The organism is Sphingobium sp. LF-16 (assembly GCF_003711185.1).
In the GTDB taxonomy this organism is placed as follows: domain Bacteria; phylum Pseudomonadota; class Alphaproteobacteria; order Sphingomonadales; family Sphingomonadaceae; genus Sphingobium; species Sphingobium yanoikuyae_A.
Genome location: NZ_CP029335.1, coordinates 1,935,221 through 1,982,500, shown reverse-complemented (window position 1 = coordinate 1,982,500; position 47,280 = coordinate 1,935,221). Strand labels below are relative to the sequence as shown.

At 60.1% G+C, this 47,280-nt stretch carries 35 protein-coding genes, 3 tRNA genes and 2 rRNA genes (2 of these 40 only partly in view); 26 read left to right on the top strand and 14 right to left on the bottom strand.

The annotated features are described in order from the left end of the window. The 6 genes from DIZ22_RS09265 to DIZ22_RS09240 form a co-directional block, all read left to right on the top strand. Positions 1–16 (top strand) — tRNA-Ile (locus DIZ22_RS09265); it begins 61 nt to the left of the window's first position. Positions 17–27: 11 nt separating this feature from the next. Then, positions 28–103 (top strand) — tRNA-Ala (locus tag DIZ22_RS09260). Positions 104–404: 301 nt separating this feature from the next. After that, positions 405–3,196 (top strand): 23S ribosomal RNA (locus tag DIZ22_RS09255). Positions 3,197–3,372: 176 nt separating this feature from the next. Beyond that, positions 3,373–3,487: ribosomal RNA gene (rrf, locus tag DIZ22_RS09250) — 5S ribosomal RNA — on the top strand. A 110-nt stretch (positions 3,488–3,597) separates the two neighbouring features. Beyond that, positions 3,598–3,674 (top strand) — tRNA-Met (locus DIZ22_RS09245). A 186-nt stretch (positions 3,675–3,860) separates the two neighbouring features. Further along, positions 3,861–5,063: an integrase arm-type DNA-binding domain-containing protein gene (locus tag DIZ22_RS09240; protein ID WP_122928133.1), complete on the top strand. Its 1,203-nt coding sequence runs from the start codon at positions 3,861–3,863 to the stop codon at positions 5,061–5,063. Between the two features lie 49 nt (positions 5,064–5,112). Here the strand turns inward: DIZ22_RS09240 and DIZ22_RS09235 are convergent, their stop codons facing one another. After that, positions 5,113–5,574, bottom strand: coding sequence for a MucR family transcriptional regulator (locus DIZ22_RS09235; RefSeq protein WP_122928132.1), 462 nt, complete (start codon positions 5,572–5,574; stop codon positions 5,113–5,115). A 367-nt stretch (positions 5,575–5,941) separates the two neighbouring features. On the opposite strand from DIZ22_RS09235, the gene DIZ22_RS22390 reads away from it, so the two are divergent. Continuing rightward, a complete protein-coding gene (locus DIZ22_RS22390) occupies positions 5,942–6,073 on the top strand; it encodes a hypothetical protein (protein ID WP_276309027.1) in 132 nt (43 codons plus the stop codon). A 635-nt stretch (positions 6,074–6,708) separates the two neighbouring features. Here the strand turns inward: DIZ22_RS22390 and DIZ22_RS09230 are convergent. Beyond that, entirely contained in the window at positions 6,709–7,113 is a 405-nt protein-coding gene (locus tag DIZ22_RS09230) for a helix-turn-helix domain-containing protein (RefSeq protein ID WP_072895874.1), read from the bottom strand. Positions 7,114–7,178: 65 nt separating this feature from the next. Here DIZ22_RS09230 and DIZ22_RS09225 point away from each other — a divergent pair, with 65 nt between their 5' ends. Continuing rightward, the gene (locus tag DIZ22_RS09225; RefSeq protein WP_122928789.1) at positions 7,179–7,835 is read left to right on the top strand and encodes a cation transporter; all 657 of its coding nucleotides are present in this window, start codon (positions 7,179–7,181) and stop codon (positions 7,833–7,835) included. On the opposite strand, the gene DIZ22_RS09220 is transcribed toward DIZ22_RS09225, so the two are convergent. Continuing rightward, positions 7,798–9,705: a TonB-dependent receptor gene (locus tag DIZ22_RS09220; protein WP_206364623.1), complete on the bottom strand. Its 1,908-nt coding sequence runs from the start codon at positions 9,703–9,705 to the stop codon at positions 7,798–7,800. The genes DIZ22_RS09225 and DIZ22_RS09220 overlap by 38 nt on opposite strands. Positions 9,706–10,234: 529 nt before the next feature. Here DIZ22_RS09220 and DIZ22_RS09215 point away from each other — a divergent pair. Next, positions 10,235–11,368 carry a TonB family protein gene (locus DIZ22_RS09215; protein ID WP_122928130.1) on the top strand — a complete coding sequence of 378 codons (1,134 nt, stop codon included), beginning with the start codon at positions 10,235–10,237 and terminating at the stop codon, positions 11,366–11,368. Between the two features lie 538 nt (positions 11,369–11,906). On the opposite strand, the gene DIZ22_RS09210 is transcribed toward DIZ22_RS09215, so the two are convergent. Next, positions 11,907–12,776 carry a hypothetical protein gene (locus DIZ22_RS09210; RefSeq protein WP_164488874.1) on the bottom strand — a complete coding sequence of 290 codons (870 nt, stop codon included), beginning with the start codon at positions 12,774–12,776 and terminating at the stop codon, positions 11,907–11,909. Between the two features lie 549 nt (positions 12,777–13,325). Continuing rightward, positions 13,326–14,684, bottom strand: coding sequence for a hypothetical protein (locus tag DIZ22_RS09200; protein ID WP_122928127.1), 1,359 nt, complete (start codon positions 14,682–14,684; stop codon positions 13,326–13,328). 670 nt (positions 14,685–15,354) lie between these two features. Between DIZ22_RS09200 and DIZ22_RS09195 the strand changes: the two genes are divergently transcribed. From DIZ22_RS09195 to DIZ22_RS09185, 3 genes are read left to right on the top strand one after another with little or no spacing between them, the layout of a single operon-like run. Next, a complete protein-coding gene (locus DIZ22_RS09195; protein WP_122928787.1) occupies positions 15,355–17,190 on the top strand; it encodes an AAA family ATPase in 1,836 nt (611 codons plus the stop codon). Continuing rightward, positions 17,187–18,074 (top strand): ATP-binding protein, encoded by an 888-nt coding sequence (locus DIZ22_RS09190; protein ID WP_122928126.1) that lies wholly within the window; start codon positions 17,187–17,189, stop codon positions 18,072–18,074. Before DIZ22_RS09195 ends, DIZ22_RS09190 begins: the two co-directional genes overlap by 4 nt. Continuing rightward, a complete protein-coding gene (locus DIZ22_RS09185) occupies positions 18,071–19,495 on the top strand; it encodes a phosphotransferase (protein ID WP_206364622.1) in 1,425 nt (474 codons plus the stop codon). Before DIZ22_RS09190 ends, DIZ22_RS09185 begins: the two co-directional genes overlap by 4 nt. A 322-nt stretch (positions 19,496–19,817) precedes the next feature. On the opposite strand, the gene DIZ22_RS09180 is transcribed toward DIZ22_RS09185, so the two are convergent. Then, positions 19,818–20,051, bottom strand: a complete 234-nt coding sequence (locus DIZ22_RS09180; RefSeq protein ID WP_004210544.1) for an AlpA family phage regulatory protein — start codon at positions 20,049–20,051, stop codon at positions 19,818–19,820. A gap of 536 nt (positions 20,052–20,587) precedes the next feature. Here DIZ22_RS09180 and DIZ22_RS09175 point away from each other — a divergent pair. From DIZ22_RS09175 to DIZ22_RS09165, 3 genes are read left to right on the top strand one after another with little or no spacing between them, the layout of a single operon-like run. Further along, entirely contained in the window at positions 20,588–21,475 is an 888-nt protein-coding gene (locus DIZ22_RS09175) for a zincin-like metallopeptidase domain-containing protein (RefSeq protein WP_122928124.1), read from the top strand. Beyond that, positions 21,472–21,720, top strand: coding sequence for a hypothetical protein (locus tag DIZ22_RS09170; protein WP_122928123.1), 249 nt, complete (start codon positions 21,472–21,474; stop codon positions 21,718–21,720). Before DIZ22_RS09175 ends, DIZ22_RS09170 begins: the two co-directional genes overlap by 4 nt. Positions 21,721–21,780: 60 nt before the next feature. Then, complete coding sequence (locus tag DIZ22_RS09165; RefSeq protein ID WP_122928122.1) at positions 21,781–22,710, top strand: HEPN domain-containing protein; 930 nt, start codon at positions 21,781–21,783, stop codon at positions 22,708–22,710. A gap of 15 nt (positions 22,711–22,725) precedes the next feature. On the opposite strand, the gene DIZ22_RS21770 is transcribed toward DIZ22_RS09165, so the two are convergent. Genes DIZ22_RS21770 through DIZ22_RS09155 form a run of 3 tightly spaced genes read right to left on the bottom strand, consistent with a single transcriptional unit; the run spans position 22,726 to position 23,476 of the window. Beyond that, a complete protein-coding gene (locus DIZ22_RS21770) occupies positions 22,726–22,893 on the bottom strand; it encodes a DUF6771 family protein (RefSeq protein ID WP_164488873.1) in 168 nt (55 codons plus the stop codon). 18 nt (positions 22,894–22,911) lie between these two features. Next, positions 22,912–23,244, bottom strand: a complete 333-nt coding sequence (locus DIZ22_RS09160) for a conjugal transfer protein TraD (RefSeq protein ID WP_240626836.1) — start codon at positions 23,242–23,244, stop codon at positions 22,912–22,914. Next, positions 23,150–23,476: a conjugal transfer protein TraD gene (locus DIZ22_RS09155; protein WP_122928120.1), complete on the bottom strand. Its 327-nt coding sequence runs from the start codon at positions 23,474–23,476 to the stop codon at positions 23,150–23,152. Before DIZ22_RS09155 ends, DIZ22_RS09160 begins: the two co-directional genes overlap by 95 nt. A gap of 172 nt (positions 23,477–23,648) precedes the next feature. Here DIZ22_RS09155 and traA point away from each other — a divergent pair, with 172 nt between their 5' ends. Continuing rightward, complete coding sequence (gene traA, locus DIZ22_RS09150; RefSeq protein ID WP_122928119.1) at positions 23,649–26,552, top strand: Ti-type conjugative transfer relaxase TraA; 2,904 nt, start codon at positions 23,649–23,651, stop codon at positions 26,550–26,552. A gap of 162 nt (positions 26,553–26,714) precedes the next feature. Here traA and DIZ22_RS09145 read toward each other — a convergent pair whose 3' ends face one another. The 4 genes from DIZ22_RS09145 to DIZ22_RS09130 form a co-directional block, all read right to left on the bottom strand. Further along, positions 26,715–28,331 (bottom strand): glycoside hydrolase family 32 protein, encoded by a 1,617-nt coding sequence (locus tag DIZ22_RS09145; RefSeq protein ID WP_164488872.1) that lies wholly within the window; start codon positions 28,329–28,331, stop codon positions 26,715–26,717. Between the two features lie 335 nt (positions 28,332–28,666). Continuing rightward, complete coding sequence (locus DIZ22_RS09140) at positions 28,667–29,662, bottom strand: class 1 fructose-bisphosphatase (protein WP_122928117.1); 996 nt, start codon at positions 29,660–29,662, stop codon at positions 28,667–28,669. A gap of 30 nt (positions 29,663–29,692) precedes the next feature. Beyond that, complete coding sequence (locus tag DIZ22_RS09135; RefSeq protein WP_097385642.1) at positions 29,693–30,532, bottom strand: shikimate 5-dehydrogenase; 840 nt, start codon at positions 30,530–30,532, stop codon at positions 29,693–29,695. Positions 30,533–30,536: 4 nt separating this feature from the next. Then, positions 30,537–31,544, bottom strand: coding sequence for a LacI family DNA-binding transcriptional regulator (locus DIZ22_RS09130; protein ID WP_122928116.1), 1,008 nt, complete (start codon positions 31,542–31,544; stop codon positions 30,537–30,539). 130 nt (positions 31,545–31,674) lie between these two features. Between DIZ22_RS09130 and ptsP the strand changes: the two genes are divergently transcribed. Genes ptsP through DIZ22_RS09110 form a run of 4 tightly spaced genes read left to right on the top strand, consistent with a single transcriptional unit; the run spans position 31,675 to position 38,207 of the window. Next, positions 31,675–34,176 carry a phosphoenolpyruvate--protein phosphotransferase gene (ptsP, locus tag DIZ22_RS09125; protein WP_122928115.1) on the top strand — a complete coding sequence of 834 codons (2,502 nt, stop codon included), beginning with the start codon at positions 31,675–31,677 and terminating at the stop codon, positions 34,174–34,176. Continuing rightward, entirely contained in the window at positions 34,173–35,123 is a 951-nt protein-coding gene (pfkB, locus tag DIZ22_RS09120; protein WP_240626835.1) for a 1-phosphofructokinase, read from the top strand. The genes ptsP and pfkB overlap by 4 nt, the downstream gene beginning before the upstream one ends. Beyond that, positions 35,120–36,820 carry a fructose-specific PTS transporter subunit EIIC gene (locus tag DIZ22_RS09115; RefSeq protein WP_122928114.1) on the top strand — a complete coding sequence of 567 codons (1,701 nt, stop codon included), beginning with the start codon at positions 35,120–35,122 and terminating at the stop codon, positions 36,818–36,820. Before pfkB ends, DIZ22_RS09115 begins: the two co-directional genes overlap by 4 nt. 37 nt (positions 36,821–36,857) lie before the next feature. Beyond that, positions 36,858–38,207 (top strand): carbohydrate porin, encoded by a 1,350-nt coding sequence (locus DIZ22_RS09110; RefSeq protein WP_234415600.1) that lies wholly within the window; start codon positions 36,858–36,860, stop codon positions 38,205–38,207. Between the two features lie 138 nt (positions 38,208–38,345). On the opposite strand, the gene DIZ22_RS09105 is transcribed toward DIZ22_RS09110, so the two are convergent. Continuing rightward, on the bottom strand, positions 38,346–39,497 hold the full coding sequence (locus tag DIZ22_RS09105) for an ROK family transcriptional regulator (protein ID WP_048939532.1): 1,152 nt from the start codon (positions 39,495–39,497) through the stop codon (positions 38,346–38,348). Positions 39,498–40,008: 511 nt separating this feature from the next. Here DIZ22_RS09105 and DIZ22_RS21765 point away from each other — a divergent pair. From DIZ22_RS21765 to DIZ22_RS09080, 6 genes are all read left to right on the top strand, one after another. Then, positions 40,009–40,197 carry a hypothetical protein gene (locus tag DIZ22_RS21765; RefSeq protein ID WP_136186961.1) on the top strand — a complete coding sequence of 63 codons (189 nt, stop codon included), beginning with the start codon at positions 40,009–40,011 and terminating at the stop codon, positions 40,195–40,197. Beyond that, positions 40,187–41,167, top strand: coding sequence for an ROK family protein (locus DIZ22_RS09100; RefSeq protein WP_048939531.1), 981 nt, complete (start codon positions 40,187–40,189; stop codon positions 41,165–41,167). The genes DIZ22_RS21765 and DIZ22_RS09100 overlap by 11 nt, the downstream gene beginning before the upstream one ends. A gap of 31 nt (positions 41,168–41,198) precedes the next feature. Continuing rightward, positions 41,199–42,548, top strand: coding sequence for a sugar porter family MFS transporter (locus tag DIZ22_RS09095; protein ID WP_048939530.1), 1,350 nt, complete (start codon positions 41,199–41,201; stop codon positions 42,546–42,548). Next, positions 42,545–44,053: a glycoside hydrolase family 32 protein gene (locus tag DIZ22_RS09090; protein WP_240626834.1), complete on the top strand. Its 1,509-nt coding sequence runs from the start codon at positions 42,545–42,547 to the stop codon at positions 44,051–44,053. Before DIZ22_RS09095 ends, DIZ22_RS09090 begins: the two co-directional genes overlap by 4 nt. Before the next feature lie 124 nt (positions 44,054–44,177). Then, positions 44,178–46,997, top strand: coding sequence for a TonB-dependent receptor (locus DIZ22_RS09085; RefSeq protein ID WP_048939528.1), 2,820 nt, complete (start codon positions 44,178–44,180; stop codon positions 46,995–46,997). Positions 46,998–47,192: 195 nt separating this feature from the next. Next, a protein-coding gene (locus tag DIZ22_RS09080; protein WP_122928113.1) for a dienelactone hydrolase family protein crosses the window boundary here: on the top strand, positions 47,193–47,280 show its 5' portion. Its footprint extends 653 nt past the window's final position; only the first 88 of its 741 coding nucleotides appear in the window; it begins with the start codon at positions 47,193–47,195; its stop codon lies beyond the right edge, outside the window.

Genomic DNA, 47,280 nt, shown 5'->3' with positions numbered 1-47,280 from the left:
CCTCCCCGGCCCACCAGCATTTGGTGAGGGGCTTTAGCTCAGCTGGGAGAGCGGTTGCTTTGCAAGCATCAGGTCATCGGTTCGATCCCGATAAGCTCCACCATTTGCTGACCACTGCGTAGCGATGTTTCGCGGAGCAGATCAGAATTCTCTAGAGATGAAGAGTAGCGGTTTGCCGGATACGTCCGGTGATATGGCTCGCAGCGCGAGCCTCTTTGACATTGTGAATGGGTTTTTTAATCGATGCCGTGGCGACATGGTTCGGTTTTTGGTGTTTCCGCAAGGGAGCATCCGGAAAGCGGGCGATGTTGTACACACAAGATTATCTGGCTGAGTTTAATAACCACACCGATACAGCTTTCGACAAATGCTACCCAGTATTGTCGTTGGTGGTGTGGACTCTCAAGCGTGAGGTAAGGGCATCTGGTGAATGCCTTGGCATGTACAGGCGATGAAGGACGTGGCACGCTGCGATAAGCGTGGGGGAGCCGTGAGCAGGCTTTGATCCCGCGATTTCCGAATGGGACAACCCACCTTCACCATTTAATTCCGTTATCGGTTCGCCGGTCGCGTAGTTAAATGGGAGAGGTATCACTAAGCTGAATAAAATAGGCTTTGGTGAAGCGAACCCGGAGAACTGAAACATCTCAGTACCCGGAGGAAAAGACATCAACCGAGATTCCGTTAGTAGTGGCGAGCGAACGCGGACCAGGCCAGTGCCTGATGTTTAATTAGCAGAACGATCTGGAAAGTTCGGCCATAGCGGGTGACAGCCCCGTATGCGAAAATGAAACATCAGGACTTGAGTAGGGCGGAGCACGTGAAACTCTGTCTGAACATGGGGGGACCACCCTCCAAGCCTAAATACTCGTACATGACCGATAGTGAACCAGTACCGTGAGGGAAAGGTGAAAAGCACCCCGATGAGGGGAGTGAAACAGTACCTGAAACCGGATGCCTACAAGCAGTGGGAGGGTCCTTGAGACCTGACCGCGTACCTCTTGCATAATGGGTCTGTGACTTAGTGTATCAAGCAAGCTTAAGCCGTTAGGTGTAGGCGCAGCGAAAGCGAGTCTGAATAGGGCGCCATAGTTTGATGCATTAGACCCGAAACCCGGCGATCTATGCATGACCAGGTTGAAGGTGCGGTAACACGCACTGGAGGACCGAACCGTTCAATGTTGAAAAATTGTCGGATGAGTTGTGCTTAGGGGTGAAAGGCCAATCAAGCCGGGAAATAGCTGGTTCTCCGCGAAATCTATTGAGGTAGAGCGTCGAATATTTGCCGTTGGGGGTAGAGCACTGGATGGATGCGGGGGTCGCGAGATCTACCAATTCTAACCAAACTCCGAATACCAACGAGTCTAGTTCGGCAGACAGACGGCGGGTGCTAAGGTCCGTCGTCAAAAGGGAAACAGCCCTAACCTACAGCTAAGGTCCCCAAGTCATCACTAAGTGGGAAAGCATGTGGGATTTCCAAAACAACCAGGAGGTTGGCTTAGAAGCAGCCATCCTTTAAAGAAAGCGTAACAGCTCACTGGTCTAAATAAGAGATCCTGCGGCGAAGATGTAACGGGGCTAAAGTGATGCACCGAAGCTTAGGGTTCAGTCTTTGACTGAGCGGTAGCGGAGCGTTCCGTAGGCCGTTGAAGCGGAAGGGTAACCGACCGTGGAGGTATCGGAAGTGCGAATGCAGACATGAGTAGCGATTAAGAGGGTGAGATGCCCTCTCGCCGAAATTCCAAGGGTTCCTGCTTAAAGCTAATCTGAGCAGGGTAAGCCGGCCCCTAAGACGAGCCCGAAGGGGGTAGTCGATGGGAACCACGTTAATATTCGTGGGCCTGGTGGTGTGTGACGGATGCCGTAAATTGTTCGGGCTTATTGGATTGCTCCGGGCAGTGAAGGGATCCCAGGAAATAGCCCCACCGTATAGACCGTACCCTAAACCGACACAGGTGGAATGGTAGAGTATACCAAGGCGTTTGAGAGAAGTATCCTGAAGGAACTCGGCAAATTGCCTCCGTACCTTCGGAAGAAGGAGGCCCCATCTTAAGGCAACTTTTGATGGGGGGCACAGGCCAGGGGGTAGCGACTGTTTAGCAAAAACACAGGGCTCTGCTAAGTCGGCTTCAAGACGACGTATAGGGCCTGACGCCTGCCCGGTGCCTGAAGGTTAAGAGGAGGAGTGCAAGCTCTGAATTGAAGCCCAGGTAAACGGCGGCCGTAACTATAACGGTCCTAAGGTAGCGAAATTCCTTGTCGGGTAAGTTCCGACCTGCACGAATGGCGTAACGACTTCCCCACTGTCTCCAGGATATGCTCAGCGAAATTGAATTCTCCGTGAAGATGCGGAGTACCCGCGGTTAGACGGAAAGACCCCGTGCACCTTTACTGCAGCTTCAGAGTGGCATTAGGAAAGAACTGTGTAGCATAGGTGGGAGGCTTTGAAGCATTGACGCCAGTTGATGTGGAGCCATAGGTGAAATACCACCCTGTTGTTTTCTGATGTCTAACCTCGCACCGTTATCCGGTGCAGGGACCCTCTGTGGCGGGTAGTTTGACTGGGGCGGTCGCCTCCTAAAGAGTAACGGAGGCGCGCGATGGTGGGCTCAGGACGGTTGGAAACCGTCTGTTAGAGTGCAATGGCATAAGCCCGCCTGACTGCGAGACTGACAAGTCGAGCAGAGACGAAAGTCGGTCATAGTGATCCGGTGGTCCCTCGTGGAAGGGCCATCGCTCAACGGATAAAAGGTACGCCGGGGATAACAGGCTGATGATTCCCAAGAGCTCATATCGACGGAATCGTTTGGCACCTCGATGTCGGCTCATCACATCCTGGGGCTGGAGCAGGTCCCAAGGGTTTGGCTGTTCGCCAATTAAAGTGGTACGTGAGCTGGGTTCAGAACGTCGCGAGACAGTTTGGTCCCTATCTGCCGTGGGCGTCGAAATTTGAGAGGAGTTGACCCTAGTACGAGAGGACCGGGTTGAACATACCTCTGGTGTACCTGTCGTCACGCCAGTGGCGCAGCAGGGTAGCTATGTATGGACGGGATAACCGCTGAAAGCATCTAAGCGGGAAGCCTCCCTCAAGATAAGATTTCATCGAGCCGTCGTAGACCACGACGTTGATAGGCTGGATGTGGAAGTGCGGTAACGCATGGAGCTAACCAGTCCTAATTGCTCTGTTCGCGCTTAAGAGTCCCACCATCAACGACAATGCTGGAAACAGCCAAGGCGCTGATGGCGTGGTTTTAAGCCAGCCCAGATATACGAACATACAAACACACAAGCTCTTGTTGTTCACTTTCCCAAGTGAAAGTGAATAGTGCACGGTATCGATTAAAAACCCGCAGTTATGCGCCTGCTTCATTGCTTGGTGACCATAGCGTCTGTGACCCACCCGATCCCATCCCGAACTCGGCCGTGAAACCAGTCTGCGCCGATGGTACTATTGCTCAAGCACTGGAAGAGTAGGGCGTCGCCAGGCATTGAAGCACGCGCATAGCAACGGATCAAAAACCCATCACAATGTTACAAAACAGGGCGGCCCGCAAAGCCGCCCTTTTTGCGTATCAGGGCCACACAAAAGCCCAGTGTCGCGGGATGGAGCAGCCCGGTAGCTCGTCAGGCTCATAACCTGAAGGTCGTAGGTTCAAATCCTACTCCCGCAACCATACACATACAGACCAAGCCGTCTCGGATCATCCCGGGGCGGTTTTTTTTATGCCTTTTTTGACGGATTTGCGCCGTTTCTTGGGGATGCAGCGCCGCCCATCGGATCGCGCCTGATACCAGGACGTCGATTTGCTTTTGGGGGTGTTTTGGAGGGTAATGCCTGTGCCCAGCAGGAGATACCCCCTATGCCGCTCAAGGAACTCGAGGTTCGCTACGCCAGTCGGCGCTCCAAGGATTACAAGCTTGGCGATGGCGGCGGCCTTTATCTGCTTGTCCGTCCGACGGGCTCGCGTCTCTGGCGCATGAAATATCGGTTCGGCGGCAAGGAGAAGCTGCTCTCGTTCGGGCGCTACCCGGAGGTTACCCTGGCTGAGGCGCGACTGCGCCGCGCTGAGGCCAAGCTCGCCCTTGCGCGGGGCGAGGATCCCGGTCCCAAGGCTCCCTCGCCTGTGACCAGCTTTGAGGCCGCTGCGCGGGCTTGGCATGGCAATCGGGCTAGCGGGCTGGAGCCGGGGCATGCGGCACGCATATTGTCGCGTCTGGAGCGCGATGTGTTCCCGTCGCTCGGGCAGCGCGATCTCAAGGACATCACTGCAGGCGATGTGCTGACGATGTTGCGGGCGGTCGAGGCGCGCGGCGCCCTCGATGTCAGCCGCCGGCTGCGTCAGCATGTGAGCCAGGTCTATCTCTTTGCCATCCCGCAGGGTTGGGCCTCCCATGATCCTGCAGCTGGTCTTGCCACCTTGCTGCGGCCCAAGCCTCGGGTGCGGCATATGGCGCGGGTTGGGGCAGGGGAGTTGCCAGCGCTTGTTCGGGCGATCGACGCTTATGATGGCGATGAGAATCCACGGCGGCGTGCGGTCACGCGCGACGCGCTCTTGTTCACGCTGCTGACCTGGGCGCGAACCAATGAGACGCGTCATGCGACATGGGAGGAGTTTGAGGGGCTGGATGGCCCTGATCCCATCTGGCGGGTGCCGGCCGAGCGGATGAAGATGGGGCGCGAGCATATCGTGCCGCTTTCGCGGCAGGCCGTCGCCTTGCTCGACAGCGTCAAGGTTTACAGCCGGGGGCCTTATGTCTTTGCCGGCGATAAGCCTGCGCTACCGATATCGCAGAACACGATGATCTATGGCTGCTACCGCATGGGCTATCGCGGCAGGCAGACTGTGCATGGGTTCCGCGGCCTCGCCTCGACCTGGGCCAATGAAGCGGAATGCTATCGGCCAGATTGGATCGAGGTGGCGCTGGCCCATGCTGATCGTGATGATGTGCGTGGGGCCTATAACAGCGCTCTCTACCTGACGCCGCGTCGGCGGATGCTGCAGGCGTGGGCTGATCATGTTCTGGGCATGATCGCGGTGCCGCAGGAGGCGCTGGTCGCGTGATCGCATGGGGATGCGAGGATCGGCTCTGCCGCTCCCCGCATAGCTGTCTTTAGGCCGGTTCGGCGACCTTCGTCTTGCGCGGGGTGCGGGCCGGCTTGGCAGGGGCCGCTGCAGCGGCGCGCGGCTTGCGGCCGAGGCCGATCTTGTGGGCCAGTTCCTTGCGCTGCGCAGCATAGTTGGGGGCGACCATCGGATAATCCGCAGGCAAGCCCCACTTGGCGCGATAGTCTGCCGGGGTCATCTGATAATGGGTCATCAGGTGACGCTTGAGCATCTTGAGCTTCTTCCCGTCTTCCAGGCAGACGATATAGTCCGGCTTGATCGACGCGCGCACAGAAACCGCAGGCTCTGGCTTCACTTCTTCCGCAACTGCAGGTTCGCTCAGGCTAGCCAGAGCGCCATGCACATTGGCGATCAGGGAAGGAAGATCATTGATCCCAACACTGTTGTTGCTGACATGGGCAGCGACAATATCGGCGGTGAGCGTGATGAGCGTTTCTTCAGCGGACATTCTTATCCCTTCTTCATGGCGACCATGGGGATGTCGCCATTGGCAGAGGACAGATGTCATTACCAGTACCGTTCAATGAACTATTGCTCATGCTCGGCTATCGGATTGAAAGAATGTTGAGGTCATTGTGTCATCAGTGCTTCGTTACACCTCATGTCGAGGGGGCCCCTTCGCCTGGTTTGACGCTGGATTATTCGCCAGGCCGAAGTGTAGTGCGTGACCTTGCGTCGCGGGGCGGATGATCAACTCTCCGATAATGACAAAATGTTTCCCGATTTCCTCGGCCCGGAACTCCTGAAGAGCGTCAACGATTTCGTGATGCAAAGGAGGCGATCGATGATGGCATCGCTTCTCCAGGAGAGACGCTATGCCGGATGTCTGCGACCTTGACGATGCCAGCTTGATAGCGATCTGGAACGATGCCGATCCTGAAAATCTCTCCGACTACGAATGCGAGGTCATCGAGGAGATGAAAGCGCGCGACATCGTCCCGAGATGAGAAATACCCCATTCGGGTGATTGCGCCGGATGACCGGGCTGCTAATTGAGTCGAGCGACCCGACGTTCGTTTTTACGATCGAACGATTACTGACCCCGCTAAAAATGGCGGGGTCTTTTCGTTCCACCATCTTGATCGTGCTCGACAATTTGAACGCGACTGACCTATCAATCACGCTAGGTCGCTTGTCGAAACGAGATCATCATCGAGCGTGATCACCTCAAAGCCGCCACTGAGCCGCGCAACTATCGACGAGAGTGGTCGTTTCATCCCAAACCAGCCATTGGAGAAACAACCTTTGCGCCGCCCAGACACTGACCCCACCGCCCGCACAACATCGTTGTTCGAAATGAATGGTGTCTTGGCCCTGGGCATCCTGTGCGGCGCGCTGTTCGCTGCGCTTGTGGGCTTGATACGGTAACCTCCGGACTCGCTGGATCAACCGGAGACGCCAGCGCGGTCGTCCCCAAGTGGTCGAGATTTGCGCAATCTGGAAAAATCGACCCTTATGAGACGCTCAGCCGCAAATTTCTGCATCCCAAGAGCGGCCCGTCTGCTTCCCTATTCCGGATGCCCCAGACCTGCCGGAAGGAGACAAGCGGCTTCGGACCTCAGCGAGCCAGCAATTGTCATCGTCAGTCCGGCAGCGCAGGCCCAAGCGCCTCGATGATACGGCAATCGGCAACGATGCCACCATCGCAGGAATCGATCACGGCCTTAAGCTCTTTGCGAAGGGCGCTAAGGTCGGCCAGCTTGCGATCCACTTCCAGCAGGTGCTCCTTGGCGATCCGGTCGATACCGGCGCAATCACAGCTGCGGTCGCCCGAGATGCTCAGCAGCGCCCGCACCTGATCGAGCGAGAATCCAAGGTCGCGGGCACGCCGGATGAAGGACAGTCGGCCAAGCTCCGCCTGCCCATAATCCCGGTAGTTGCTCGTCGTGCGAGCCGGTTTGGGTAGCAGGCCGATCTTCTCATAATAGCGGATCGTTTCGATCTTCGTGGCCGTCGCCTTGCCCATATCGCCGATCGTGAATGCCATGCCCTTGACCCTGTAGTTGCTACAGGGACTATATAGCTCGCCATCACTTTGTTCGGGAGATGGATATGGCAGGCGGATGCTGCGGCGGATCCCAGGATAGTGCGGAACAACTGAACGATCAGGTCTGGCGGCGCGTGCTGTGGATTGCGCTCGTGATCAACGCGGTCATGTTCGGCGTGGAGATTGTCGCCGGGGTCACTGCTGGGTCCGCATCGCTCAAGGCCGATGCGCTCGACTTCCTGGGCGACGCAGCCAATTACGCGATCAGCCTCGGCGTTGCAGGCATGGCACTGGCCTGGAGGGCGCGGGCCGCGATGGCCAAGGGCGTGTCGATCCTGTTGTTCGGCGTATGGGTGCTGGGCAACACCATCTGGATGGCGACGCAAGGAACTGTTCCTGCCGCAGAGACTATGGGTATCGTGGGCGTGATCGCGCTGGTCGCGAACCTTGCCTGCGCCGCGATGCTCTGGCGTCACCGCGAAGGTGATGCCAACCGGCGCTCGGTCTGGATCTGCTCGCGCAACGATGCGATCGGCAATATCGCCGTGGTCGCCGCAGCGCTGGGCGTGTTCGGCACCAGCACGGGCTGGCCGGACATCGTGGTCGCAGCAATCATGGCCGCGCTGGCACTGTCCGGCGGATGGCAGATAATCCACCAGGCGCGCGGCGAACTGAGGCGGGAGCCTAGTCGCCGCCGAAGCGAATCCGCACCCCTCCGTTGAGGACGAAGCCATCGGTTGGTGCCCAGGCATCGACCGTCCATGCACCCGTCGCCGCCCGACGTGGCAGGAGCAGCGAATCATATTTCGTCTGCCGCACATTGAGCAGGTTCTCGGCATTGAGGAACAGGCTGACCTTGCCCAGTATCAGTTCGCCCATCGCGCCCAGTTGAACATAGAGCTTGCTGCGCGTCCGATAGGGATTGTCGTCCAGCGACTGCCGCCCGGTATAATAGGCCTCGATCCCGAAGCGGCCACGCCCTTCCTTCTCCCACATGCCGACAAGGCCCGCGCTGTCTCGGGGCGTCAGCGGCACGATGCGTCGACCGGATCCGTCTGGGTCCGGTTCACTCGCAGCGACATGGATGTAGCTGCCGGTCAGAGACAGAGCCCGCCAATGATAGCGCAGAAGCACTTCGGCACCGCGCGTCCGCGTGACGCCATCGGCATTGATGAGCGTGACATGATCCGCGTCCACCATCTGCAACTGCTGGGCATGGTCGATGTTGGAAGCGAACATGCTGAGGTTCGCCTCGAACGGCCCACTGGCATAGCCGAAGTCGATCGACCCGCTGTCGGCGATCTCCGCCTTGAGCTTCCCGTAGGGCAGGAGGCGGGCGAGGCCGTTGGCCTCTGTCTCCTCGACGAACGGCGTCGGCGCGTAGAAGCCGCGCCCCAATGAAGCGCGGATCGTCCAGGGACCGGGCCGATAGAGGGCGGAGAGGCGCGGACTTACGTGCGAGCCGTAGTCACTATGGGCATCCCAGCGCAGGCTTCCCGCCAGGATCAGCCGGTCGGCCAGTTCCTGCTCACCCTGCACGAACAGCGCGGGCACGGTGTAACTGTAATCGAAGGCTGAGAACGCTTTGGATCGATAGTCGTCCAACTGGACCGCAGCGCCTGCCAGCCATGTCGTCGCACCTGACTTTCTGCCGACCGACGCCTCGGCAAATGCCGTGCGGTGACGGTCATTCTCCATCGTATCGCCGAAGACATGGCGATGCGACTGGATAACGCCCGAGGCGCGCAGACGCAGCGTGCCGATTCCTTCCAGCGGTGTTTCTGCTGTAAGGCCGAGGTCGTAGCGCCGGCTGCGCAGCGTCTGCGCGAACGGCAATCCGTCCGGCGCATTCGCGCCTGGCATCGTTCCGCCGTCGCGCTGCTCCGCCATTGCGCCGAAGGTCAGCAAGGCCTTCGTCCCATCGGCAGCATCGAGAAACAGCCGGGGCCGGATTGTGAAGCGCTCATAGCCGGGCATATCGGCCCAGCCGTCATCGTTCAGGTCCTGACGGCGTTGCCGGTCGTAGCCGGCCGTGAGCGAGGCACTGAACACGCTGCTGAGCAGCGCGGCGACATACCCCGTCACATCCTGCCCATCCCGACTGGTGGCATTGAGCAGGAGTTCGCCTTGCGGTTCGCTGGCCGGACGACGCGACACCAGATTGATAACGCCGCCCAGTGCCGAGGGGCCATAGAGCGCCGATGCGGCGCCCTTAATGATCTCCACCTGGCCGAGATCGGTGGGCGGGATTTGTAGCAAGCCAATGGAGGGGGTCTGCCCACCATAAAGCGGCAATCCGTCAGCCAGTATTTGGGTGTAGCGGCCCTTCAGGCTCTGGATACGGACATTGGCCGCGCCCAGTGCAGGCGATGTGGTCTGGACACGCACGCCAGGCGTCTCGCTCACCAGCATGGCGATGTTGCCAGGGCGCATGAGGAGTTTCTCCTCAATCTCCTCGCGATTGATGACCTCAACGCGGATCGGTTCGTCCTGAACCCTGCGCCCGGTGCGTGTCGCCTGGACGACGATTTCAGTTTCAGTCTCTTCGGCATGATCGGTGTCGGCCTGCGCGTAAGCTGGGCCGGCCATCATGGTCGCAATTATTAGCGCGCTACTCCCGGCATAGGCCCTGCTGGCTCGAACCATCAAACTCACGTTGCCCCCGTTCCCGCCCGGCATTGAACGCCGAGTGCGGAAGGCTTGATAAGGCCTGTATCAACTACAGGGTCAAGGGCGGCTGTCTGGATTTACCAAAGGCGGTCCAACTTTGCGGATGGGCCGCTATTAGACGACAGCCTCGACCCATTTCGGCCGTTTAGCCGCCGACTTTTAATCTCGACCAGCTGACGGTCCGCTTACTGGACTGTTAGATCATAAGCCTCCTGTAAACTAGGGCGGTTCACGGTGCGTCCTGGACAGCTAGACCGTCGGCGCATCGTACCGGCGCCCCACCCGATCGCAAGCCCGGAAGACGCTGCACGAGTAAGGCAGGACCGCCTAGCGCACGCGGCGCTGAGGGCTGCGATCGCAAACTGTGCCATTGCCTCGCGCCATCAGCCTGTTCTATCGGAAGCGATCATCTTTACGGGGGGCGTGAAGATGGCGATCGGGGAATAGAACTATGAAGACCGGACGCTTGGCGCTCTTATCAGGCGCGCTTGCCATGCTGATCGCAGCGACGATGGCGCAGGGCGCGCCGGCTCGGAGACCTGCGGCAAAGCAACGAGCGGCTACGCCTGCCTCCAAACCTCTGTCGCCCTCGCAAGTGCTCGCCGGACATCTGGTGCTCAACCGCTACACGCCAGCCACGCCAATCGGTGCTGCCTGCCGCCAGGCGAGTTTCAAGAATCTGGCGATCGCGCTCAACATGAACCGCGAGCTGCTCACGGCGGCGAAGAACGAGTTCGAAACCAGCGCGCAGTTCTCCGAAAGGTCCGACCGGCTGCAATCCGCGCTGGGCGGTGAGCCGATCCTGTTTTGCGAGTCCCTCAATGACAATGAGGACGTGCCCTTTGCCTACAAGGCGGATGAACAACTGTTCGAAGGCAGTTTCTACAAAAACCATAATGTTTGGCGCGATGTAAAGCCGCTGGGCAGCTACCGCACCAAGACGCGCATGGGCATTCCCGTAACGGTCAAGTCCTCGGCCGAGTTCGAATATAATGTCGCGCTCGACATGCCCGCCAACCTCATGGGCTGTGTATCGGGAGACTATGGCTACAAGTTCGCCGTGCCCCAGCCCATCGCGGGCGCGCCGGCCCTCAAGGCCGGCGGCAAGATCGCCTTCATTGCCAGACTCATCTCCCCTTATGTCAGCGAGGAAGAAAGCCCCGGCGAACCCAGCCTAGACAATCCATATGACATCGCTACCCAGACGATCACCGTGCACGCACAACCTGAGCGGCTGATCGTCCTGGATGGGACTGGCAAGGAAGTATGGTCCTGCAGGGTCGGTGCCTTCACGCCGTTGCAAAAGCCCCGCCCGCTGGGCGATGAAAAGAGCTGGCTCTCGCTGGTCGATTATCCGGTCAGCGGCTATCGCACCCAAGCGGCAGGCACCGTAGCCGCGACCCTGCAGATCGACCCGCAGGGCAAGGTGAGCGGCTGCACCATTACCGCCTCTAGCGGCTTTGCCGAACTGGACGCGGCCAGCTGCGCGGGGTGGACGCGACGGGCGAAATTCGTGCCGGGCAGCGATGAAAATGGCGATCCAATCGAGAGCGAATACGCGATTAGCCGGACCTGGACGCGGTAAGCGTGTGGACGCGCCGTGTCGGCACATAGGCCGCCGTGGTGCCTCGCCCTTGCTACTGCGCCTGGCAGCGGCGGTTCCGTCCGATACCCGAGCCGGATTTGACACTAAAAGCGCCAGCGGAGGATGCGCTAGGTCCCTTTTCGACCTTGCCCGGTGCGACGCCACCTACCTCCTCCATATCCCACAGCACATCACCGTGCTGGTGAGGCCGCATATAACGCAACTCGTCGATCGGTTTTTCGAGCGATAAGAATATCGCGCTCCGCTCGTTGCCACTCTGGGCCACTCCGCTAGAGCGATAGCGGCCCAGCTCTAGCTTCCTGCAGCGCCCCCTTTTGCAGACTTTTAGCATGCAATATTTGATACCCAGCTGCTGACGATCTGCTATCCCAGCAGTTGTCCACCAGAGCTGGGCGCCTAGCTTGGGCACCGTGGAGTTTGTTCCTGACAGACTTTGCTGAAGGTCACCTCCAGGCGCCGCCTTCGCGAGGCGCAGCTGATCCGCAGCAAAACTCTTGCTACGCCGGGATGGTGGCTGTCAAACCGTGCCATCGGCTTCGTCGAGGAGATACCCCTCAGCCTGCAACTGGGTAAGCCGCGCCTTGCGGAGCTCTTCTATTGCTTCTGCGGGCACATTGAAGTTTGTGCCAAGAAAGTGCTCGAATTTCGGATTGATACCCGACGTAAGGTTGCGATCCTTGCCCTGAAGACGCCTGTGCCAATCCATTGCGCGCTCGATGTCGTCTTCACCGCCGACGACGGACTCGGGAGATGTCAGAGTGAGCTCGCGCACGGCTTCGTGCGAGCCGACGCGTTTGATCACCCCAAATCGCCAAATAGGATCGACTTTATGGGCGAGCATATGAGGCTCTAGGACAGAACTTATCCCGTTCGAGATCAGACCCACACGCATCAGCTTCGGGGGATATTTCGCATGATCGTTGTAAACCGATGTCACGAGCAGCCCGGCGGCTCGGCCGATGCTTTCGAGACCTTCATGGAAACGCTCGCCGTCATATAGCTGATTATGCAGGGACCGGATACGCTGCCCGTAGATTAGCAAGGTCATCATGACCTTGGCACCATAGAAATCTGCCCAGAATTCAAGACTTCTATCTTCCTCGGGAGATCGCGTTCTCGCCATCAGGTGCCGATGAACGACATGGGCAATCTCGTGCCCGATGATGAGCAGATGGAAATGGAAGCGGTCGGCATCTTTGATCACGTCATTGGCCATGTCGGGCGAGAGGGCGATATATTGGCCGTCATTATCCCGCCGAGCCGCCGCGATATGGGCCGTCTCGGCCTTGACCCGGATCGAGGGAGCACGCCCGCCAAGAAAAAAGGCTTTGAAATCCTTCACGGCGGAAACGGCGATTTCTTCGCCTGTCAAAGGGAATTTTTTCACGCGGTATCATACCCTACAAGTAAGAGGCGTCCCGGCAAAAGCTGGGTGCGGAATGGATCGATTGGACATCGGATGCTGCTAACTGGACGCGGCGGCGGCGTCGAGAACCTGCGCACTGACAAGCGACAACAGGCGTCGTCTTAGTAGCGTGACCAAGTCTGCTCCGAACGTAAGCGACAGCAGATACTCCCGCGCGACCAACAGGATGTTCACGCCCTGTGTCAACGCTATTGTCATATGGTAGAAACCTGCCCTTGCGGACTTCTCGTTGCTGGCGACACCGGAGCTGGCCAGGCGGGGCCGGTTGCGGAGTCGCGGCTTACATATGCCAAATTGCGAAACCAACGCGCCTGGCATCACACTGCTGATGCCATGTTTGTCGAAGTCAGCGCTGCTGAGGCCGGAAAGTTGTGCTGGACCGTGGCCGAATGCGCAACTTGCCCGAACAAGAGCCTTCGGGTTTGCAGCGCCCTGCGCTGGAGATAGTAAGCCTTTTACGAATAATGCGAGGCCAGCGGCAAACTGTCTACTTCTCGGGAACTCAAGCGCTTACGCCAGGCTTGCCGCGAGCTCTTCCTCCTCAAGCGCGGTGGCGTACATCAATATGTCCTCGAAGAAATCGCGCGCGAACCGCTTCAGTGGGCTCGTGTAGAGACGGTCACCTGCGTTCATCAGCTCGAGCCGGTCGAGTCGCTGAGATGCGTGCGGATGCGTGTCCATGCGCTCCGAAATAGGAACCCTATGGGCTAAGCGCTTGCCCAGCATCTCGCCCGCGCGCTGGATGAAGTCCATATAAATGAAGAGCAGGTAAGTGGCGCCCAATTCACGCTGGTGCTCATGCAATTCGAAAAGCATATCGCTGGCTGGACTAGCGGTGTCATCTGGTTTGGTCTCATCATTGGCGAGATGCTTCATGCGGTCAATCAGTCTAGATCGCATCAGGCCAAGCGCGAATGCGTCAGCTCCAAACTCGAACTCATGCCGAATGAGCGACGCGTTGCCAGCTTCACGTGCCTTTTGCAGCCGACGGGGATGGTCTAGCGCCACATGGCCGAGTTCATGGCTGACAATGAAGTCGACTTGGCTGCTGGTGAGCCGATGAAGCATTATGGCCGAGTCTTTCCCGTAGATTGTGACGCTCGATTCCAACATTCGCGCCGGGGACACGTCCGACCAGAAGTGCAGGACGATGGGCACCATGCATCGCCATGCCCGCTCGAGCCTACTTGGGCCGGCCATCTCCCTTGTGGAATGATAGTGCAGGATGAAACGGTTGAGCTGCTTCAGGATCGGTTCGAGAGCGTAGTTCAGTGCGATCACTGGTCCATTTTCGAAGGCCCACGTGGTGGCGTTGAACTTGGCCTTTTTCACCATGGCGACAGCAACGCCGCTGAGACCGAAGCGCGCGGCGTTTTCGAATGGCATCCCGCGCAACACGCGCAGAAAAGCCATTCGCGCCCAGTACGGTAATAGCCCTGCTTCGTTCGAGAAGTCCTTCGACATCTTCAAGGCGCGGTCAGCCAGGATCTGATTGAGGACGAAGTCGTAGGCCGCGGCGAAGCGGAGGTCGTGTTCGCTTTCCGGTTCCGGCCATGTGAACTGAAACAGCGACCTCAAGCCAAGGTAAAGCATCTCATCCGGCCGGATCGGGGACTGCATGTGAAACTTCCTGATGGCTCCGGCCTGTGCCTCGCTCACTCCATCGAACGCAGCGTAGTCGGCGACCTGAATCTGCTCGAGGTCGAGAGCAGTCATTGCGGGAGGAGGCCCTTTGCCCATCCCTGATCCCACGCGGACGGCCACCTCGGCGAGGATGCCATCTATGTCCTGCTTGTCTAGGACGGGCAGGCACTTGTGGTTATCATCGCCAAGCCAGAGATCGTAGGGGTTGCTATGCGCTGCCGTCATTCTCTTCACCTCGACCGACTCTGACTCACGTTCTCTGCGCCGTCTTTGCATCAAAAGTCGATATCATAGCATTGATAGATTTAGCATATTCTCACTCGCGAAACGCCCGATCACGATCCCTGAACACCGCGAACGCCTTGTAGAAGTGGCCGATAAATGCGCATAGCGCCGGGGGCATCCCTATCGTCTTCGTCGATCACTCAATCAGCCTGGCGCCGAGGTCAAATTCGATTCCCGCGACACGTTTGTTCAACTTGGATTTTGCGCGCGAGGCAGCAGCAGCGATCGGCGGTGTCGCTTGGGTGATGCAGCCTCGCCGACGTGATAGTGCGGAAAGCCAAGGAGGACGAAGCAGCGGCATGTCTGTTTCCTACGACTAGCAGCCACTCGCCCGGCGGCGCGTCGTCCCCCTTCCGCAGTCCTTGAAAGAGCGAATTTCGTTTGTAAGGCGCGATCCGGCTGCTTCCCATTGCGCGGCATTGGAATTGCGTGCGTTCATATCGATCCGCCCCTCATTAGCTGGCCTTTAATCAAACCTAGAGGAAATTCGCGGGATCAGACCAAAGCGACAAGGGCTCGCGGGCGAACGATAAATTGTGTTTTGCAAGACCTGTCTGAACGTTAAGACTAAGGGATCGACTTGCGAGAATGCTTGGTCGACGGGGACAAGATGATCATTGAGCGGATTCAGATTGAGGAGGGTTTCCTCAACGGCTTCGACGTTTGGCCGCGACCTGGCCTGAACGTCGTCATTGGTGCGCGCGGCACCGGTAAGACGACCCTGATCGAGCTGATTCGGTTCTGCCTCGGCGTCGATGGCTACACGCCGGATGTTACCAAGCGCAGCCGCGAGCATGCGCTTTCCGTACTGGGGTCCGGCCAGGTCACGTTGACGCTTCTCGACGATGGCCGGCGGATCACGGTGTCGCGGTCAGCCAGCGACATCGCTCCGCGCACGTCCGGGCCATTCCTGGCACCGATCGTCCTTTCGCAGACGGAGATCGAAACCGTCGGCCTTCAATCCGGCGGCCGCCTCCGGTTGTTGGACGGCTTCATCGGTGATCAGCGATCTGCCGTGTCAGCAGAGACAGAGGCCGCGGCTTCGGTTCGGTCGTTGACCGCCGAGGCGAATACGATCCGCGCGGACATCGAGCAGCTGGATCAGCAGTTGGCCGAAATGCCGTCTATTCTGGAGCAAATCGCTCAAGTCGAGCCGCAGGAGCAGCAGCTGGCGGCGCTGTCGGCTGACACTAGCGCGAAAGCGGCCCAACTAAGCGTGCTCAGTAATACCATCGCGGTGAAAGGTGTCGCAACTGACGCGATCCAGCGGTTCGGTAACGAGATCACGCGTTGGCGCTCATCGATCGGGGGCATCGGTGAGATGTCCTCCGAGGGATGGCCTGCCAACGCCGGCGGCGACCCGCTTGGAGAGCTGCGTACGCGGGTTGGGAAAGTCCACGAGTATCTCCGTTATGCTCTGCAGGAATTGAGTGCCGTTGAAGCGGAAACCGTCATGCTGGGGAGCCAGGTGGCGTCACAGAAGATGGAGTTCGAGGATCAGGCGCGAACCCTCCGCAAAGAGATCGAAGCGCTTCAAACAGGAGCGGGGGAAATCGTTCGCCGCGGTCAGCTGCTCCGCGAGCGCAAAGCACAGCTGGAATCGTTGATGGCTTTCAAGCAATCGCGGATCGCCAGCTTCCAGGCGGTTATCGCGCGCCGCAATCAGGCGTTGGATGCGCTGGAGGCTATGCGGTCGGCGCGGTTCGAAGCCCGCCGAGAGGCTGCTGCCCGCCTTAACCACGTGCTCGGCCCCCGAATCCATATCAACGTCATGCGCGGCGGGCAGTCGGAGGCGTTCGCCAGCGCGCTCACCGAAGCCCTGCGCGGCAGCGGCCTGCGGTACAACGATCTGGTAGCCGCGTTGGCGGCGCGGATCAGCCCGCGTGAACTGCTGGAAGCGGTCGATAACGCCGATTTCGACCTGATCGCTACCCGTGGTTCGATGACCCTCGACCGGGCGGCTAAGGTCGCCGTCGCGCTGAAGGACGCGGACCTGGGGGCCATCGCGACAGTGCCGGTCGACGATTACGTTACCTTCTCGCTGATGGACGGCCCGGACTACAAGGACATTGCCGAGCTTTCGACCGGCCAGCGCTGCACTGTGATCCTGCCGCTGGTGCTGCGCCACATGGAGCGCCTGCTGATCGTGGACCAGCCGGAGGATCACATCGACAATGCCTTCATCGCCGAAACGCTGATCAAGTCGATTCTCGCGCGGCCGGCGAATGGCCAGCTCCTGTTCTCCACACACAACGCCAACATCCCGGTCCTAGGCAACGCGGACTTCGTCGTTCAGCTCGGCTCCGATGGCCGTCGCGGGTTCCCCATTGCGTCTGGCGCATTGGCCGACGGCCCGGTCGTTCATGCGATAACCTCGGTGATGGAGGGCGGCGTCGCCGCCTTCCGCCAGCGCGCCAACTTCTATGGATCGCAAGGTCTGGCATGACCCGGGAAGAGGCGCTGGACAATTTGAAGGCATCGTCCGCGCATGTACGCGGTCAGGCTGCCCGCGCCCTTGGCGAGGTGGGGCGCGGGACCGACCTGCCTCGCATTCGTAGGGCCCAGCGGGAAGAAACGGTCACGTACGTCAACTACGCTCTGCAGGAGACAATCCGGCGGCTGGCGCATGAACAGGCGCCCGTACCTTCGACGGATGATGCCGATGTCGTGTCAGATGATGTGCGCAAGCAGATTTACGGCAAGGCGATGGAGTGGATCACCGGTTTCCTGCTCCACGAGGTCTCTTCGCCCATAGGGTTGGTCCGGTTGGCGGCTAAGCGCGAGCTTGGCGAGGATTGGGAGGGGTCCGGCACGCAGAAGCATTTAGCGTCGGTCACGCGGGTCTTTGATGCTATCGAGCGGCTGAAGAATGCCGCCAGCGTGCCGCGCCCCGAGGAGTTCGATTTGTCGGCGCTCGTGGACGAGTTGCTCGATGGCTACACCGTCGAGGTCCGAGAATGGATCTCCACGATCGGATCGCGCCCGTTCCTCATTAAAAGCGATCCCTCGCTCGTGCGCATGGTGGTGGTGAACGGCATCCGTAACGCCATCGAGGCGCAGCAGGCGGCATCGGCGCAGCCCAACCCGCACGACGTGACCATCAGCTGGGGCGATACCGACGTCGACTATTGGCTGGCGGTGGTCGATCACGGCGACGGCCTCACCGGCCCAATCGAAACTGCCTTTATGGCCGGAAACTCGACGAAAAAGGATCACATCGGGTTCGGTTTGGCAATCGCCCGGCAAGCGGTGGAAACGATGATCGGCTCGTTGACCCTTGAGCCGGCCAAGCATGGCGGTGCCCTCTACACCGCACGGTGGCGCAAGTGACGGCGCACATTCTGGTAGTCGAGGACGACGAGGGCTTCATCGAAGAGCTGAAGAAGGTCTTCGCAGGCTGTGGCGGTCCGACGATGCCGACGTTCGTCACTAATCGCGAAGACGCGGTGGCAAAACTGGAAAGCGGCTTCTTCGACTTCGCGATCCTGGATCTCAAGATCCCCACCTCAGCTGGCACGACGGACTTCGATCCCGAGCATGGAAAGTATGTGTTCCATCACTTGCGCAGAGTGTCGCCGGGGACGAAGATCCTCGTGCTCACGGGGTCGCCGTCGGATGATTTCATCGCGCCGCTCCTCGCTCACAAGCATGATGCCGATATCTGGAGCGAGGGTGGCAAGGTCGGTACCGTCGAATTCCTGAAGAAGATCGAATTTGACCAGGCGCCGGACAAGATCGGCCGGGTGGTGACCGCGATCCATGCCTTGGCAGAGATCGAGCTTCACACCAACGGGCTCAACCTGTCGACGGGTGAGGATCGGCTTGTTCGAATCTTCGCCAAGCATTTCAAAGCGGTCGTTTGCTCGGTTCACCCGATTGGCGCGGGAAAATCCGGTGCCCGACCTCTGCGACTGCAGATGTTTGATCAGACCGGCGCGCCCATCCGAGACGTCGTTGCCAAACTGGGCGATCTTGCGAAGATGCAGGATGAGGACGCGCGATACGAGGAGCACGTCACGCTTCTCGACGGTGCTGCAACGCCACGAAAGATGAAGCTGTTGGAGTTCGGCGCGGGGGCCATGGCAGGTCTCTTCTATCAGCTGGCAAACGGTCACGACGCCTCCATGTTCAAGGCTATGGCTGAGGAGGACGCGCTGGCGGGGAAGGCCGTTGCGGCTACAGCTGAAGCCCTTGCCGGATGGTCAAACGGCAAAAACCAGGAACGTCGGTCTATCGCCTCGATCCGCAGCCAATGGGTGTCGAACGAGAGGGCTGCCGAACTTCATGCGCAGTATGGGCTCCAGTGGGCGGCTGAGTTCGAAGGCCGCATGATCCAGACGCGCTGGTGCAGCGTGCACGGCGATCTGCACGGCGAGAACATCCTCGTGTCGCCCGAAGGCGGCGTTCTGGTCATCGACTACGGCGATGTCGGGTTCGGGGCCGCGGCCTATGATCCGATGACGCTGGAACTCAGTGCGGTTCTACAGGCCAATCCAACGCTTGGGCCTGACTGGCCGACCGCTGATGCCTGTCGCCAATGGCACGACCTCGAAGCATATCTCATGGGCTGCCCCATTCCAGAGTTCATTCGGGCGTGCCGAGCGTGGTCAGAGAAACTCATGGTCGGCCGCCGAGAGCTGGCGGCATGTGCGTACAGCTACTTGCTGCGTCAGTTGAAATACCCCGACACTGACAAGGACAGAATCCTCGCTCTACTTGAGGGCGTACTTGGGTGCTGGGGGGATTCTTAGGCTTGATCGGCAAGCCGTGCATCATCGCGCCGGATAGTTCGCTCTCGTCACGCTGGCTCGACCCTACGCATTCGACGAAGACGGATGGGGCCAGCTTAAACGGGGCGCCTTAGCCATCGGCAATGTCCGCTTCCTAGGCTTGGCCAGTCCAAACCAGACGGAGCGCAAAGTCCCATCCCTTGCCGTTAGCAGCCCCACTCCCGTCCCAAATTGATAAAAGTGATCCGGCCGGAAAAAATCTCCCGGCAGGACCATAGTTCAGGGAGGTGCCGCTTCGAGGGGGAGGGGAGCGACAGGCTTGATGTGATGGGCATCGATGACCTTATAATGACGACGTGTTTTGCCGCTTGTCGGCATCCTCGACCGTCCAGAACATGGGATTGCGCATCCAGTCGTTGATGGCGGATTCTCGCCATCCCATGCAGCGCGTGGCGATACGGACCTGCTTGGGAAAGGTTCCGGCCTGGACCTTGCGATAGAGTGTCGCCCGGCTGAGCCCGGTCCGGTCGAGGACCGTATTGAGCCGGATTATGCGATCGGGTGGCTGAGAGATCATGGTCGTTTTCCATCTCTTGAGTGGTGACATGAGCGCGCCTGATCCCGAGGATTATTGGGCGGTTGCCGCGCGTCAACCGCCTGAGAATTGGGAGATCCTGCCTTGTCGAACCCCGGCAAGCCGAGGCGCACCCAGGCGCAAAAACGGCCATCAAAATAATTTGATGATGTCTGGCCGATGCCTCGCCGGCTCTGCCGGCTGAGACGTTTTGAGCTGATTGATTTGGTGGCTGCGGCGCGCGCGGCGGGCCGCGCGCGGTCGTTCTATTCGGATTCTTGGGCGTCCCTGCGTGCCGCCTTGCGGTCATCGCGCTTCGCGCGATGGCGTTGGCCTCCGGCATCGGACGGGCAAAGGCGGGCGTCGCTTGTCCCTAGCCCCGCCTCGGCGTCCTGCAACCCCGGCTGCGCCGAGGTCCTCCATGTCCATTGCGGCCCTGCGGGTGCAGGCCGCCGCTCCCGGCGGCGCTGATGGACCGCTCCTGCCACCCGCCTTCGCCCTTCCGGCGCCGGTTGCGGTGTGAAGAAGGAGTGAGGAACATGGGCAATACGGAACGTCAGAGCATCTATGGCGAAGTCACCTCCCGGATCATCACGGAACTGGAAGCGGGGCATCTTCCCTGGGTGAAGCCATGGGACAGCAGTGCCTGTCCCTGCACCATGCCACAGAATGCCGTCACCGGGCGGCGCTATTCGGGCATCAACATCCTGATCCTGTGGGCCACCGTGATCGAGCGCGGCTTTACCGGGCAGCGCTGGCTCACCTACCGGCAGGCCGAAGCGGCTGGCGGGCACGTTCGCAAGGGCGAGAAGGGGAGCGTCATCTGCTATGCGGATCGCTTCGTCCCCAAGGCCGAGGAAGAGCGGGCGGGCCAAGAGGATCGCGAGGCAAGGACGATTGCGTTGCTCAAGCGCTTTACCGTCTTCAACGTCGACCAGTGCGAGGGGCTGCCCGAAGACTTGTCCGATGTGCCCGAACTGCCTGAACCACTGGTGTCGATCGCCGAGGCTGACAGCCTGATCCGAAACAGCGGGGCGGACTTTCGCATCGGCGGTGGCGAGGCCTTTTATTCTCCGTCCGGTGATTATGTCGCCGTGCCGCCGCAGGCCGTCTTTCATGAGCCGATCAACTGGTATCGCACGGCCTTGCATGAGCTTGGCCATTGGACCGGACATCGCAGCCGGCTGGCGCGCGATCAGTCGGGCGGGTTCGGCACAGCGCTCTATGCAAAAGAGGAACTGGTCGCCGAGATGGCCAGCGCTTTTACCTGCGCGTCGCTGGGGATCGTGCCCACCGTCCGGCATAGCGACTATATCGGCTCCTGGCTTGCCGTCCTGCGCGAGGATGAGCGGGCGATCTTCAAGGCGGCGAGCGCGGCCAGCAAGGCGGCCGATTATCTGCTGGGCATGGAAGGGGCAGCGGCATGACCGACAAGCTTCCCCTGCGCGTCTTCCTGCGGCGCGGGCGCCGGTCGCTCCGCCGCATGACCGTCCTTCAGCGCACCATCTTCTTCGATATCCGGATGGAGGATCTCAGCTATGCCCAGCTTGCCGAACGGCACGGCATCAGCGCCGAGCAGGCCGAGGCCGAATTTGCCGCCGCGCTGCGCATATTCATGCGGACCTTGTACGAGTCCGAGCCCTGGTGGCGACGGCTTTCCCATCGTCTGTGATCAACCCGCCGCGCCCGATGGCTTGCCATCGGGCGATCGGTCCGACAGGGTAGCCATGCCATGCGTAACGATCTCGATCATCTTCCCGCCGACAAGCAGCGCGAACTGGCGCGCGTCGTGCAGATCATCTTCGAGGAATTCGAGGACGGGCTGGCGCTCGCCACCCAGGCATGGCGCAAGAAGGGCCGCATCCAGAAGATCATCCTCTATGGCAGCTATGCCCGTGGCGGTTGGGTCGACGAGCCGCACACAGCAAAGGGCTACAAGTCCGACTATGATCTCCTCATCATCGTCAACGACCAGCGGCTGACCGATCGCGTCAAATATTGGCTTGGAGTCGATGAGCGGCTGATGCGCGAATATGGCATCACCGCCACGCTCAAGACCCCGGTCAATTTCATCGTCCACACCCTCCAGGAAGTGAATGATGGCCTCGCCCATGGCCGCTATTTCTTCATGGACGTGGCCAAGGATGGCATCGCGCTTTACGAGAGCGACGACAAGGAACTGCATACGCCAAAGCCCAAGACGCCGGATAAGGCGCTGGCCATGGCGCAGGAATATTTTGATGACTGGCTACCCAGCGCACAGAGCTTCTTTCGAGGCTACAGCCATGCTGTAGCCGATGGAGATATGAAGAAGGCCGCATTCGATCTCCATCAGGCGGCCGAACGCCTCTATCACTGCGTCCTGCTGGTCTGCACCGCCTATACGCCACACGTTCACAATCTCGCTTTCCTGCGCACCCAAGCCGAACGGATCGACCGGCGGCTGGCCTATGTCTGGCCGAGCGAGCGCCATGTTGATCGGGCGCGGTTCGAGAAGCTGAAGGAGGCCTATGTGAAGGCCCGCTATTCCAAGCATTACAAGATCAGCGAAGAGGAACTCAGCTGGCTCGGCAAACAGGTCGAGGAACTGGGCCGCGTCGTGCATGAAGTGTGCGCCGAACGCATCGCCGAATTGAAGCGCACCGCAGGCGTCGCCGCCTGATCATTTAGAGCCTGATCATTCAGGCTGTTCGCTTTGCTTTCTGATGGCGTCGGCAATGATCATCGCCAGCGACTCTTCCGCACGGGTGCGGGCCGCCGGATCCTTGGATGTCAGATCTTGCCGAATCCATTGCGGTGCGCGCTCGATCACGGCGAGAATGGCGGCTTGCATCTGTTCACTCATGCCTTCGCCTATGCGCGGTCATGGCTGATCAGGCAATGCATCGGTCGCGAACATGCGCTGCCCCCGTCGGCGCCAGAGCAGCAACAGCTGTTCGCGATCTTCAGTCCGCAATCGTGCCGCCGCTTCACCAAGCAGCCCGAGCATCACCGCGCGATCATCATCGGTGAGTGTGACCAGCTCAGCCTTCACGACAAGGCCGCCCAGCTCAATCAGATGCCGGGTGCGCTCGCGCCGCTTCATCTGCCAGTCCCGCCGATCATGCCGCGCCTGGCTCAGCTGCAGGCGATGGCGCGCGACCGTCACCCGGCGCAGGGCTGCCCGGCTTGTCGCCAGCGCCTGACCCAGCATCATGCCGCTGCCCTGAAAAGAAGGCGGCGCCCCGCCTGCGCCACGCCTCCCGCCTTGGTGCTTCGGTTGTACTGGCAGCGGCAAGCAATGCGCCAGCCAGTTCCTCGGCGCTGAGCCCATCGGCTCCCGTCGCCATCACCAGTTCGCCCAGCTGGCTCTGCTTGCGGGCTTTAAGTTGTCGTGCCTTGTCGGTGAGAGCCTTGAGCTCTGCGTCATAGTCCCGTGGTCTGCGCATGGAGTATGGCCTTGCTGTTGGTGTCAGACCCCCGGCGTTATCGACCGTCTCGATCAGTCACAATGTGCTGGAATTTCCTGGGATCTCGTCATCCCGAAACTGATGAAATCTTTTGAGGGCGCGCTTATACGTCGTGCCGACGTGCTGCTTGAGGTGTAAATGGTAGGCCGTCATGGCGATCTACCATCTCTCGGTCAAAGTCATCTCGCGCGCCGCCGGCCGCTCGGCGGTCGCCTCGGCCGCCTATCGCTCAGGCTCCTCGCTGTTCGATATGCTGTTCGGGCGCGATCATGACTTTTCGAACAAGGCCGGCGTCGTCCACAGCGAAGTGATGCTGCCCGATGGCGCGCCAGAGCAATGGCGCGAGCGCGAGCAGCTGTGGAATGATGTCGAGGCCGCCGAGATCCGCAAGGACGCGCAGTTGGCGCGTGAAGTGGAGTTCGCCATCCCCCGAGAAATGTCGCAGGCTGAGGGCATCGCCCTGGCCCGCGACTTCGTCCAGCGCGAGTTCGTCGATGTCGGCATGGTCGCCGATCTCAATGTCCATTGGGATATCGGCGCCAATGGACTGGCCAAGCCCCATGCCCATGTGATGCTGACCTTGCGCGAAGTGACGCCAGAGGGCTTTGGCGCCAAGGTGCGCGACTGGAACAGCACGCAGCTTCTCAGCCATTGGCGCGAGGCCTGGGCGGAGCATGTGAACGAGCGCCTGGCCGCTCTCGATATCGATGCACGCATCGATCATCGCAGCCTGGAAGCCCAGGGCATTGATCTGGAGCCCCAGCACAAGATCGGCCCGGCCGCGGCGCGCATGGGGGAAGCGGGCCAAGTCAGCGAGCGAATCGAAGAGCATCATGAGATCGCCCGCTCCAATGGCGAGAAGATCCTCGCCAATCCGGGCATTGCACTCGATGGCATCACCCATAACCAGGCGACCTTCACCAATCGTGACCTTGCCATGTTCGTTCACCGCCATAGCGAGGGGAAGGAACAATTTGATCGGGTCATGGCGGCGGTCAAAGCCTCGCCCGATCTGGTGGCGCTGGGCAAGGATGGGCGAGGGGAGGCGCGGTTCACCTCCCGCGCGATGCTGGAGACCGAACAGCGGCTGGAAAAGGCCACCGCCACGCTCGACGCGCGGCGCCATCATGGGCTGGCCGATCGCCATGTCGAACGCGCGCTGGCACGGGCCAGCGCAAGCGGGCTCGACCTCTCGGCCGAACAGCGCGGCGCGCTCGAGCATGTGACCAGTGCCAAGGGGCTGAGCAATGTCATCGGCTATGCCGGCACCGGCAAGAGCGCGATGCTGGGCGTGGCGCGCGACGCATGGGAGCGGGCCGGCTATGATGTGCGCGGCGCTGCGCTCTCGGGCATCGCTGCGGAAAATCTGGAAAGCGGGTCGGGCATAGCCTCGCGCACGATCGCCAGCCTTGAGCATCAATGGGCGCAGGATCGCGAGCGTCTGACCGACAGGTCGATCCTGGTGGTCGACGAGGCCGGGATGATCGGCACGCGGCAGATGGAGAGAGTGTTTGAGGAGGCGCAGGCGCATGGTGCCAAGGTCGTGCTGGTTGGCGATCCCCAGCAGCTGCAGGCGATCGAGGCCGGCGCCTCGTTCCGCGCTATTGCCGAGCGCCATGGCAGCGTCGAGATCAGCTCGATCCGCCGGCAGGCGCACGACTGGCAGCGCGAGGCGACCAGGGCGCTGGCGACCGGTCGCACCCATGAGGCGATCACCGCCTATGGCGACCATGGCCATGTCCATGCCGCTGAGACGCGCGAGGATGCGCGGGGTGACCTGATCGAGCGGTGGGACCACGATCGCATCGCCGACCCACAAGCCAGCCGCATCATCCTTACCCACACCAATGACGAGGTGCGCAGCCTCAACCAGGCGGCGCGCGAGCAACTGCAGCGGTCAGGGGAACTGGGCAAGGATGTCAGCCTCACCGTCGAGCGCGGCGCGCGAAGCTTTGCCGACGGGGACAGGATCATGTTCCTCAAGAATGAGCGCAGCCTTGGGGTGAAGAACGGAACGCTCGGCACCATCGACCATGTCGACAAGGCGCATATGCGGGTATCGCTCGATGATGGGCGCCAAGTGGGTTTCGACACCAAACATTATGCCCATATCGATCATGGCTATGCCGCCACCATCCACAAGGCGCAGGGCATGACGGTGGACAAGGTGCATGTGCTGGCAACCCCCGGGCTTGATCGCCATGCCAGCTATGTCGCGCTCTCGCGCCACCGCGAAACCGTCAATCTTCATTATGGCAAGGATGACTTTGCCAATCAGGGCAAGCTTGTGCGCACGCTCGAGCGCGAGCGTGGCAAGGATATGGCATCGGACTATGGGCGCGCGCCGGAGGCGGCGAGCCTGGCCCAGCCCCAACCCGAGCCACAGCCACCGCAGCAGGCCCAGCCCCAGCCACCGCATCAGGTCCAACCCCAGGCCGAGCCCTCGCTTCAGCCAAAGCGCAGTATCTTCGCCGGGCTGAAGCTCAATGCCGCGCCGCTGGACCAGCGACCGGCCATGCCCTCGTTCGACAAGGCGGTTCAGGACTATGCCAAGGCCTTGCAGCAAGAGCAGGCCATGCGCGCCCAGGGCTATGAGCCGCTGATCGAGCAGCAACAGGCTGCCCAGCGGGCGCGCGACGCGCTCGATGCGCTGCGCCCCCAGGCATCGCAGGATCTGAGCGCTGCCTTTGGCAAGGACCGCGGGCTCGTCCATGAAGCGGCCGCCGGGCATAGCGGCAATGCCATCAGGCAGATGCAGGTGGAGCGGGACATGCGTGTCGCTGGTCAGCAGCGCGCAGATCGCTTCATTGCCGATTGGCAAAGCAGCGACAGCCAGCGTCAGGCGCTCAGTCGCAGCGGCGACCATAGCGCAAGCGGGAAGGTGCGCGAGGCGATGGCGGGCATGGCCAAGGGGCTGGAGCGCGATCCACAGCTTGAGTCGCTGCTGCGCAATCGCACCAAAGAGCTCGGTCTATCCTCCCAAAGCGGCCAATCGCTGTCGCAGGATCTCCAGCGGCATCTCGGACGCTCGCTAGGCCGCGGCCTTGGGCTTTAGGACCTGATCGTGCCCGGACAAGCCACGCCATCAGGATGATGACGATTCATCTTTAAGGTGGCGCGAAGCAAACTGACGGAATAAGCAGTTATTGGTTAGATTATGTCCAGATAAAATTTCATATGCTGACGTCGGTACGTAATTGTTCGATGATGTATGCCGCTAGATGTAACTTGATATTAAAACTTTTGATACCAGCATACTGCCGTGTACAGTCGTTAGATTCAAAGACGTGTCGGCTATGCGGGCGTTGATAAGCTGAGATAGCGTAGCTTCTCCATTGTTTACAAATAATTCTACGGACGAAATGTCGATAAATAAGCTAACGTCTACTACACCTTCCGAAAAATCGCATGGCAGACTTCGATCTAGGCGCCACGCCTCGCTGTCAGGCGCTTCAGGGCCACTGGTCACGCGTCTGATAAATGCCCTATTATTACCTAGCTCGAAGCAGATCTGAGTGGAGTAACCGGAACCTCCGCGGACGGATAGCCACACTATTGATGGCCAAGCCGATCCGATCCGGTTGAGCGTGAGGTCGATCCGCCCCGCAACCATTCTAGCATTGTCGGGCCAGATATAATCATAACCATCTGCAATCGTCTGATCAGAGCCCTGGGCAGTAAGCGCGAATATCTTGTTCTGTGCTGGTAGAGGGGTGCTAGAAAGCCGCGGTGCATTGTTGATCAGTCGTAAGCGCAATTCGCGAACAATGCTGAGTTGACCTCGATAATCGTGGGTTGCTGGTAGTTGGTTTGCATATGCCCAGTTGTTCATCCATCCCATTGAGTATGCACAAGCAATGGGATCGGCAGCTTGAGGGTCATTCCATATAACGGCCGCGTAAAAATCAGCTCCGCCATCTAGCCATTGGCCGTCGGGAGCGCTGGCCGTGAAGGTCGTGCCATCGAATTCGCCTACCCAATACCAGGTTCCACCCGTGAAGCCGGAAGCCGTCCCATCTCCGCCTACCAGCAAAACCCATTTATCTGCCGAAGTTGTGCCATCTGGATTATATAGATGCAGTTTGAAGAGATGCGAGCATTCCATCACGCCACCGACGACCGTTGACAGAAAACCGCTGGAATAAGTCCAGTGCTTGAGATCTGGCGAAGTGTAGATGCCGATCTTGCCTTCCTCTGACAGCGTCATAATCCAATTGCCGCTGGTCTCATGCCAGAAAACAGTGGGGTCGCGAAACTGCCTGTTGCCTGGGAAATTGGGTAGCACGATGTCGTGAAAGGTGAAGCTGGCACCCTCATCAAGAGAGTACCAGAGTGCGCAGGACTGGTTTTGCCCGGCGGCATTGTCTGCGGGCATTGTAACGAGCGCGATCAGTGCGCCGGGGCCGAATCCGGCAGTATTGGTGACATCGACAACCGCGCTCCCGGTCCAGATGTCTCCAAAGGATGTTGTGCGGCGTGGGATCGATATACCTTGATCCTGCCAAGTGACGAGGTCTGTTGAGGTCCAGCGGCGCCATTCAGTGCCATCGGTGGGATAGGTTGGATTGAAGAGCGCCCAAATTGTCCAGCGATCTCCCATTCGCACAGGGCGCTGTGGGTCGTTGATCCAGCCTCCTGCCGGGGCCGCGATATGATATCGTGGTCGTTCGCTAATCGGGGTTGCCGTTGGTAAACCAGTAGAATCGGGGGTTCCACTCGATACAGGCATTGCGCCAATTGCAGGTTCTGCTTCGCTGCCGCAGGATGAAAGCATTGGAAAGGCGGCGAGCATTTCCAATGTTTGTCTGCGTGAATAAAAGGGGGTAATCGCCACCGGCCTACTCCTCTCTCAAACTTTTTTGTTTTTTGATTGTCGCTGGCATGCACGCTCGTGGTGCATTGCAACGATGTTTTGATTGCATTCAGGTGGAGGGAGAGGCTCGCGATATCTGCGTGCCGGTCAGATAACTGCGTCTGACGGAATGCACCTTCATCACCCTCTCCATCCTGTGCGGCGTCATGCTTTCCATGATCGACGCAACTAAATCTATATATGTGATTTAGTTGCGTCAAGATCGCTGGCAGGATTGGATGGTTGACGCTTTTTTCGAGTTAATTTGTTGAAATTACGTATATTATGCGGAGAGGCGCCTTTTTGTTTTTGGGTGTTCAGTCCCTCAGCAGTGATGTGACTTCCTCCTTGTCACCCAGAATCACCCCAATGCGCTGATGAAGTTTTGACGGCAGGACTTCCATCAGTCGCTGTTCGCCGTCGATGGCTGCGCCGCCTGCCTGCTCTACCAGAAAGGCCATCGGATTTGCCTCGTACATCAGGCGTAGTCTGGCCGTACCATTCGGGCGGGCATCTTTAGGATAAAGGAAGATACCCCCTCTTTTCAGGATGCGGTGTACATCGGCCACCATCGAGGCCGTCCAGCGCATGTTATAGTCCTTGCCCAAAGGCCCTTCCGCCCCCTGAATTCGTTCGTCGACATAGCGTATGATTTGCGGCGACCATTGGCGGCGACGCGCCATGTTTATGGCAAATTCGCGATTGCCCTTGGGCATCTGCATGGGGCCGTCGGTCATCCGCCATGAGCCGATTTCACGATCGAGAGTGAATTCATAGACGCCAGATCCAATTGTCAGAACCAGCAGCGTTTGTGGTCCATATATGGCATAGCCGGCTGCGACCTGATGTATGCCGGCTTGCAGAAAGTCCTGCTCTGTTACCTCGCGCCCTGAAGCATTTTCGGGTGCCTTGAGTACGGAGAAGATCGTTCCGACGCTCAGGTCGACATCAATGTTGCTTGAGCCGTCGATCGGATCGAACAGCAGCAGATATTCGCCTTTGGGATAGCGGTTGGGGATAGGGTAGAGGGTCTCCATCTCCTCGGAAGCCATGGCTGCCAGATGGCCACCCCATTCATTGGCATCGAGCAATAGCTCGTTGGCAATGACATCGAGCTTTTTCTGAACCTCTCCCTGAACATTCTCGCTGCCCAGGCTACCAAGAACTTCACCCAGTGCGCCCTTGGATACCGCGTGACTGATCGTCTTGCAGGCGCGTGCGACCGTTTCGATGAGCAAGCGCAATTCTCCTGGCAAAGCCTGGGCCTGGCGTTGCTGCTCGATCAGGAAACGGCTGAGGGAGATGGCTTGCATGGTAGGCCTTTGCATTGAGGGGGAGGGGGCTTAATCAGCTATTCGTGCAGCGACGTCTGCGCCGTGGGCATATCGCGCTGCTTCATAGATATCGTCGGCGCCGGGGCTCACGCCCGTGTAAAGAATAAATTGCTCCACCGCTTGCAGGACGATGACCTCTCCGCCGGAAATCACGCTCTTTCGAGCAGCTCTGGCTGCGCGGACGAAAGGGGTGTCGACCGGTTGGGCAACGACGTCGAAAGCGGTGCTGCAGGCCGCGATCTGCTCTGCGCGGAACGCCAAGGCGTCTCGGTCCTTGCCCTCCATACCCAATGGCGTGACATTGATCAGCAGTGGTGCGCTATCCGGCGGTAGATCAGCCTGCCAGCAAAAGCCATATTGGTCTGCGATCGCCTGCCCGGCCATTTTGTTGCGCGCGATGATCGTGCCGTTGGCGAAGCCAGCATCTCTAAGCGCGGCAGCGACGGCTTTCGCCATTCCACCACTTCCTCGGAGTAGAAAAGGTACCGGTTTTTCGATGCGCTTCTCGAGAAGCTGGCGAACCGCAACATAATCAGTGTTGTAGCCAGTCAGCCGGCCATCATCATTGACGATGGTGTTGACGCTGTCGATTGCACGGGCTGAGCTTTCAAGATCATCGATCAGAGGAATGACCGCTTCCTTGAACGGCATGGAAATGGCGCAGCCGCGCACATTCAACGCGCGGATGCCGCCGATCGCAGCTGCCAGATCCTGTGTACTGAAACTTTTATAGACATAGTCCAGCCCCAGAATCTCATAGAGGCAATTGTGGAAGCGGGATCCGGCGTTACCAGGGCGACCTGACAGCGACATGCACAATCTGGTGTCCCTGCCGATTGGCGGTTTCATATCCTCATACCCCATTCTGGCTTGCTGATTTTTCACGACGGATCGTAGATCCGCGGATGATGAGACGCCCGCTCAGAACCACCTTACGAGCGGCGGCGTTCGGATGGTCGAGACGGTCGAGCAGCATGGCCATGGCGGTGCGCCCGATCTCCTCCACGGGTTGTTCGATAACGCTCAGTCCATCAGCTGCAAATTCCGTCCAGCTGTCATTGTCGAACCCAGCCAATGCGAAGTCGCCGGGAACGCTCAGGCCCAGCGCATGTGCGGCTCGCAATACCGACATCAGCATCAGGCCATTGCTCGCAATGATCGCTTCGGGCCGATCAGGCGTTTGCAGGAGAGCGCTGACCAGCCTCTCCGCTTCACCCTCTCCATGCGGCACAGACAGGGATCGCGTAGGGATGCCGATCATTTGGGCTGCCTGCTCAAACCCGGCGCGTCGTTCGGCACCCGTGGTGCTGGCTGCGCCGAACAGGCCGGCAATGGATCTGAACCCTTGCGCATGCAGATGGGCAACCAGTGTGCGAGCCATCGCATCATTGTCGAGCACGACGCAGTCCGTGGTCGTCGCTGCTACGCGATCGATCAGGATGATGGGATGCTCTGCCTTTGTCTGCGATGCCTTCTTGGCGCCTTGCCGAGTGGGTGCCAGGATCACCCCTGTCACCCGTTCCTCCTGCATCAACTGGAGATACATCGCCTCTTTGGCGGGATCTTCATCCGTATTGCACAATATAACCCGCAGGCCGCGTTCATAGGCGATATCCTCGACCGTGCGAGACACTGCCGTGAAAAAGGGGTTGCGGATATCTGCAACGATGAGGCCGATCGTGTTGCTGTGGCGCGAACGGAGCCGACGGGCCGCGAGGTTGGGCCGGTAGCCTGTTGTCCTGACCGCTGCGAGCACCCTGTCGCGCATGGCTGGATCAACCGCACGCCCCGAAAGTACCCGGGAGACGGTGGCAGGCGATACTTCGGCCACTCGCGCTACGTCCTTGATTCCGACCGTCATGGGAAAATCGTTTTCCTCATCCTCTCTTAATTCTGCCCCAGATATGGCCGATCGCAGGGGGTAAATGCAAGTGTATTGACAGAATCATGAGAAAACGTTTTCTTGAGAGGAGAGAGGATACTGAAGAGCCATGACTGCCGACCCCCTAAGTGTGCTTCGCCATGAAGATCTGATCCGCATCGATGCGCGAGCATCCGACAAGGAGGCTGCCATCCTGCAGGCCGGCCAGATATTGGTCGCCGCTGGCTGCGTTTCGCCCGGCTATGAACAGAGCATGGTTCGGCGGGAGGCGGTGGCAAACACCTATCTGGGGTCGGGCGTCGCCATTCCCCATGGCCTGGGTGAGGACAAAGGGCTGGTGCGCCACGACGGGATCGTGGTCCTGCAACTGCGCGAAGGGATTGAGTGGAATCCTGGGCAGCGCGCCCATCTCATTGTCGGTATCGCCGCCAGTTCCGACAGTCATATCGCGATCCTGCGCCGCCTCACCCGCCTGATTCAGGATGAGGCGCGTCTCGCGGCCCTTCTCGCCACCGACGATCCGGCGGCTATTGCCGCTGCCCTCCATGAAGACGCCAACCCCAGCGAGGCCCGTCCCGCTGCCGAGGATCTGGCCGAGCGGATCGAATGGACGGTCGACTATCCTGCTGGTCTGCATGCCCGGCCCGCCTCAGCCTGGGCGGAAGCAGCGAAGAGCCTGGCTACGCCCATACGCATCCGCCACGACGGAGACATGGCTGATCCGCGCAGTATCGTCTCGCTGCTGCAACTGGGGCTGAAGGCAGGCGAACGCGCTACCATTTCGGCGAGCGACAGGAACACGCTTGACCAGTTCATGCGCACCGTCACCAGCCTAACGGTTCGTGAGAAGGCCGATGCCGCCCGTGCCGCCGAAAAGGCGAAGGCGCCGGTGCGCGGCTGGAAACCGGCCGGCAATCCTGCGATGATCGCCGGGGTCGCCGCCAGCCCCGGCCTCGCCATTGGTCCCGTTCACATCCTGGCCTCGGCGGAACTGGACGTGCCCGACCAGCCGGTCGATCTGGTCACGGGCGGCGCGTTGCTGAACGATGCGCTGGTGCGTACCCGGGCGCAGATGAAGGCGCTGGTCGATGACACCACCCGCCGCCTGGGTGCGGGGGATGCCGCGATCTTTGCGGCGCAGGCCGGGCTGCTGGACGATACTGACCTCATCACGCTTACCTGTCAGTTGATGGTAGAGGGCCATGGCGTCGCCTGGTCCTGGCATCAGGCGATCGATCGCATGGCAGGGCAGCTTTCGGCACTGGGTAATCCGGTGCTGGCTGCACGCGCCACCGATTTGCACGATGTCGGCCGGCGCGTGCTAGCCCAGATTGATCCGGCGCTCAGCGCGGGGACATTGGCCGACCTGCCCGATCAGCCCTGTGTGCTGGTGGCAACGGACCTGTCGCCATCGGATACGGCGACGCTCGACACGCGCCGCGTGGTCGGCATTGCCACCGCATTGGGTGGGCCGACATCGCACAGCGCGATCCTGGCACGTACGCTCGGCCTGCCGTCGGTCGTGGCGGGCGGGGCCGATCTGCTGACGCAGGCGGCCGGCACGACCGCCATCGTCGATGGCGACAGCGGTCGTATCTGGCTCGATCCCTCGGCGCAGGACATTGCCTCCGCCCGCGCCTGGATCGAGGAGATCGCGGCGCGACGCGCCGCCGAAGAGGCGGAGCGCGCTCTGCCGGCACGGACCAGCGACGGACATGATCTGGCGATCGGCGCCAATGTGAACCGCCCGGATCAGGTGGCCTTCGCGATGGCACAGGGCGGCGAGGGGGTCGGGCTGATGCGCACCGAATTCCTGTTCCTCGAACGCGGCGACAGCCCGAGCGAGGAGGAACAATGCGCCATTTATCGCGGGATGATCGACGCGCTGGGTGATCGGCCGCTGATCGTCCGTGCGCTGGACATTGGCGGCGACAAACAGGTGCCGCATCTCGACCTGCCGAAGGAGGAGAATCCCTTCCTGGGGGTGCGTGGCGCTCGCCTGTTGCTGCGTCGGCCCGACCTGCTGGAACCGCAACTCCGCGCCCTATATCGCGCGGCGAAGCTGGGCGGCGATCTGTCGATCATGTTCCCGATGATCACATCCGCGGCCGAACTGGTGATCCTGCGGGAACGTTGTGAAGCGATCCGGGCGGAACTGGCTGCACCGGCCGTTCCCATCGGCATCATGATCGAAGTCCCCGCCGCCGCTGTTCAGGCCCATGCACTGGCGGAGCACGCGGACTTCTTCTCGATCGGAACCAATGACCTGACGCAATATGCACTCGCCATCGACCGTCAGAATCCGGAACTGGCGAGCGAGGCCGACAGCCTGCACCCGGCCGTTCTGCGCCTGATCGCCATGACCGTGGAGGGCGCGCGCCGGCATGACCGCTGGGTCGGCGTGTGCGGCGGCATTGCCGGCGATCCGTTCGGCGCGGCGTTGCTGGCGGGCCTCGGGGTCCATGAATTGTCCATGACCCCGCGCGACATTCCTGCCGTAAAGGCACGGCTCCGCGCCAGCAGCCTTGGCGATCTTCAGGGGCTCGCCGCTCGTGCGCTCGACGCGACAAGCGCCGCCGATGTGCGCGCGCTGGATGGGGAGGGGGCATGATGGCCGTCTTCACCGTCACGCTCAATCCGGCGATCGACCAGACGGTCATGCTCGACCGTCTCGTTCCCGGGGAGGTGCATCGCGCGCGTTCCGTGCGGCAGGATGCCGGCGGCAAGGGGATCAACGCAGCCAGTTGCCTGGCCGACTGGGATGTGCCCGTCACCGTCATGGGCCTGTTGGGCGGCGCCAATGCGGCGCCCTTCGATGCGCTTTTTGCCGAAAAGTCGATCATCGACCGCTGCCAGCGCCATGGCGGTAGCACGCGCGTCAATCTGAAGCTGGTCGATGTCCATGGCACGACCGACATCAACATGGATGGCGCACCGGCAACTGAAGCGCGTATCGATGCCGTCATTGCGGCGCTGGATGAACAGGTTGGGGCCGGCGATCTCGTCATCCTCTCGGGCAGCCTGCCGCCCGGCTGCCCGGTCGATATCTATGCCTCCCTTACCGCCATGCTGCGGGCGCGGGGGGCTCTTGTCCTGCTCGACAGCAGCGGCCCGGCGTTGCGCCATGCGCTCGCGGGCCCCGTTCTGCCGACCATCCTGAAACCCAATCTGCATGAACTGGCCGAATGGCATGATGGTCCGGTCGATGCGCCGCATCAGATCGTCGACGTCGCGCGCTGGTTGCTGGATCGGGGCGTCGACCTGATCGCCGTGTCGATGGGCGCGCAGGGCGCACTGTTCCTGACCGGCTCGGAAATGCTGCGCGCGCGCCTGACCGCGCACAGCGTGGAAAGCACGGTCGGTGCAGGCGATGCCATGGTTGCCGGTCTGGCCGCCGCCCTGATCGAAGGCGCGGGGCTGGATCGTATCGCGCGTCTGTCCACCGCCTTTGCCGTCGGCAAGCTGGGCCGTGCCGGACCGCATCTGCCGACAAGGGACGAGATCGAAGCCCTGGCGGCCAGCGTTGAGACGGATATTCTGATGGGAGAGACGCAATGAGCAGGATTTTCGCGGTGGTGGATGCCGGCGAAGCCGGTGTCGCCGGCGTCCTGGCCGGCGAAGCGCTGCGCAAGGCCGCAAAGGCCAGTGGCCAGGCCATCGAAATCGAATTGCGGACCGCACAGGGGATCGTCAATCCCTTGCCGGGCGACGCGGACGGCGATCTGCTGCTGATCGCACCGGAAGGCGCCGACGCCCCGTCGGAAAACCGCCCGCATCGCCGCCTGACGCTGGAGGCGGTTCTGGCCGATCCCGTCGCCGCGCTGCACGGGGGCAAGGTAGCGGGCGTGTCGAGCGCCGTGCCGCGCATCGTCGCCATCACCTCCTGCCCGACCGGCATCGCCCATACCTTCATGGCGGCCGAGGGGCTGACCGAAGGCGCTCGCCAGCTTGGCTATGCCATTCGGGTCGAGACGCAGGGGTCGGTCGGCGCGGGCAACGCGCTGACGGCCGAGGAAATCGCTGCCGCCGACATCGTGCTGATCGCCGCCGATCGAGAGGTCGATCGCAGCCGCTTTGCCGGCAAGCGCGTCTTCGCCGGCAATACCAAGCCCGCCATCACCGGTGGCGCGAAGCTGATCGAGCGGGCGCTGGCGGAAGCGACCATACAGGGCGGCGAGGGGAGCGCATCGCAACCGGCCGACTCTGCCGCCGCGACATCGGGCGCGAAGCGCGCCGGCCCCTATAAGCATCTGATGACCGGCGTGTCCTTCATGCTGCCCTTCGTGGTGGCGGGTGGCCTGCTGATCGCGCTCGCCTTCGCGCTGGGCGGTATTCACGCCAATGATGCGGCAGCGAAGGGCACGTTGGCCTATGCCCTGTTCGAAATCGGTGCCAAGGGCGGATTCGTGCTGATGGTGCCGGCGCTGGCGGGCTATATCGCCTATTCGGTTGCGGACCGCCCCGGCATTGCACCGGGCATGATCGGCGGCATGCTGGCCGCCAATCTGGGCGCGGGCTTCCTCGGCGGCATCGTCGCCGGCTTCATCGCGGGCTATGGCGTCGACTGGCTCAATCGCCTGATTCAGCTGCCCAAGAATTTGCAGGGATTGAAGCCGGTCCTCATCCTGCCGCTGCTCGGCACGCTGCTGACCGGTCTGCTGATGCTCTATGCCGTGGGCACGCCGGTTGCCGCTGCGCTGGCTTTCCTGACCGATTGGCTGCGCAGCATGCAGGGGTCGAGTGCGCTGATGCTGGGCTTGATCCTGGGCGCGATGTCGGCATTCGACATGGGCGGGCCGGTCAACAAGGCGGGCTATGCCTTCTCGGTCGGCCTGATCGCCAGTCAGGTCTATACACCGATGGCGGCCACCATGGCAGCTGGCATGACGCCGCCGCTCGCCGTTGCGCTCGCCACTCGACTGTTCCGCAATCGCTTCACGCCTGAAGAGCGCGAAGCCGGCGCGGCCGCCGCGGTCCTCGGCCTGGCATTCATCACCGAAGGGGCAATCCCCTTTGCCGCGCGCGATCCGCTGCGGGTCATTCCGGCGCTGATGGCCGGTTCGGCTGTGACCGGGGCCATCTCCATGGCGATGGGCGTGGAGCTAAAGGTGCCGCATGGTGGGCTATTCGTGCTGCCGATCCCCGGCGCGGTCACCCATGTCGGCGTCTATGCGCTGGCCATTCTGGCCGGCACGCTGGTGAGCGCGCTGCTGGTCGGGCTGGTCAAGCGTCCCATAGCAAAAATCAAGGCCTGACGCCCCGAACGCGTCACGATAATCGGAGAGGCTATTCATGTATTTCAGGAAGATGGGTGCCGCCTGCATGGCCGGCGCCATGGCCTGTACCGCGCCCGTCGCGCTGGCACAGGATCAGGCGGTTGCCGATGTCGATCCGCCATCGGTCCAATCGGACGCGCCGGCCCAATGGCAACCGCTGGCAGGGAAGGGGGTGACATTGTCGCTCAGCTATACCGGCGAGGCGGCGACCAATGTCTCGGGCGGGCTTCGCCGCGACGCGGCCCATGCCGGGCAGGTCTATGTCGGCGCCGATCTAGATCTTGACCGGATGATCGGGATCGATGGCGCGACGCTTCATTTTGCCGTCACCAATCGCCATGGCAAGAATCTGGCCGCCATGGCGATCGGCAATAATACGTCAGTGCAGGAAATCTATGGCACCCAGAATACCCATCTCGCGATATTGACCTGGCAGCAGAGCTTCCTGGACGGGCGACTGGATATCGAGGTTGGGCGCAGCCAGGCGAATATCCATTTCCTCAACTCGCCGCTCTATTGCCATTTTCAGACCAATTCGGCCTGCGGCAACCCGACCTTCGTCTTCAAGAACAGCAATTTCACTTATTTCCCGGCATCCAGTTGGATGGCCCATGCCAAGCTGCATGTGACGCCGCAGATCATGCTGCATACCGGCGTTTACGAAGTGAACCCGGACCGCAAGCGCGCAAGCGACCATGGTTTCAATTTCAGCACGAAGAATGCGACCGGGGTGATCATACCCTGGGAATTAAGCTTTAGCCGGGATTCCGCCGATGATCGGCTGCCGAGCCATTATATTCTGGGCGGTTGGTTTGATCGTGGCGACTATGCCGATCCGCTGCGGGATGATCAGGGTGGCATCGCAATTTTGACCGGGCGGCCGGCGGCGACGCGGAATGGGCGGTCGGGCCTCTATGCCCGCTTCGATCAGCAGTTGACCCGTCCCGATCCCGCCTCGCCGCGGGGGCTGAGCATCTTTGGCGTGGCGATGACCAACCTGTCCGGCCAGGTCGAGGAAAGCCGTTATCTTGGCATGGGGATCGTGCAGACCGGCACCTTCGCCGGGCGCGATCAGGACACGATCGGCTTCGCCATCAACGATCAGCGTTTCAGCGACTTGGCGATGCAGCGGATGAGCGCCGCGCGGGTTGCGGCGGGCGGGCGCGCCGATATTCGTCGCCATCAATATATGATGGAGCTGGCCTATGGATTTCAGGTCAACCCGGCAATCCGTCTGTCGCCCAACCTGCAATATATTCTGCATCCTGACCAGACCAGGGCCCCCGATCGCACGCGGAACATCCGGAATGCCTTCATCCTGGGGTTCAAATTCACCGTAGATGCGATGCAACTATTGTTCCGCTAATGCCATAATGATTGCATTGAACTGCAATCATCATTTTTCTGATCGTGTGCTTTAGCCGCCGATAGGCTAAATTGGAATGTGACGGGCGCGGCTTTGCAATTCCAAAGATGAGAACATCTGGTTTAGACGAATTGAGGATTATACTTCCGTCAAGGAGGCGACGGCATCGACTTTGAGCAAGGAAATCAGGTTTGGTGCGTAGGTAGAGAATAGCGGAAGCAGGCCAGCGCCCATCGCAGGAGCCTTTTCCCCATTCTCGCCAATCTTCAGCTCTGGACAGAAAAAATCGCGGGGGGCGGTCTTTTGGATAGTATTTTTGACGCGTTCTGAAAGGGTGCGTAGCTGGGCATGTGATAGTCCGCCCCCGATGACCACGGCATCAAGGTCTAGGAGACTGTTCGCGCTAATAATTACGAATGCCAGCGCCTCAGCGCAGCGTTTCAGCCAAGCTTCCCAAGCCGGATTATGTTCGTCCTGCCCGCTGGTTATCATCTGGTACAGGGAGGCGGCGTGTAGCAGGAAGTCCGTGCTGGTGCCTTGAGGAATTGGCATTGAGGCAAGAGCCCCAGCATTGCCGTTTTTGCCGCGCTTGATCTCTCCATTCAGGATAAGGCCACCGCCAACGAAACTTCCGATATGGACATAGAGGAAATTGGTCAGACCTGCGGCTGATCCCGACATGAGTTCGGCAAGAGCGCCTGCATTGCCGTCATTTTCGAAGATGACCGGGCCATCCAATTCCTTCTGGAAAAACTCTTCGAGCTCTGGTGCTGCCCAGGCAGCGGCCTGCTGAGCCGCGATGCCCGCCTCTTCGCGCCATTCGCCGATGAACCAGGGCATAGCGATGCCGAAACCCAGAAAGCCTTCGCGCTGTTCTTCCCTCAGCTGCGGCATATGTTTTTGCGCAAAGCGTTGGATATGCTCCACAGCACTGGTGGGGCTGGGATAGGATGTGGTCGTGCTTTCGCAGGCGATGATGCGGCCATCAAAATCGAGCATGGTGCAAACCAGCCGGTCGCGGCCGATTTCAGCTCCGATGGTGCAACCACTGCCTCCGTTGATCCGGTAGATAATCGATGGCTGTCCCATGCCTCCTGTGCGCTTTCCGGCCTTTATCAGTCGCCCTTCCTCAGCAAGGCTTTCGACAATTCGGACAGCTGCCTGCGGTGAGAGGCCGGTTATCCGGGAAAGGTCGGCTTTGGAGGCACCGTTGAGCCGTCGTATCGTCGCGAGAATGAGGCGCTCATTATACCGCCGCACGCCCACCGCATTGCTGCCACGCTTATTCACCTTCGACTCCGCTCATTTTACCGGCAGCAAGATGATGCGCGATAGGGGCGGTAGTTTTGGAACAGCATTGCTGCAATTGGCAAGGGCGAGTGACGGCAAGAGCCGCTTGACAGACTAAATCACATTGATAGATCTAGTCTGTCAGGTAGCGGATTCGAACTTGAGACTATGGCAGAGCGGGCAGCATAGTTCCTTGTCACTTGGCTTCATTCGGACCTGCGGGCGCGCAGCGGCTGAGAACCTCTCCTTTCTTCGATTGCGAGCGCCTGACCAACCCGACAAAGCTCGTCCAAACCGGACGGGAAGTGCCCAGTTTCCAGACTGCACGCTGGAAATGTAAGGGGGGAGGAGAGGGGCTTTCAGCCCAGATCCTCCCCCATTTTTTTGGGATGTACGGGCCCTCTCACAATCGCAAAGAATGTGATTGACAGACTAAATCACATTTGTAGATTTAATGGAGTCGCAAGGGCGGCTTGCAAGCACGAATACGTGCTGCAGAACAGGGAAGAGGATGATCGTGAAGGCCGATCCACATAATTTGTTCCGCAGATTGCATGGCGCCTCGAAGGTGTCCTGCTTCTGGTCGTGTGTGGAGCAGGCGGCGCGCCACGCTCGCAGTCAATTCTTCCTCCTTAAAGCTTCCTCCTCGGCCCTGTTGGGTGCGGAACAGCTTGTCGTGCGAGTAAAACATGCAGAATGACAATCTTCTTCTGGGCGGTATCGAAGCGGGGGGGACGAAATTCCTCTGCGGCATTGCCGACCGCAATGGGCGCATCATCCGGCAGCAACGGATCGCCACTATAATCCCTGCAGATACGCTGGGCGAGGCCAGCGCTTTCTTCGAGCAGGCCGAACTGGACCTGGGACGGTTGTCCGCTTTTTCGATCGGCAGCTTTGGTCCCCTATCTCTCAATCCAGTCGCGCAGGATTATGGCTCGATCACATCGACGCCCAAGGCGGGATGGCAGGATGTCGACCTGCTTGGTCATTTTGCCCGGACGATCGATGCGCCGATGGCGCTCGATACCGATGTCAACTGTGCGGCCGTCGGCGAAAAGCTGTTCGGCAGCGGGCAGGGTCTCGACACCTTCTGTTATGTGACGGTTGGGACCGGCATTGGCGTGGGGCTGCTGATCGACGGTGCGCCCCATGGCGGTGCCAATCATCCCGAGGCGGGGCATATCCGACTGCCGCGTGCTGCTGGCGATGAGCTTTTTGCGGGCATTTGTCCTTTTCATGGCGATTGCCTTGAAGGTCTGGCTTGCGGCCCAGCAATGCGCGCCCGCTGGGGTGTTCCAGCTGAGCAACTTCCCCCAGATCATCCTGGCTGGGAGATTGAAGCGGACTATCTTGCCGGACTGTGCGCGACATTGACCTACATCGTGCGACCCGACCGTATCATCATCGGCGGTGGCGTCATGGAATCTCCCGGCATGTACCAGCGCGTCCGGCGCGCTCTGATCGGTAAACTTGCCGGCTATGACGCCAGTATGCGCGCCCTCGAAATGGACGACTATATCGCAGCGCCCACGGCGGGTGCATCGGCGGGACTGACCGGCGCGCTCGCGCTCGCCTATCGGACCGCGACACGCCAGTGGCCGATGCACTGGTCTGTCAAACTTCCGTCATCTTCCAATCAATCCTCTCTCTCAGGAGCTGCACTTGCATAGTCCCTCCCTATCGGATCACGCGGCTCACAGGATGGCAGCGCCGAGCGACGCTCGGGTGACAGGTGCAATCGTCCTGAGCGCAGCGGGCGCGGCGCTTGGTGGCCTATTGTTTGGTTTTGATACTGCCGTGATTTCTGGCACGACCTCGGCGCTGCAGGCGCGGTTTGGCCTGAGCGATGGCATGCTGGGCTTTACGGTTGCATCCGCTCTTATCGGTACCGTACTCGGCTCGCTGGTGGCGGGCGCGCCGGCTGATCGGTTCGGTCGGCGCGCGGTCATGCTTGCGGTCGCGATCTGCTACGTTGTGTCGTCGCTCGGCACGGGGCTAGCGGGCAGCTGGGGCACGCTCCTGGCCTTTCGGTTCCTTGGAGGTCTGGCAATCGGCGCTGCCTCGGTGGTTACACCGATCTATATTGCCGAAGTCTCTCCAGCGCGTTTCAGAGGGCGGTTGGTTGCGCTGAACCAGCTCAACATCGTGATGGGCATTTTGATTGCCTTTCTATCCAATTACCTGATCGCCAATCTCGCCCCTGCGGAGACCGCCTGGCGGTGGATGTTCGGCATCGTCACCCTTCCATCAGCACTGTTTCTTGGCGTTAGTCTCCTATTGCCGGAAAGCCCGCGCTGGCTGGCGATTCATGGGCGGGCGCCGCAGGCGCTGGGCGTCATGAAAAGGCTGGGATTTCTCGATCCGACGGATGAACTTCGTCATATCCAGGAGGCCGAGGCCCGTCTTGATCGATCCATCGCACCGGGCCTGTTTCAGGCCGCCTATGCTCGCCCGGTCGCCTGCGCCATCGCAATTGCCATGTTCAACCAGCTCTCCGGTATCAACGCGCTGCTTTATTACGCGCCGCGTGTCTTTGAACTGGCCGGTGCAGGCTCTGACAGCGCGCTGCTGCAGTCAATCGCCATTGGCGGCACCAATCTGGTTTTTACCATCTTGGCGCTGTTTCTGATCGATCGCTTCGGTCGCAAGCCACTCCTGTACACCGGGTCGATCCTATGTGCCGTAGCCCTGCTTCTCGTGGGCTATCAGCTGGAAAGCTCTGATCCCGACGGCACGTTGATCCTTGTTGGTCTGTTGGGTTTCATCGCCGCCTTTGCCGTGTCGCAAGGCGCTGTCATCTGGGTGTTCATTTCCGAGGTTTTTCCCAGCGCGGTGCGCGGCAAGGGGCAGGCGCTTGGCAGCACGACCCATTGGGTCATGGCTGCTGCGATCACTTGGGCCTTTCCCGTATTTGCAGCCCAGGTCGGTGGTTGGGTCTTTGCCTTCTTTGGCGCGATGATGCTGCTCCAGTTCATCTGGACCTGGAAGGCGATGCCCGAAACCAACGGTGTCGCGCTCGAAGACATGGACCTTGGGAGTGCGCAGGCATGATCAGGACGCTTTTCTTGATAACCGCTACAGCTCTGATGGTTCCGGCCGCAACCCAGGCGCAGCGAGCCGATCCTCGCCCGGCATATCATTTCGCGCCCAAGCGCAACTGGATGAATGACCCCAACGGTCTGGTCTATTTCGAAGGCGAATATCATCTCTTCTATCAATATAATCCCCATGGTGACCGCTGGGGGCATATGAGTTGGGGTCATGCCGTCAGCCGGGATCTTGTGACCTGGGAGGAATTGCCGGTCGCCATCCCGGAGACCGCCGACGTCATGGCGTTTTCCGGCAGCGCAGTGATCGACTGGAAGAATAGCAGTGGCCTGGGCCGTGACGGTAAGCCGCCGATGATCGCGGTCTACACCGGTCATAATCCCAAAGCCAAGCTGCAGTCCCAATATCTTGCCTACAGCAATGACCGCGGACGAACATGGACCGTACATGGCGAGGTGCTGAGTGTGGGATCTCCGGAATTTCGGGATCCCAAGATCTTCTGGCATGAACCGACAAAGTCATGGGTCATGGTCGCTGTCATGGCGACCGAAAACCGCGCCGTCATCTTCACGTCACCCAATCTCAGGCAATGGACCTTTGCCAGCAGTTTCGGTCCGGCGGGCGGCCGGGGACGAAATTGGGAATGCCCCGATCTCAATCTCCTTCCCGTCGAAGGCGGAAAGCCCGGAGAGCAGCGCTGGGTGCTCAGCGTCAATCTGGGCGACCAGGCTGTGGGCGGCGGTTCGGGCGGCCAATATTTCGTGGGCGACTTTGATGGTCGTCGCTTCACGCCTGTCGAAGGGTGGGGCGGGGAACCGGTCTGGACGGATTATGGCGCCGATTTCTACGCGGCGGTCGCCTGGAATGATCTTCCCAAGGACGACCCTCGCCGCATCTGGATCGGATGGGCCAATGACTGGCGTTATGCCGAGGCGATACCCACCTATCCCGCCCGCGGCATCATGACTGTACCGCGCAGCATTTCCCTGAGGAAAACCGCCGAGGGCTATCGGCTGACGCAGCGGCCGGTGCAGGAACTGGAACAGTTGCGAGGCGGCAAACAGGCCGTGCGTCAATTGTCGCTGGGCGAAGAACCCGTTCCGCTCCCCGTCGAGGGTGGTGCCATTGATCTTCAGGCCAATCTTTCATTGGGACAAAGCGAGCAGGTGGCGATCACGCTGACCGATGGCGAGGGTTATCAGATGGTGATCGGCGTCAATCCGACGGTGAACGAGGTCTTCATCGATCGTTCGCGCTCTGGTCCACATTTCCACGACGGGTTTGCAAACCGTCATGTGGCGCCGGTTGACCTGAGTAAGGGCAGGGTGTCTCTTCGCCTGCTTGTGGATGAATCGATCGTCGAGCTGTTCATCAACGATGGTGAGCAGACGATCACTGATCGCTTCTTTCGCGGTTCAGGAACCCTGCGCTGGAGCGCTTCTGCGCGCGGCGCACCGGCAATCATGGATATCACTGCATGGCCGATCAGGCCGGAGGTGTCCCGCTGACGATCACGCCACACGAGAGCTGAACAGCTCGATCACCATCGGATGATTTTGAATTTCCGCTGCATGGACAGTCGGAACGCAGCTTCGCGCGGCCTGCATAGCAATAAACAAAGGGAGGATAATCATGAATTTCAAGGCAGTGGCACTACTTGGATCAACGTCGCTCGCATCGCTTCTGCTGGCTGCGCCGGCCATGGCGCAGAATGCAGGCGGTAACGCGGCTTCGGCAAAGAAGAAAGGCGAGGAGACGATCGATTCCGCGTCGGTTCCAGACATTGTCGTAACGGGTTATCGTGCCGCGCTGGGCTCTGCGCAGGACATGAAGCGCCAGTCCGATGCGATTGTCGATGCGATCGTGTCGGAGGATATCGGCAAGCTTCCTGACAATAATGCGGCTGAAGCGATCTCGCGCGTCGTGGGTGTGCAGGTGCTACGCTATAATGACGAGGCGGGTGTGGTGCTTGTCCGCGGACTTCCGGACGTGAACACGACCTTCAACGGACGGGAATTCTTCACGGCTGATGATCGTGTACTGCATCTGCAGGATTTCCCGGCTGGCGTGGCCGCAGGTTTGGAGGTCTACAAATCGGGCACGTCCGATCTCATCGAGCCAGGGCTTGCCGGCTTGATCAATTTGCGTGCGCGTCGGCCGTTCGACGTCAAGGACACGCAAATTGCCGGCGAAGTGCGCGGATCCTATAATGACCAGTCCAAGGCCTTCGACCCTTCCGCCAACCTCCTGTTGACCAAGCGCTGGGATACGCCGATCGGCGAGATCGGTGCGCTCGTCAATTTCAGCTATGTCCGGATGACCTATCGCAACGCCGATCGTTATGCCGATTCCGCTATCATCAGCCCGCTGGGCTTTGGTGCTGATGACCCCGCCGATGACATGACCGTTACGACGCCAGGCGTGGGCAATTTCCGCTTTCCTGCCAATGCCGGCAATTTCTACGAGAAGGGCGTTCGGCATCGGCCCGCGATAAATGGCGCGATCCAGTGGCGACCGACCCCCGATCTGGAAATCTATGCGGAAGGCCTTTGGCAGGCCTATCGGGGCAAGGTCCTTCGCGATGGTTTCAACGTCAATTTCGAGCGTCGCAGCATCGATGGCATCGCCCCGACACTGAGCAATGTGGTCCTGGTCGAAGGCGAGCCCCTCAAGGCGGCAAGCTTCACCAAGACCGGCGGCTATGTGCCCGAATTCTTCCGCTCCACCCAGGACGACCAGACCGACACCTATCAGGCGGCACTGGGATTCAAATGGAAGACCGACCGGGCCACCTTGTCGGGCGACTTCGCCTACACCTACAGCAAGTATGAGGCGGACGAAGACAGCGTCGACGGCCAGCTCGCCAGCGCGCCGACGATCAATGTTGAATGGGACGTCAAGGGTTCGGCCATCTTCGATCTGGGTGACTTCGACAAGACGAACCCCGCCAACTATATCTGGCGCGGCTATTATCAGCGGCATTTCGTCACCAAGGGTGATGGCGTGCAGGGACGGCTCGACCTGGATCTCGATACCGATTTTGACTGGCTGCCCAAGATCCAGGTCGGCATTCGGGCGAGCGACCGCACTGCGCTCATGCAGAATAACAACCGCTACGCCTACACGGCTGGCCTGGGTCTCCCGCTCGCGAGCCTGCCGACAGGCGAGCTTGAACTCATCAATGATGGCTTCCGCGGCGATCCGCAGCGCTTCCAGAACTGGCTGGCACCGACCCGCGGTTCCATCCGGGACAATGTGGAAGCGCTGCGGCAGCTGGCCTATGCGTCTGTGCAGCAATTGACGATCATGTTCCCCAATGACGGTGGTATCCGCGACGCCGTGACCAAGTTCGCGACCGAGGAAATACCGTTCGATCCGCTCAATGGCTTCACTGCCAAGGAAAAAAGCTATGCCATGTACGGCCAGGGCAAATATGAGTTTGACCTTGGGGATGTCGCTGTCGACGGTACATTCGGCGTTCGCGTCGTCAACACCGATGGCCGCTATTCCGGCTTCTCACGGGTAAACGGCTCTGATGGCACATCCCAGATCGTCCCGCAGGTATCGCGCCAGAACTATCTTGATGTCCTGCCTTCGTTCCACACCCGGATCCGATTGACGCCCGAATTCCAGGTGCGACTGGCCTATAACCAGACCCGGACGCGGCCGAGTTTCGGCCAACTCAACCCATCCCTCAATATTACCCGTAACAGCCCTGGTCCTGACGGCTCTCCGCCGCAATATGCCGCATTTGGCAACGGCGGTAATCCGAACCTCAAGCCGCTGACGTCCAAAAATTATGACGCGACGCTCGAATATTATTTCTCCAAGAATGGGTCGGCGACACTCGCGGTCTTCTACCGGGATCTCCAGGGCTTCATCAGCAACTACACCCGGGACGTGATGGACCCGGATTATGGCCGTATCCAGATCAACCGCCCGGAAAATGCCGGTAAGGGCGAAATCAAAGGGGCCGAAGCGTCCTTCCAGACCTTCTTCGATTTCCTGCCAGGGTTCCTGTCCGGCTTTGGCGTCCAGGCCAACGTCACCTATCTCGACGGCACCAATGCACTTCCAACGGTGCTGGGCGAAGGCGCTCGCCAGGTACGGATTACCGGCCTTTCGAAATGGGCTTATAATCTGACCGGATTCTACGAGAAGGGACCGGTATCTGCGCGTCTGTCCTACAATCACCGTTCGAGCTACATCAACAGCTACAACCGGAACTCGAACGAGGATCAATATGCCGGGGAAATTACCCGCAGCATTTCGCGCCTCGATTTCTCCGCCTCCTATGAAGCGATCAAGGGAATTACGATCGTCGGCAATGTGAGCAATATCCTGGGCAAGCCGTTCAACAATTATCGCTATTATAACGAAACTCAGTATTTTCCCCGCGATCTTAGGGTTGAGGGGCGTTATTTCAGCCTGGGTGTCAGGTTCAAAATGTAATCCAGGTGCATTGTTGTAGGGGGTGAGGCACTTGTCTCACCCTCAAAACCACGAGAGCGGACTTCTGGAATCGATTCATCATCCGATCTATTAGGTTGACGTATTCAAAGACTATCCCACGCGGTTTTGAATCGGCCTATGCGCAGTCTTCAACAAAAGACTACGTGGCAGTCTGAAGCAAGTTCATGGGGAATTATGATTATTCTCGGCGACGAAGTTGAAGATGTTGTGACCGATATGGGTGGCTTGATGCGCATCCATCTTTTTCGCCCTGCTCGAGAGG

What these genes read in the sequence shown, in the direction of transcription:
- DIZ22_RS09240 (WP_122928133.1), top strand. Translation starts at nt 3,861, where the DNA reads ATGCCGCTCAAGGAACTCGAGGTTCGCTACGCCAGTCGGCGCTCCAAG.
- DIZ22_RS09235 (WP_122928132.1), bottom strand. Translation starts at nt 5,574, where the DNA reads ATGTCCGCTGAAGAAACGCTCATCACGCTCACCGCCGATATTGTCGCT.
- DIZ22_RS22390 (WP_276309027.1), top strand. Translation starts at nt 5,942, where the DNA reads ATGCCGGATGTCTGCGACCTTGACGATGCCAGCTTGATAGCGATCTGG.
- DIZ22_RS09230 (WP_072895874.1), bottom strand. Translation starts at nt 7,113, where the DNA reads ATGGCATTCACGATCGGCGATATGGGCAAGGCGACGGCCACGAAGATC.
- DIZ22_RS09225 (WP_122928789.1), top strand. Translation starts at nt 7,179, where the DNA reads ATGGCAGGCGGATGCTGCGGCGGATCCCAGGATAGTGCGGAACAACTG.
- DIZ22_RS09220 (WP_206364623.1), bottom strand. Translation starts at nt 9,705, where the DNA reads ATGATGGCCGGCCCAGCTTACGCGCAGGCCGACACCGATCATGCCGAA.
- DIZ22_RS09215 (WP_122928130.1), top strand. Translation starts at nt 10,235, where the DNA reads ATGAAGACCGGACGCTTGGCGCTCTTATCAGGCGCGCTTGCCATGCTG.
- DIZ22_RS09200 (WP_122928127.1), bottom strand. Translation starts at nt 14,684, where the DNA reads ATGACGGCAGCGCATAGCAACCCCTACGATCTCTGGCTTGGCGATGAT.
- DIZ22_RS09195 (WP_122928787.1), top strand. Translation starts at nt 15,355, where the DNA reads ATGATCATTGAGCGGATTCAGATTGAGGAGGGTTTCCTCAACGGCTTC.
- DIZ22_RS09190 (WP_122928126.1), top strand. Translation starts at nt 17,187, where the DNA reads ATGACCCGGGAAGAGGCGCTGGACAATTTGAAGGCATCGTCCGCGCAT.
- DIZ22_RS09180 (WP_004210544.1), bottom strand. Translation starts at nt 20,051, where the DNA reads ATGATCTCTCAGCCACCCGATCGCATAATCCGGCTCAATACGGTCCTC.
- DIZ22_RS09175 (WP_122928124.1), top strand. Translation starts at nt 20,588, where the DNA reads ATGGGCAATACGGAACGTCAGAGCATCTATGGCGAAGTCACCTCCCGG.
- DIZ22_RS09170 (WP_122928123.1), top strand. Translation starts at nt 21,472, where the DNA reads ATGACCGACAAGCTTCCCCTGCGCGTCTTCCTGCGGCGCGGGCGCCGG.
- DIZ22_RS09165 (WP_122928122.1), top strand. Translation starts at nt 21,781, where the DNA reads ATGCGTAACGATCTCGATCATCTTCCCGCCGACAAGCAGCGCGAACTG.
- DIZ22_RS21770 (WP_164488873.1), bottom strand. Translation starts at nt 22,893, where the DNA reads ATGAGTGAACAGATGCAAGCCGCCATTCTCGCCGTGATCGAGCGCGCA.
- DIZ22_RS09160 (WP_240626836.1), bottom strand. Translation starts at nt 23,244, where the DNA reads ATGATGCTGGGTCAGGCGCTGGCGACAAGCCGGGCAGCCCTGCGCCGG.
- DIZ22_RS09155 (WP_122928120.1), bottom strand. Translation starts at nt 23,476, where the DNA reads ATGCGCAGACCACGGGACTATGACGCAGAGCTCAAGGCTCTCACCGAC.
- traA (WP_122928119.1), top strand. Translation starts at nt 23,649, where the DNA reads ATGGCGATCTACCATCTCTCGGTCAAAGTCATCTCGCGCGCCGCCGGC.
- DIZ22_RS09140 (WP_122928117.1), bottom strand. Translation starts at nt 29,662, where the DNA reads ATGCAAGCCATCTCCCTCAGCCGTTTCCTGATCGAGCAGCAACGCCAG.
- DIZ22_RS09135 (WP_097385642.1), bottom strand. Translation starts at nt 30,532, where the DNA reads ATGAAACCGCCAATCGGCAGGGACACCAGATTGTGCATGTCGCTGTCA.
- DIZ22_RS09130 (WP_122928116.1), bottom strand. Translation starts at nt 31,544, where the DNA reads ATGACGGTCGGAATCAAGGACGTAGCGCGAGTGGCCGAAGTATCGCCT.
- ptsP (WP_122928115.1), top strand. Translation starts at nt 31,675, where the DNA reads ATGACTGCCGACCCCCTAAGTGTGCTTCGCCATGAAGATCTGATCCGC.
- pfkB (WP_240626835.1), top strand. Translation starts at nt 34,173, where the DNA reads ATGATGGCCGTCTTCACCGTCACGCTCAATCCGGCGATCGACCAGACG.
- DIZ22_RS09115 (WP_122928114.1), top strand. Translation starts at nt 35,120, where the DNA reads ATGAGCAGGATTTTCGCGGTGGTGGATGCCGGCGAAGCCGGTGTCGCC.
- DIZ22_RS09110 (WP_234415600.1), top strand. Translation starts at nt 36,858, where the DNA reads ATGTATTTCAGGAAGATGGGTGCCGCCTGCATGGCCGGCGCCATGGCC.
- DIZ22_RS21765 (WP_136186961.1), top strand. Translation starts at nt 40,009, where the DNA reads ATGATCGTGAAGGCCGATCCACATAATTTGTTCCGCAGATTGCATGGC.
- DIZ22_RS09100 (WP_048939531.1), top strand. Translation starts at nt 40,187, where the DNA reads ATGCAGAATGACAATCTTCTTCTGGGCGGTATCGAAGCGGGGGGGACG.
- DIZ22_RS09095 (WP_048939530.1), top strand. Translation starts at nt 41,199, where the DNA reads ATGGCAGCGCCGAGCGACGCTCGGGTGACAGGTGCAATCGTCCTGAGC.
- DIZ22_RS09090 (WP_240626834.1), top strand. Translation starts at nt 42,545, where the DNA reads ATGATCAGGACGCTTTTCTTGATAACCGCTACAGCTCTGATGGTTCCG.
- DIZ22_RS09085 (WP_048939528.1), top strand. Translation starts at nt 44,178, where the DNA reads ATGAATTTCAAGGCAGTGGCACTACTTGGATCAACGTCGCTCGCATCG.